This is a genomic window from Martelella sp. FLE1502 (assembly GCF_053484255.1).
This window is the reverse complement of sequence record NZ_JBAKFQ010000020.1, coordinates 1-57671: the sequence shown is the minus strand read 5'-3', so window position 1 is coordinate 57671 and position 57671 is coordinate 1. Positions and strand designations below refer to the sequence as shown.

Sequence of the window (57671 nt, the reverse complement as noted above, 5' to 3'; positions counted from 1 at the left end):
GATGTTTCGCGGCGCGGGCCGGACGGATGACGAGGTTTCAATGACATCAGGGCAAAAGGACGACACGGCGAAAGAGACCACCGTCAGGCACGGCTTCGGCGCCGGCATCATCTCCCGGCTGGCCCTGGTGCTTCTCATCCTGGCGACGATCGTCGTGCTTGCCTATCAGTATCGCGGCTATCTGCCGGAAGATCTCCTGCTGGCGATCCTCGGCCTGTTTGCCGTGCTCGGCGTGTTTTTCGTGCTGGCCGCGCTCACTGGCCTCGCGGAGTTGTTCCCGACGGGACGCCAGAATCACTTCGCCCGGCCGTTTCTCGACCAGTATCCCGAAGCCGTCGTGATCACCGATCACCGCAACCGGCTGGTCTATGCCAATGCGGCCTATGGCCGGCTGACGGGCGCGGCCGAGCCGGCGACGCTTGACACCCTGCTTTCGGAGGAGCCGGAGAGTTCGGAAGTGCTTTATCGCCTCAGCCAGGCGGTGCGCGCCGGGCGCGACGGGCAGGAGGAGTTCCGCCTCGTCAAGCCGCTTGCGAACGGGGAGGGCCCGCGCTGGTATCGCCTGCGCGCCCGCTTCTTCCCCGTCACCGACAGCCGTGCCACGACGCGCAATTTCCACATCTGGCAGATTTCCGACATCACCGAGGAGCGTCAGGAGCAGGAACGCTATTTCCGCGAATTGCAGAAGGCGATCGACTATCTCGACCACGCCCCGGTCGGCTTCGTGGCGGCCGATAGCGACGGCAAGGTCAGCTATATGAACGCCACGCTCGCCGGCTGGCTCGGCGTCGATCTTGCCGCCTTCGTGCCGGGCAGGCTGAAATTCTCCGATCTGGCGACCGGCGAGGGCATGGCGCTTCTGACCGCACTCGATCCCGAACCCGGCGCACGCGTCAGCGAAAGGATCGAGGCGAACCTGAAGCTTGCGTCAGGACAGACCATGCCTGTCGTGATGCTCCACGAGGCCGTTGGCGGGCGCGAGGGCAGGGCGGGCGACAGCCGCACCGTGATCGTCAGGCGCGAGGCCGACGAGCGCGCGGGCGATGCCGCACCCGGCCGGTTCTTCGACGATACGCCGATGGCGATCGCCACCGTTGACCGCGACGGCAGGCTGCTCACCACCAATACCCGCTTTCTGACCATGTTCGCCGATCTCGTGCGGCGCGAGGATATCGGCACGGGTACGCGCGCGGGCGGGCTGATCGATGCCAATGACCGGCCGCGGCTGGACGAGGCGCTGGCGGCGGCAGCGGCGGGCCAGAGCGATATCGCCCCCTTCGAGGCGCGTCACTTCAGCGACGACAGCCGCCATTTCCGGTTCTTCGTCCACGGCGCCAGCGGCTCCGCGCCGGATGCGCAGGCGCTTCTCTATGTGATCGAAATCAGCGAGCAGAAATCGCTGGAGGCGCAGATGGCGCGCACCCAGAAGCTCAACGCGGTCGGCACGCTTGCCGGCGGCATTGCCCATGATTTCAACAATGTGCTGACCGCGATCCTGCTTTCGGCCGATCATCTCCTGCTGCAATCGCGCGCCTCCGATCCGGAGTTCGCCGATCTTGTCGAGATCAAACGCAATGCCAACCGCGCCTCGGGGCTCGTGCGGCAATTGCTGGCCTTCTCGCGCCAGCAGACCATGCGGCCGGAAGTGGTCGATCTCAACGATGTCATCGGCGACAACCGGATGATGATCGAGCGCCTGACCGGTGGCTCGGATGTGCGCCTCACCACCGATTTCGCCCGCAATCTGTGGCCGGTGAAGACCGATCCCGGCCAGTTCGGCCAGGTGATCACCAATCTCTCTGTCAACGCCCGCGATGCCATGCCCGATGGCGGCACGCTGACGGTGACGACCCGCAACGTGCCGGCGGCAGACGTCGCGAGCCTCGGCCTGCGCGAGGTGCCGGAGAAGGACTTCGTGATGGTCGAGGTCGCCGATACCGGCACGGGCATTCCGCCGGAAGTGCTGGACAAGATCTTCGAGCCGTTCTTCACCACCAAGGATGTCGGCAAGGGCACCGGCCTTGGCCTTGCCATGGTCTATGGCATCGTCACCCAGTCGGGCGGCTTCCTGCATGCGGTCTCCGAGGTCGGCAAGGGCACGCGCTTCATCATCCTGCTGCCGCGCCACGTGCGCGCCGCCGGCGAGAAGGACATGGCGGAGGCGCCCAAGGACCACAAGGGCAAGCCGATCGCCGCCGCCTTCGGCGAGGGCAATGAGAGCGACAACGAGGCCCCGCGCGAGGAGGATATGGACCTCACCGGCCAGTCCGCCGTGGTGCTGCTGGTGGAAGACGAGGACGCGGTGCGCCGCTCCGGCAAGCGCATGCTGGAAATGCGCGGCTTCACCGTCTACGAGGCCGATACCGGCGTCCACGCCCTGAAGGTGCTGGAAAAGCTCGAAGGCGCTGTCGATATCGTCGTGTCCGACGTGGTGATGCCGGAAATGGACGGCCCGACGCTTCTGCGCGAGGCCCGCCGCATCTACCCCGACCTCAAATTCATCTTCGTCTCCGGCTACGCCGACGACGCCTTCGCCAAAAACCTCCCCGAAGACGCCAAATTCGGGTTCCTGCCGAAGCCGTATAATCTGAAGCAGCTGGTGGCGGCCGTGTGGGAGATGATCCGGGAGGGGTGAGGTTTTTTGCGCCCCCAATTCAGACGTTCTGAAATCATCGGTGCTCGCGCTGAAGGCAACCGCAGCATCGCCGCCTTTCTTTTCAAAAATGGCACCCAGCAAGCGTACCCATGTTGGTGCCAATGCTACATCCTATTTGTTAGGCAGGCCAAGTAGTTGTACTGATGCAGGTATGGCTAAAGGGTTTCTAAAGTTGCGCAGAAAAATCTCAAGGATGTTCCGCCGTTCATATCGGAGAGGAATTTTTGCAGCGCTGTTAGCAGAAGAGCGGCTGACCAGGTTAACTACTTATAGGCAGCGGCGGCGCGAGTACTGGCCTATCTATGTCTGGGTCGCAGCGGCTACGGTTTTTTTTATAGTCATGACGGCCCCAAGTCTTAAAGAAGTTCTAACTTCGCTTGCCACTCCAGACGGAAAGATCGCCTACGAATTTTGGTTGGGTTCCAAGAGCGTGTACGATCTCATCATTGGCTTGATGACAACGGTAATCGCGATTATCGCAGCATTTCTTGCCTTGAGGAGTTACCGCGTAAATCAGCGTGCGGCTGTCGCAAATCGCTATCAAAAGGGTATCGAGTTGCTGGGCGCTGCGGCAGACAGTTCCAAGCTGGGCGGTATCGAATTGTTGTCAGTAGTCGCGCGGGAAGATTATCGAGAATATCAAGAGCCTGTGCTTAGGACGCTCCGCCAGTTCTTGTTAGAGCGCTGCGCGGCCCCAACAGAAATGGTTTATAAAAAAGGACGTACTTTCGACCCTGCGACGCTTCCAGCCACTGACTTCGTTGTCATGGCGGCTCTCTCGGCGGTCGCTCGCACCAATTGGAGACGGCGATGGTTGGAATTGGAGCATGATAACGAGGGCCTAGCATTGCGTGGTATCCACCTGCACCAAGTGCGCTTGGTCAACTATGACCTTTCTAGAATTCGGTTTGAGGAGGCCGTCTTAGGGGACGTCATTTTTGATGCTTGCACTTTTGCAGAGACATTCATTGAGGCGCGGTGTTTCGGAGTTTTGAAATTTCACAATTGCTTGATCGACAACTCTGGAATTGCTGCGACCGATATCAATGAGACACGACTAGACGACGATGCGCTGATTAGGATGTCGCGAAACCGACGAGTTTCTAAATTCCGCGTGAACGGGAGACTGATTCAGCCCTCTCGATAACTGAGCTTGTTCTAAGTTTTCAGGCATTCGATTTGATTGACGATACGCTCACACCATTTGGTGCAACGTGCAATTTTATGTTGTCGAATCGGATGGTGCTCGACCAAATTTGATCGCCTAAACCTGTCAGTTCGCTCACAGCCCCTTAGTGCGTGTTCCCACTGTGCTGGATTTGCACTCACTGGGTCAAAGCCGAGGATTGCGCGAAGTGGGGCAGAGGGACAAACAATGGCCGATTCCATGTCTGACCCTCGACTGCTGAAAAACGTCTCCCTACATTCTGCGTCATCCTCGGGCTTGACCCGAGGATCTAATCACCCCTCTATGCGAGCGGAGTTTGCGGTCAGTAAAACACTGTTCTTTCTGTCTTTTTTCACCCGAAACGCCTGTCGCGCGGTTACGTGCTTAGACCCTCGGGACAAGCCCGAGGGTGACGAAAGAGGGTGGGGCGGGTTTGTCAGCAGCCCGAAGGCCGGCCCCTGTCGTCTCGCTCTCCAAAAAAATCAACCAATCACAAAACCACCCGATAAAGCGCGAACCCGTTCTCTCCATCTCCGACCGTTTCGATCTTCGCGCCCTTCACGTCGGCGATGTATTCCGCCGCGCGGGGGCCGGTTTCGAAGGTGGCGGTGGTGCCGGGCATGGGGGCGAAGGTCCAGTTGAAATCGGCGGACGGGTTGATCGTACCCTGGTCGACGATGTAGCGCACGATCACGTCGCGGTTGGTGTCTGGGCCGACGAACACGATCACGTCCGAATTGATATCCGGGAAATTGCCGCCGCCGCCGGCGCGGTAATTATTGGTCGCCACCACGAATTGCTGCTCGGGGTCGATCGGCTTGCCGTCATAGGAAAGGTCGATGATGCGGTGGCTGTCCGGATTGGCGAGGCTGCCGTCCTTGGCGTAGCGCGCCGGTTTCGACAGGTCGATCTTGTAGGTCACGCCATCGATGACATCGAAATTGTAGGACGGGAAATCCGGGTTCAGGAGCGGGGCGTCGGTCGCGCCGGGCGCCACCTGGTTGAACATGCCCGCCGACATTTCCAGCCACTCGCGCACCTGCGCGCCATTGATCAGCACGGCGCGGGCGGTGTTGGGATAGAGGTAGAGGTCGGCGACGTTCTTGATGGCGATGTCGCCGGCCGGAACCTCGGTATAATAATCCGGCCCGCCGCGACCGCCGGCCTTGAAGGGGGCTGCTGCGGAAAGCACGGGGAAGTCCCGGTATTCCGTGTCCTTCAGCATGTCCTTCGTGTACCAGGTCTGCGCCTTGGACACGATCTGCACGGACGGGTCATCGGCCACCAGCGCGAAATAGGATTGCAGCGGCGCGGATGTCTTGCCGACCGGGGTGCGGACATATTCCAGCGTCGCCTCGTGATCGGCCTCGGCGGCGGCGATCACCGCCGCGTCGCTTTCGACATCGGCGACCACCTTGCGGTCCTCGGTGCGGTGGTAGATCGGCCTGGCCTCGGTGGTGAAGTCGACGATTTTCCAGCTATCGCCGTCCTTTTCCAGAAGCAGGTCGATCAGGCCCATATGCGAGCCCCAGAAGCCGGCCATCACCGCGGGCTTGCCCTTGAGCGTGCCCTTGTCGATATCGACGCCCTCAATGCCGGCGAAATCATCCGTGCCGGGGAAGACTAGATGCTGGTGGCCGGTGAACACCGCGTCTATGCCCTCGACGCCGGCGAGATAGAGCGAGGCGTTTTCCATCAGGGGCGCGGGGCCCGTGCCATCGATGCCGGAATGCGACAGCGCCACGATGATATCGGCGCCTTCTTCCTTCATGACCGGCACCCAGGCTTCGGCCGCCTCCACGATATCGCGGGTATTGGCCTTGCCGGAAAGGTTTTTCTCGTCCCAGACCATGATCTGCGGCGGCACGAAGCCGATGAAGCCGATCTTCACCGGGCTCTTGTTGCCGTCGCCATCGGTGATCATCTGCTCCTGGATCAGGTAGGGCCTGATCATCAGGTCGTCCTTGGTCGGATCGTCGGCCAACGCGCCGGTGGTCAGGTTGGCGCAGACATAGGGGAAGTTCGCGCCGGCGAGCACCTTGTGCATGAAATCGAGGCCGTAATTGAACTCGTGGTTGCCGAGCGTGCCGACATCATAGCCGAGCACATTCATGGCCTTGATCACCGGATGGACGTCGCCGTCCTGCATGCCGCGCTCATAGGCGATGTAATCACCCATCGGATTGCCCTGCAGGAAATCGCCATTGTCGATCAGCATGGAATTGGTCGATTCGGCGCGGATCGCGTCGATGATCGAGGCGGTGCGGGCAAGGCCCATCGTGTCGTTGGGCTTGTCGGCGTAATAGTCATAGGGAAACACGTTGACATGGATGTCGGTGGTTTCCATCAGCCGCAGATGCGCCTGATTGCCGGCGGCCCGGGCGGAAAACGGATGCAGGGCGACCATGGCGGTGGCCGTTGCCATGCCGCGCAGCAGCGTGCGACGGGAGATCGGTTGCAGTTCGAAAAGCGCGGACATCGGCGGCTCCGTTTGTGTTGTGGCGCGGGCTTCGCGCCGTCGGCGGTTGACAATGATCATGGAATGAATTGCAAGTCTGTGAAAGCTTAATGACAGGCTAGGCGCGCGGCCGGCTTCGGGTCAATACGGGGAGGGGTGGATTGGTTTCGAGTTTTACGATCAGGGCAGCGACGGCCGAGGATGCGCCGGACATGGTGCGGCTCATCAATATCGCCGATCACGGCCTGCCGCTGTGGCGCTGGGGGCGGCTGGAGGGCGGCGAGGGCGATCCGTGGGAAGCCGGGCGCGAAAGGGTTCGACGCGAAGACCAGGTCGTCAACTGGAAGAACGGCACGGTCGCGACGCTGGGCTCCGACATCGTGGCCCTGCTGCTGGCCTATCCGCTGGAGCGCGAAACGCCGACCGGCGAGGCCGACCATCCGGTGTTCGAGCCGCTGAAGGCGCTGAAGGCGAAGGCGGTGGGCAGCTATTATATTCACGTGCTCGCGGCCTATGCGGAGTACCGCCGGCGCGGGCTCGGTAAATTGCTGATGGAGCGGGCTGCGCGGATGGCAGGCGGGCGCGATCTCGCCCTGATCGTTTCCGACGGCAATGCGCCGGCGCGCCGCTTCTACGATCAGCTCGGCTTTCGCGAAATCGCGCGTGAAGCGATCGTCACCGCCGAGGACTGGAAGGCCGAGGGCGAGAACTGGTTGCTGCTGGCAAAGCCCTCGAAAGCCTAGTCGATCCCGACATTGATCCGCTCGATGATTGGTCGGAGCGCAAAGGACGAGTTGATCTGCACCACATGCGGCAGCGCAGACAGCCAGTCGCGGTGGATGCGCTCGTAATCCTTCAGGTCCTTGGCCGCCACCCGCAGCGTATAGTCATAAACGCCGGAGACCATGTAGCAGACGATGATGTTCGGGCAGCGCTTCACCGCCTCCTCGAACTCGGCCAGCGTGCGGGCGAACTGGCCGGAGAGCGAGATCTGCACGATCGCCACCATTTTGTAACCGAGCGCCTCGGGCGAGATTCTTGCGGTATAGCCCTCGATCACGCCGGATTTTTCCAATATATCGAGCCGTCTGGAACAGGCGGATGGCGACAGGCCGACGGTTTCGGCAAGGTCCGCATTGGTGATGCGGCCGTTCTTCTGCAGCGCCTTCAAGATCGCACGATCAATCTCGTCGATATCCATCGTTCGAATACCCTTCGATTTTTATTGTTCTTTTTCGAAAATTAAACGAAAAAAGTGAAAAATCAAGGATAACTTTGCAAGGACATTGCTGCGATTTCGCGTTTCAATCCCGGTTAGGTTGTACCGATTGGAGCGAGGAGATCGAAAATGCTTGTCGGCTGTCCGAAAGAAATCAAAAACCATGAGTACCGCGTCGGCCTGACGCCGGCATCGGTGCGCGAATATGTGGCGCATGGCCATCAGGTCATCGTCGAGACCGGGGCGGGCGCAGGCATCGGTGCCGGCGACGACGCCTACCGCGCGGCGGGCGCGACGGTTGTGCCGGATGCGGCCACCGTGTTCGCCAGGGCGGATATGATCGTCAAGGTCAAGGAGCCGCAGCCCTCCGAATGGGCGCAGCTCCGGGAAGGGCAGTTGCTCTATACCTATCTGCATCTCGCGCCCGATCCGGCGCAGACCGAGGGGCTGCTCGCCTCCGGCGTCACCGCGATCGCCTATGAGACGGTGACCGACGAGCGCGGCGGGCTGCCGCTTCTGGCGCCGATGTCGGAGGTGGCCGGCCGGCTTTCGATCCAGGCGGGCGCGACCGCGCTGCAGAAGGCCAATGGCGGGCTCGGCGTCCTTCTCGGCGGCGTTCCCGGCGTCCAGCCCGGCAAGGTGGTGGTGATCGGCGGCGGCGTTGTGGGCCTCCATGCCGCGCTGATGGCGGCGGGGCTTGGCGCCGAGGTCACGATCCTCGACCGCTCGCTGCCGCGCCTGCGCACGCTCGACGAACTATTCCGCGGCCGGGTCAAGACGCTCTATTCGACCACGGAAGCGCTCGAAAACGAGATATTCGCCGCCGATCTGGTGATCGGTGCTGTGCTGATCCCGGGTGCAGCCGCGCCCAAGCTCGTCACCCGCGAAATGCTGCCGGGCATGAAGACCGGCGCGGTCATGGTCGATGTCGCGATCGATCAGGGCGGCTGTTTCGAAACCTCCCACGCCACCACCCATTCCGATCCGACCTTCGTGGTCGACAGCGTGGTGCATTACTGCGTCGCCAACATGCCGGGCGCCGTGCCGATCACCTCTGCCGCCGCGCTGAACAATGCAACGCTGCATTACGGGCTGATGCTGGCCGACAAGGGGCTCGCCGCGATTTCCGAGGACCGCCATCTGCGCAACGGCCTTAACGTCCATCGCGGCCGCGTCACCAACGCCGCCGTAGCAGCCGCGCTCGGCTATGAGCTGGCCGCGCCAGAGGCGGTCCTGAAGGTCGCCTGAGGCCACTTGCTCCCGACAACAAAAAAGCCGCCCCGAGAGGCGGCTTTTCGTATGCGATCTCGCGAGAATTAACGCGAGTAGAACTCGACCACGAGGTTCGGTTCCATGATGACCGGGTAGGGGATGTCGGCGAGCGCCGGGACCCGTACGAAGGTTGCGGTCATCTTGTTGTGGTCGGCGTCGATGTAGTCCGGCACGTCGCGCTCGGCGAGCTGGGTCGCCTCAAGAACGCTTGCGAGCTGCTTGGAGCGCTCGCGCACTTCGATCACGTCGCCGGCCTTGCAGCGGTACGAGCCGACATTGACCTTGACGCCGTTGACGGTGACATGGCCATGGTTGACGAACTGACGGGCTGCGAACACGGTCGGTACGAATTTGGCGCGGTAGACGATCGCGTCGAGACGGCTTTCCAGCAGGCCCACCAGGTTTTCACCGGTATCGCCCTTGCGGCGGTTGGCTTCTTCGAAGATTGCGAGGAACTGCTTTTCGCGCAGTTCGCCGTAATAGCCCTTCAGCTTCTGCTTGGCGCGCAGCTGCACGCCGAAGTCGGAGAGCTTGCCCTTGCGGCGCTGGCCGTGCTGGCCGGGGCCGTATTCGCGACGGTTGACCGGGGACTTCGGACGGCCCCAGATGTTTTCGCCCATACGGCGGTCAATTTTATGCTTGGACGATTCGCGCTTGCTCATCGTATTTCCTTAATCTCAACATAGCGGGACCGGTATCACCGGGAGCCCAAGGAAACACGCCCTCCTTTGGCGCCCTCTTTCGAAGGGCCTGACAGGTTTTCGCGGAATAAAGCGCCCGGAAAACCACGGGACATGTCGGTTAGAACACCGATCAATTCAGTGTTGGCGCGCTGATAGTCGGCTTTTGCCCGAAAGTCAACGCCTGTGGCATGGACTCATGGGCGGAGGTCATGGTTTAACCGGGTGCAACAATCCTTCCAGCCAGGAATTACCATATGCCGATCACTTCCGAAACGCTCGACGCCATCGCCGGGCTGATGCGCCATGCCGCCAAACAGGAAATCCTGCCCCGTTTCCGCGCACTTGACGATGGCGACGTCGCCGCGAAGACCGAGGCGAGCGATCTGGTGACGATCGCCGATACCGGGGCGGAACGCGTGATCAAGGCCGGCATCGCCGAAATCCTGCCCGAGGCCCTGTTCATCGGTGAGGAAGGCGTTGCCGCCGATCCCGACCTGCTGTCGAAGCTGAAGGACGCCGATGTGGCGGTGGTGGTCGACCCGATCGACGGCACGTTCAATTTCGCCCATGGCATCTCCGCCTTCGGCGTCATGGCCGCGGTCGTCGTCAACGGCGAGACCGTCGCCGGCCTGATCTATGATCCGATGGGCGACGATTTCATGATCGCGGAGAAGGGCGGCGGGGCCTGGCTGAAGCGCGCCGACGGCTCGTCGCGCAAAATGAAGGTCGCCACACCCGTTCCGCTTGAACAGATGCTGGGTACGGCATCGGTGGCCTTCATGCCGAAGGAGAAGCGCGCCACGCTCCTCGCCAACACAGCCAGGGTCCGCTATGCGGCGAGCTATCGCGCCTCAGCCGTCGAGTACCGCGCCTTCGCCTCAGGCGCTTCGCATTTCTTCACCTATTTCAAGCTGATGCCGTGGGACCATCTGGCCGGCGTTCTGATCGGCCAGGAAGCCGGCGGCCATATCGCCCGCTATGACGGCTCGTCCTACCTGCCGAAACACCTCGACGGCGGCCTGCTCGGCGCGCCCGACAAGGATAGCTGGATGGAACTGAAGGAAAAGGTCTTCACGCTTTAGGCGCTGTCGTTTTATTGCGGAAGGCACAAGGCCCCGGTAGAGGGCTCGGGAGAGAACCGACCGAAAAAGGGCGCCGCGAGGGCGCCCTTTTTCGTTTGGTGTCGTCTGCGTCAGATTTCCGGGTTGTGGGGCTGGAACAGCTTGCCCTTTTCCGCGATCAGCGTGAAGCCGAGCGCGACTGCGGCGAAGACGAAGAAGCCCGCGATCATCGGCGTGGTCGTGCCGTTATAGGCATAGCCTATCGCCGCGCCGAGCAGCGCGGAAAACGCGGTGCTGGCGAAACCGAGGATCGATGAGGCGGCGCCGGCCACGTGGCCGAGCGGCTCCATGGCGAGCGCGTTGAAGTTGGGACCGATCCAGCCGAACTGGAACCATGCCAGCATGAACAGGGCATAGAACAGCCAGAACGGCATCGCACCTGCATACATCAGATCGATCACCAGCCAGACGCCATTGGTCAGCGTGAAGCCGATCATCGCGCCATGCGACAGCCTGCGCATGCCGATCTTGCCCACGATGCGGGAGTTGATCAGCGAGGATGCCGCCATCACGATGCCGATGCCGGCGAAGGCCACCGGAAACAGCGTGCCCAGACCGTAGATCTCGACATAGACCTGCTGCGCCGAATTCACGAAGCCGAAAATGCAGGCCATGATGAAGGTCGTGCCGAGCGTGTAGAACAGCGCGACGCGGTTGGTCAGCACGGTCTTCGCGCTGTGGATCACCGCCTTTGGCGTCAGTTCAACGACATCTTCCGGATGCTGCGTCTCCGGCAGGCGGAAGGTGACCCACAGAAAGTTGCCGAACGCGGCCAGTGCCAGGAACACGAACACCAGATGCCAGTCGCCGAACAGCATGATCGTCTGGCCGATCGAGGGCGCGAGGATCGGGATGAGCATGAACACCATCATGATCAGCGACATGATCTCGGCCATGGCGCGGCCGCCATGAAGGTCGCGCACCACCGCCACGGAAATGACGCGGGTGGCCGCGGCCCCAAGGCCCTGACAGAACCGGACCAGCAGCATCAGGGTAAAGCTCGGTACGAAGGCGCACAGCACCGCCCCGATGAAATAGATCACCAGGCCGACGAGCAGCGGCTTCTTGCGGCCGAATCGATCCGCGATCGGCCCATAGGCAAGCTGGGCGATGCCGAAGCCGAGCACATAGGCGGTGATGATGAACTGATGCTCATTGTCGGAGGTGACGCCGAGGCTGCTTCCGATCTGCTTCAGTCCAGGCAGCATGATGTCGATGGCCAGCGCGTTGAGCGCCATCAGCCCCGCCATCATGGCGACGAGTTCCCACTTGCCGGGCGCCTTGCGGGCGATCTCCGCCCGCGTCTGTAATGTTTCTGTCACAACAACTATTCCTGAAAGCAAAAGAAGGCGCCGCGATAGCGGCGCCCGGTCAATTCTGTGAGGTCACAGAGCGGGCGCGCCGAAAAAAAACGCGCCCGAATACGGCTATGTGTGCCGGGATCGCCTCAAGCGGCGCCGCGAACGGCCACGCCCTTGGAGGAAAGATGTTCCTGAAGCTCGCCGGCCTGGAACATTTCCCTGACGATGTCGCAACCGCCAAGGAACTCGCCCTTGACGTAAAGCTGCGGGATGGTCGGCCAGTTGGAGAAATCCTTGATGCCCTGGCGCAGATCGCCGTCGGCCAGCACGTTGACGCCCTTGTAATCGACGCCGAGATAGTCGAGAATCTGGACGACCTGTCCGGAGAAGCCACACTGCGGGAACTGCGGCGTTCCCTTCATGAACAGCACGACATCATTGCTGTCGACTTCGCTCTTGATGGCAGTCTGAATGTCACTCATGTGCAATCCTTTCACATACGGGTTCAAGGTCCGTAGCGTTTATTTGCTTTCAGCATATAATCGATCGATTGACTTTCGCCAACCCCGCCAGGCGAGGAATTGAGCGAAAGCCGGATGGCTGCCGCGCTTCTATTGCGGCGCGGAGGTCTGCAGCGCCAGCGCGTGCAGAACGCCGCCCATATTGCCCTTCAGGGCGTCATAGACCATCTGGTGCTGCTGCACCCTTGTCTTGCCCCGAAAGCTTTCCGATACGACTTCGGCCGCGAAATGGTCGCCGTCGCCGGCCAGGTCCCTGATCGTGACGCTGGCGTCGGGAAGGGCGGCCTTGATCATGTCTTCGATTTCGCCCGCGCTCATCGCCATGTTGAATGCTCCTCGATGGATGCCGGTCTTATGCCGACTGGTTGTCGCCGCCCGGAGCGGCCATGAAGCGAGGGAACCACATTTCGTGGGCGGTGCGCAACTCCTCGACGGGGAGTGAAACAAGTTCGTCGATCACGAGCGCATCGCCCTTGACGGTCCCGAGCCTGCGGAAGGCGATCGCGCTGCCTTCCGCCGAGGCGCAGACGAAATTGCCGTATTCCGCCGGCACGGTGATGACATAGCGCGCCTGATCTTCGCCGAAGAGCAGGGCGTGGGCCTGACCGCGCGCCTGGGCGATGCTGATCTCCATGCCCTTGCCGGCGGCCATGCACATTTCCGCAAGCGCGACGGCAAGACCGCCCGCCGAAATATCGTGGCAGGCGGTGACCTGGCCGTTATTGATTGCCGAGCGCACGAAATCCCCGGTTCGGCGTTCAAGATTGAGATCGACCGAGGGCGCGGGGCCATCGACGAGGCCGAGCACGTCGCGCATATAGGCCGACGCGCCGAGATGCTCGCCGTCATTGCCGATGAGAATCACCTGGTCGCCCTCGGAAAACGAGCCGATCCGCGCCATCTTGCGCCAGTCGGACAGAAGGCCGACGCCGCCGATGGTCGGGGTCGGCAGGATCGCCTCGCCATTGGTCTCGTTGTAGAGCGAGACATTGCCCGAGACGATCGGGAAATCGAGCGCGCGGCAGGCCTCGCCGATGCCCTCGATCGCCTTGACGAGCTGTCCCATGATCTCCGGCTTTTCCGGATTGCCGAAATTGAGGTTGTCGGTCGAAGCGAGCGGCTCCGCGCCGGTCGCGGTGATGTTGCGCCAGCACTCGGCCACCGCCTGCTTGCCGCCCTCGAACGGGTTGGCCTCGACATAATGCGGGGTCACGTCGCAGGAAAAGGCCAGCGCCTTGGTTGGATGGCCATCGACGCGGATCACGCCGGCATCGCCGCCGGGAAGCTGCAGCGAATTGCCCTGGATCAGCGTGTCGTACTGCTCGTAGACCCAGCGCCGGCTCGACTGGTTCGGGCCGCCAATAATCTTCAGAAGCGCCTCGTTGTAATCGGCGGGCGCTTCGACCAGATGGGCGGGCAGGGTGCCACGGGTATCGGGCTCACGCCACGGGCGATCGTATTCGGGGGCCTGGTCGCCGAGATCCTTGATCGGCAGGTCGGCGACTTCTTCGTTGTTGTGGAAGACGCGGAAGCGCAAATCGTCCGTGGTCTTGCCGACGATCGCGAAATCGAGACCCCACTTGCGGAAGATCGCCTCGGCGACCTCTTCCTTCTCGGGGTCGAGCACCATCAGCATGCGCTCCTGGCTTTCCGAGAGCATCATCTCGTAGGCCGTCATGTTCTCCTCGCGCACCGGCACGCGGTTGAGGTCGAGCTCGATGCCGAGATTGCCCTTGGCGCCCATTTCCACGGCCGAGCAGGTGAGGCCGGCAGCGCCCATGTCCTGGATCGCGATCACCGCGCCGGTCTGCATCAGTTCCATGCAGGCCTCAAGCAGGCATTTTTCGGTAAAGGGGTCGCCGACCTGCACGGTTGGGCGCTTTTCCTCGATATCCTCATCGAATTCGGCCGATGCCATGGTTGCGCCGCCGACGCCGTCGCGCCCGGTCTTGGCCCCGAGATAGACCACCGGCAGGCCGACCCCCTTGGCCTCGGAATAGAAGATCGAATCGGATTTCGCGATGCCGGCGGCAAATGCGTTGACGAGATTGTTGCCATTGTAGCGCGCGTCGAACTCAACCTCGCCGCCGACCGTCGGAACGCCGAAGGAATTGCCATAGCCGCCGACCCCGGCAACGACGCCGGAGACGAGGTGACGGGTCTTCGGATGGTCCGGCGCGCCGAAGCGCAGCGCGTTCATGGCGGCAACGGGACGCGCGCCCATGGTGAAGATGTCGCGCAGAATGCCGCCAACGCCGGTCGCGGCCCCCTGATAGGGCTCGATATAGGAGGGGTGGTTGTGGCTCTCCATCTTGAACACAACGCAGTCGCCGTCGTCGATATCGACGACGCCGGCATTCTCGCCGGGGCCCTGGATGACGCGGCGGCCGGTGGTCGGCAGGGTGCGCAGCCAGCGCTTGGAGGATTTGTAGGAGCAGTGCTCGTTCCACATCGCGGAGAAGATGCCGAGTTCGGTGAAGCTCGGCTCGCGGCCGATCAGCGACAATATCCGCTCGTATTCATCCGGCTTCAGCCCGTGGGCCGCGATCAGTTCCGGGGTGATGACCTGGCTGTTCGAAAGGGTCATGAGAGGTGAGCATCCCGCTTTGGTTTTTCAGATGGCATTCGCGTTCCATAACCGATGTTGCCGCGCGAGGCGACATGGTTTTTCGGTTTTTCCGGTCCGTCCGCCGGCGTCAACTGCGCCAGTACATCGGCATCAGCACCACCATGACGGTCAGGATTTCGAGTCGGCCGAGCAGCATCAGGATCGCCAGCAGGCAGAGCTCCGGATCGGCGAAGGTCGAGAAATTGCCCGCCGGCCCGATGATATCGCCAAGGCCGGGGCCGACATTGGAAAGCGCGGTCAGCACGGCGGTGGTCGAGGTGATCAGGTCGTAGCCGAGCAGCGACATCGCCATACTGCCGAACGCCCACAGAAGGATGTAGGCGGTGAAGAACATCGAGACCGCGCGCTGGGTTTCCGAATCGACGCTGAGCCGGCCGTAGCGGATCGAATAGACCGCGTTCGGATAGATCAGTTTCTTCATGCCGGTCCTCAGCATGTTGAAGAGGATCAGGAACCGGTAGGATTTTATGCCGCCCGCCGTCGAGCCCGAGCAGCCGCCCATGAAAGTAAGAAAGAACACCAGCACCACCGCGAAGGCGCCCCATTGCGAATAGTCGGTGCTGGCGTAGCCCGTGGTCGACAGGATCGACGAGACGTTGAACGCCGACTGCGTCAGCGCGGCGAGGAAGTCCATCTGGTCGTTGAGGCTGATATAGAGCGAGAGCAGGAACACCGCCACGAAAAGATAGGTCAAAAACAGCATGATCTGCGGATCGCGCAGCGAATCGAGCCGGCCGCGCACCACGAACAGGATCAGGATCGAGAAAGGCAGGCTGCACAGCGTCATGAAGAAGGTCGAGACCCACAAGAGCGCCGGGCTGTCGAAATAGCCGAACGAGGCGTCATGGGTGGAAAAGCCGCCCGTCGCCACAGTCGTCAGCGCGTGGTTGAAGGCATCGAACTGCGACATGCCGGCAAAGCCGTAGCAGATCGCGCATAGCAGCGTAATGCCGACATAGATCGCCAGAAACGCCCGGGTGAAACTCGCCATGCGCGCGAACGGCTTGTCGCCGGTATCCGAGGATTCCATCTTGAAGAACGCCATGCCGCCGATCCGCAGAAACGGCAGGATGAACAGGCCGAGCGCGACAATGCCGATGCCGCCCATCCACTGCAGCAGCGAGCGCCACAGGAGAAGGCCGGGGGCTGCCTGATCGAGCCCCGTCAGAACCGTGGAGCCGGTGGTCGTGATCGCGGAAATTGATTCGAACAGCGACTGGGCAAAGGTCAGTTCGCCGCTTGCGAGATAGATCGGGATTGCGCCGATCAGGCCGAAGGTCATCCACAAGAGATTGACCAGAAAGAAGCCGAGGCGGCGGCTGAAGGGCGGCGGATTGCCGCGCATGGCCACCGCGGTGACCGCACTGGTGCCCCCGACCATGAAGCCGCACAGGGCGAAAACCTGCCAGTCGGCATTCGCGTAATAGAGGTCAACCATGGCCGGAACGAACATCGCGGCTGCGAGATAAATGCCGCAAATCGCCGCGATATAGAAGGCAGACCGCAGAAGCGTGGCGTTCAAGGGTCAGTTCCCTGTCATACTCTCTTGTCAGATACGGGCTTTTTCGTGACCCGGTTTGTATGCCATAGCGGTGTCACAGGACAAACTCAATGGGAAGCAGGAAATGCGCGATAACGTGATAGCGGCCAAAACGGCGTTGAGAGACCTGTGCGAGGCGACGCCGCTGCAGCGCAACGCCCATCTCAGCGCGAAGTACGACGCGGACGTCTATCTGAAGCGCGAGGATCTGTCTCCGGTGCGTTCCTACAAGCTGCGCGGCGCCTTCAATTTCATGCGCAAGCGGATGGGCGGCGACGGAGCGTCGAAAGTGTTCGTCTGCGCCTCTGCCGGCAATCACGCCCAGGGCTTTGCCTTCAGCTGCCGGCATTTCGGCGTCAAGGGCGTGGTCTTCATGCCGGTCACCACGCCGCAGCAGAAGATCGACAAGACCCGCACCTTCGGGGAGGGTTTCATCCGCATCGAACTGGTCGGCGATATATTCGACGTCTGCTATTCGGCCGCCCGCACATTTGCCGCCGAGCATGATGGCATCATGGTGCCGCCCTTCGACCATCCCGACATCATCGAGGGACAGGCGACGGTGGCGAGCGAGATCGAGGACGCCTGGCCGGAAAGTGAGGGGCTGCCCGATCTGATCGTGATGCCGGTCGGCGGCGGCGGGCTGTCGGCGGGGATAACGAGCTATTTCTCCGATCGCCTACCGGATGACGCCTATCTGTTCGCCGAGCCGGAGGGCGCGCCGAGCCTGAAGCGCTCGCTTGAGGCCGGCGAGATCGTGACGCTCGAGGACGTCGATAATTTTGTGGATGGCGCGGCCGTCGCCCGCATCGGCGATGCCAATTTCGAGGCGCTGAGGCGGTTTTCGCCGGATCAGGTGATGGCGGTGCCGGAAAATGCGCTGTGCGTGACCATGACCGAGATGCTGAATGTCGAGGGCGTGGTGCTGGAGCCGGCGGGCGCGCTGGCTCTGACCGCGCTTTCCAGGCTACCGGCGGAAAGGGTCCGCGGCCGGAAGATCGTGGTGCTCGTCTCCGGCGGCAATTTCGACTTCGATCGCCTGCCGGACGTCAAGGAAAGGGCGATGCGCTATTCGGGACTGAAGAAGTACTTTGTCCTGCGTCTGCCGCAGCGCCCCGGCGCGCTGAAAGATTTTCTTGGCCTGCTGGGGCCGGACGACGATATCGCGCGGTTCGAATATCTCAAGAAATCGGCGCGCAATTTCGGCTCGATCCTGATCGGGATCGAAACCTCGCGTCCGGAAAATTTTCATGTTCTGTTTGAAAACCTTGCAAATAACGGTTTGAAATATCAGGACATTACCGAAAACGAGATTCTCGCCAACCTGATCATCTGACAGTCGACGCTGGCGCGGCAATCGCCGATCGGCTAAAAAGATAAAAAAGGAGTTTTGAAGATGGCATCGTTTTTTTCTCGGATCGGCTCACTGTTTTCGGGCGGCGGAGGCGGCGAGGGGCGCGAGAACGAGCAGGCGGTGAAATCGATCGTCCATGAGGACTGCATCATCTTCGCCGAGCCGGTCAAGGAAGGGGCGCAGTACCGCCTTCAGGGCCGAATCGAAAAAGAGGTGAACGACGAGACGCTGACGCGGACCTTCATCCGCGCCGACCTGTTCTCCTCCCAGGATGAAGCGATCGAGTGGACCTTCCGCAAGGGCAAGCAGATCATCGACCAGAATGGTCGCTCGCTGTTTTCCGACGGCGCCAAGAGCCGCACGGCCTGAGGCCATCATACCCCGCCGCGCTGACGCCCTGAGGGTGCCTGAGGACGCGACCCGGCTTCGAAGCTCTTTTGATTGAGCGCGTGGCCGTGGCGACCTATGTGCTGCCGAAGCGCCGGCCGATCACGTTTGCCTCAGACTTGGCACCATCAGACGCAGCAGCCATGGCCTTCAGCCGCGTATTGCCTTTTCTGGCGGGTCGGATCGTCTACCCCTGAAGCACAGCTTGACCGAAAAGCCGGACTCCACTTTTTCGTCGACGCCCCGACTCGGGCCCGAAGTCTGCTGACCAAACGACCAAAGCGCTGCCACTCCGCCCCGGATTTTCCTGCGGCGGAGGTGGCATGCGGCGCGCGCCGAGCGTCACACGTGGAAAAGCAGCAGATAGGACGTCAAAACCGCAATTCCGAAAAATGACAGCCAAACCGGCATGTTGGACGATGCTGCAGCGGGCACCTGGGTGTTGCGCTCGCGTTCCGTGACAGCGCCACCATGGGTTTCAAGCGCAGAAAGACTATAGCTCCCGCAACGCCGGCAAACGCGACCGGTGTTCTGCACCATCATGCAATCAGTGCATTTATAGTTTGCCATAATAGTGATCCTCCGCAGCGGAGTTTATTATGGTTTTCTGTTACAGGCAATATAAAACGCGGAAGTATGATATGGTAAACGCAGGATTCTTCTGGATTTTTTGACCGGAAGGTCAAATATCGAGGCGGCTTGATTGTTTAAAACGTTTATAATGTATTGGGGCGGTTACGCGGGTCGCGGATTTTTGCTTTTCGGACCCAATTCTCCGAAGGAGTTCCGCAGGGCAGGCTTGCAGAATGTCAAAATCGTAAAAGAATCAAACGCTCCACAGCGATTGAATCACTGCCGAGTCGTCGACCGACACAAGGCAAGCCCGACGATGCCAATCAGAAAACGATATTTGAAGGAAGAAGAATGGTGGGCGATGATAGACCGCCTGCTGCAAGAGAAATCAATACGAACCATGAGGTCAAAAAAAGATCCGCGTAAAGCGACGGTTCCGCTCTGTGAAGGGAACATTCATTTTGGGTCGAAATAATTGCAATGTTCGCGGAACTTGAAATAGGGTATCTTTGACAGAAAGACCACATATTCGTCGCTATCGGAGACAGTAAATGTCGGGCAAAAATTCGATAAGAAACCCTTTAACAATTATAGCTATTTTTGCAGGGATAGCGGAAATAAGCGGAACGGGGGTTTTGCCATTTATTTCTCAAGATAATCAGAGATTGTATATTTGGTTTCTTATATTTTTTCCATCTATGTTGGTTTTTTTGTTTTTTGCTACACTTAATTTTAATAGGAGTGTGCTGTATGCTCCGTCCGATTGGCAGGACGAAACCAATTTCTTCAGAAGGTTCTCCAAGGCAACGGACGAAGAGCTTGCGTCGAAAGCTGAGGAGGAGAAGATCGAAACTGAGAAAAATGGAGAAAGTGATCTCGTTGCAGCCGATGGGATTGAGGGAACAGTCGAGGAGCCTGCACAAAGCGACGCGAAGGTGACCATCACCGCGCCCGTCGGCTCTCAATCGAGGAGATATGGTGCGACTACCGGCTTATCGTACCTATCCTCGATAGAACGGAATGCCTTGACCCGTCTTGGAAGTGAACTAGAGATTAGCTTTGATCGAAACGTAAAGTTCTCGTCGAAATTATCACCAAGTATCGTATTTGATGGGGTGGCGTATGACGGTAATTTAGTTCATGTTGTAGAGGTTAAATACGTTAGAATTTATAGAAATATTGTGTCATTTCTTAACAAAATACTTCCTAGATATCAGATAGTTTCGGATGAATTTCGTAATTCAGGCAGGAGAATGTTTCTGCATTTTGTAATTGTAACTGGAAATGAGATTTCCATTGAGGAAGTGAATAATATAAAAATGAAAAGTCGAAAAATAGCCGACGAATATCGTATTAAAGTTCAATTTCACTTATATAAGATATCGGATCTCGACCTCTAAAATCGCATCGGAAGGTATTATCTGTCCCCAGATGTCCCTAATTGTCGCCTCCGCGATGCGGGGGTGAGGGCGCATAAATGGTCTATGAAGAATGGCCATTTTCCAAAACCGAACAGAAATCCCTTTGGGTGGCGCCATCGCAGCACTGCTCAGATCTACATTCGTAAAGCCGAAAAGCGCCGTCTTTCCCGAACTGCCTTCGAACGTGTCGAACGCTTCAGGAACAGAAATGTCTCACTCTTGAAAGCAAAAAAGCGCCGATCAGACAGATTGAGGAAACTATGATGGGAAAACAGTGCCCTAAAAAGGGAATGGTGGGCGATGAGAGACTCGAACTCCCGACATCCTCGGTGTAAACGAGGCGCTCTACCAACTGAGCTAATCGCCCGACCGCGTTGGTGAGGCGTGAAATATGCGGAACGCGGCAAAACCGCAAGAGGGGAATGTACGGTTTTACATATTTTTTTCGCGTCCGCGCCCGCAAAGCTTGCGACAGTCTGCATGAATTTGCGCCGCAGGCTTGACCGCGCCTTCGCCGCCCGCCCCTGGAGCCGGCCAAGGTGAGGTGCCTTTCCAGAACTTCGCGCATCTGCGATAACAGCGTGGTTGCAGAGGGCATTGCGTTATGAATCAGTCTCCCCACATTGGCGACCGCCTCACCGACAGATCGGCCCCGCCCGATGACATCGCCATTCGCGACTGGATCGGGCCGGAGGCATATACGCAATGGTCCGCGCTGCGCGACTGGATTGCCGCGGCCTATCCCGGGGTATTCGCGCCGGACTGGATATTTGGCGGCCAGAAGCACGGCTGGGCGCTGCGGTACAAGAAGAACAGGGCGTTCTGTACCTTTCTGCCGGAGTACCGCGCTTTTTACGTGGTCATCGTGTTGGGAGCGGCGGAACGCGAAAAGGTGGAAGCTCGGCGTGAGGCTCTTAGCCCCAGACTTATGAAACTCTACGACTCAACGGAAACCTATCGCGACGGCAAATGGCTCAAGATTGGAGTGTCCTCGGCCACGAGTTGAGAGATGTAACGGATCTGCTGATCCTCAAGCGCAGGCCGAGATCAGTCTCCTGATTCCGCCGGCTCGCGCACGCCAATCCGAAACTGCCACAGTAACCGATCCCAGATGCATTACTGGAAACGACGTCGCTTCGCTCCTGCGGCCGTGACGTCTCTTGTTGCTCCGGTGCATCCGGCGGCCCCGCCGAGAGGCTTCATTTTGCCGGTTTCGCACAGGCCCAGGACGGCGATCGTAAAAAAATCAGAAATGCGTGACAAGCTGCTTGACACTTTCAGGCGACCCCCTTAAACAGCCGCTCACGCCGACAGACGAAGCGCTTCGAAAACAAGCGGTTCGAACTTGAAACGGCAAAAGCGCGGGTGTAGCTCAGCTGGTTAGAGTGCCGGCCTGTCACGCCGGAGGTCGCGGGTTCGAGCCCCGTCACTCGCGCCATTATTCTTCTCCTAGGATGGTCCGAAATTTGCGCTTACAGCGTGGCTTGTTCTCATAGCCTTGCGTTGGCGCGATTCTTCGTTTCGGACGTCGTTGCGCGTTTCGCGCTTCTTTCCATAATGGATGACAACCGCAACAATTTGCCGCAGCCTTTGCCTGCCGGGCCCGCCGCTTATCAGGGCGGGCGGTTGAAACTTTGTTGCAGCGCGACGAAAAGGGTTTGAATGTCTTGCGCGAGCGCGCCGGCTGCGCTAGTCACGACCCCGACATCTATCAATTTTCGGTCTCGCGGTTTATCCTGCGGGTGCGCTGACCCGGGCGCCTCAAAACGGCAAGGGTGTTTTATATGGCTGAAGTCCTCAGTTCCTATATTCCGATCGTCATCTTTATCGCTATCTGTCTCATCATCGGGCTGGCCCTGATGGTCGCGCCCTTCGCGCTGGCCTTCAAAGCGCCCGATGCGGAAAAGCTGTCCGCCTACGAGTGCGGCTTCAATGCTTTCGACGATGCGCGCATGAAGTTCGACATCCGCTTCTATCTCGTGGCAATCCTGTTCATCATCTTCGACCTCGAGGTCGCCTTCCTGTTTCCCTGGGCGGCATCCTTCGGCGATATCGGCTGGTTCGGTTTCTGGTCGATGATGGTGTTCCTGGCCGTGCTGACCATCGGCTTCATCTATGAATGGAAGAAAGGAGCGCTGGAATGGGAGTGAGCAACGAGACACTCGTCGCCCCCGTACCGCGGGGCGTCGTCGATCCGATGACCAACAAGCCGGTCGGCGCTGATGACCGTTTCTTCGGCGAGATCAACAACGAGCTCGCCGACAAGGGCTTTCTGGTCACCTCCTCGGCCCAGCTCATCACCTGGGCGCGCACCGGGTCGCTGATGTGGATGCAGTTTGGTCTTGCCTGCTGCGCCGTCGAGATGATGCAGATGTCGATGCCGCGCTATGACTGCGAACGCTTCGGCTTTGCCCCGCGCGCCTCGCCGCGCCAGTCCGACGTCATGATCGTCGCCGGCACGCTGACCAACAAGATGGCGCCTGCGCTGCGCAAGGTCTATGACCAGATGCCCGAGCCGCGCTACGTCATTTCCATGGGTTCCTGCGCCAATGGCGGCGGTTACTATCATTATTCCTACTCCGTCGTGCGCGGCTGCGACCGCGTCGTCCCGGTCGATATCTACGTGCCGGGCTGTCCGCCCACCGCCGAAGCTCTGCTTTACGGCGTGCTTCTTCTGCAAAAGAAGATCCGGCGCACCGGAACGATCGAGCGATAGCGGCGGGAGACTATTATGAGCGAAGCTTTGAACGATCTCGGCGCCCATATCCGCGAAGCCTGCGAGGGCGTTTCGGATATCGTGTTCGCGCATGAAGAACTGACGGTGATGACGACGCCCGAGAGCATTGTCGATGTCGCCAAGTTCCTGCGCGATGACGGCCAGTGCGCCTTTGTCTGCATCATCGATGTCTGCGGCGTGGACTGGCCGACGCGCGAGAAGCGATTCGATGTTGTCTATCACCTGCTGTCGCCGACTCAGAACGCCCGTATCCGCATCAAGCTGGAAGTCGGCGAAGACGAGGTCGTGCCGTCGATCACGCCGATCTTTCCCGGCGCCGACTGGTTCGAGCGCGAAACCTGGGACATGTACGGCATCCCGTTCAGCGGCCATCCGGACCTGCGCCGGATCCTCACCGATTACGGTTTCGAGGGCCATCCGCTGCGCAAGGATTTCCCGACCACCGGTTTCGTCGAGCTGCGCTATGACGAGGAAGCCAAGCGCGTGATCTACGAACCCGTCGAACTCCGCCAGGAATACCGCAGCTTCGATTTCCTGTCGCCATGGGAAGGGCCCGATTACGTTCTGCCCGGCGACGAAAAGGCGAACTGAGGAGCGGGTGATGGCTGATCGTATGAAAGGCGGCTGTATCTGTGGCGCGGTTCGGTTTTCGGCCGTTCCGAAGGGTCACGAAATGGGTGCATGCCATTGCGGGCTTTGCCGTCGCTGGACCGGCGGGGCCGGTTTCCTCGGCGTTGAGTGCGGCCGGAGCGTCGAGGTGGAAGGCGAGCCCGCCCTCGGGGTCTACAAGTCCTCGGAGTATGGCGAGCGGGTTTTCTGCAGCACCTGCGGCTCCACCCTGTTCTGGCGCATGCAGGATGGCTCGGATACCGTCGTTTCGTCCCAGGCTTTCGATGAGCCGGGCAGCTTCCGTTTCGCAAGCGAGATATTCATCGACGAGAAGCCGGATAACTACGCCTTCGCCAACGATACCAAGAAGATGACGTCCGCGGCGTTTTTCGCGGCGATAGCGTCGCAACAGGATTGATCGGCATGACTGAACATAATGTCCGCAACTTCACGATCAACTTCGGGCCCGAGCACCCCTCGGCGCACGGTGTATTGCGACTGGTGCTGGAGCTTGACGGCGAAATCGTGGAGCGCGTCGATCCGCATATCGGCCTGCTTCACCGCGGTACCGAAAAGCTGATCGAGACCAAGACCTATCTTCAGGCGGTGCCCTATTTCGACCGGCTCGACTATGTCGCGCCGATGAACCAGGAGCACGCTTTCGCGCTTGCCGTGGAAAAGCTGCTGGAAGTCGAAATCCCGATCCGCGGCCAGCTTATCCGCGTGCTGTTCTCCGAAATCGGCCGCGTGCTGAACCATCTTCTGAACACCACCACGGCGGCCATGGACGTCGGCGCGCTGACGCCGCCGCTCTGGGGCTTCGAGGAGCGCGAGAAGCTGATGGTGTTTTATGAGCGGGCCTGTGGCGCGCGCATGCATGCGGCCTATTTCCGGCCCGGCGGCGTGCATCAGGACCTGCCGCCCGAACTGGTCGAGGATATCGGCAAGTGGTGCGAGCAGTTCCCGGCGAAGCTCAACGACATCGAGGCGCTGCTCGCCGGCAACCGCATTTTCAAGCAGCGCAATGTCGATATCGGCAATGTGACGCTTGAGGACGCCTTTGCCTGGGGCTTTTCCGGCCCGATGGTGCGCGGCTCCGGCGCTGCCTGGGATCTCAGGCGCGCGCAGCCCTATGAATGCTACAACGACATGGATTTCGATGTCGTGATCGGCAAGAACGGCGATTGCTATGACCGTTGGGTGGTCCGCATCAACGAGATGCGCGAATCGGTCAAGATCATGAAGCAGTGCGTCGAGCGGCTTCTGGGCGACGCCAAGACCGGGCCGTTCAACTCGATGGACGGCAAGGTCGTGCCGCCGAAGCGCGCGCAGATGAAGCGTTCGATGGAAGCGCTGATCCATCACTTCAAGCTTTATACCGAAGGCTATCACGTGCCCGAGGGCGAGGTTTATGCCGCCGTGGAAGCCCCCAAGGGTGAATTCGGCGTCTATCTCGTCTCCGACGGCACCAACAAGCCTTACCGCTGCAAGATCCGCGCGCCGGGCTTTGCCCACCTGTCGGCCATGGATTTCATGTCCAAGGGCCACCAGCTTGCCGACGTCACCGCCATTATCGGTACGCTCGACATCGTGTTCGGCGAGGTGGACCGGTGACGCTTGCGGTCGTAAAGAGTGCAGTATTCGTTTCCGACTGTCCCGCGCCGGTTGCAGACCGGCGGCAGAACGTGGGATATGCGGAAGCCGTGATGACAACCTCCGAAGAGGTGTAAGAAAGCATGTCCGTTCGTCGATTAGCCGATGAGAATGTCCAGCCCGCCGCCTTCGCGTTTTCCGACGAGAACGCGGCCTGGGCCGAAGCCACGATCCGGAAATATCCGGAAGGCCGCCAGCAGTCCGCCGTGATCCCGCTTCTGATGCGGGCGCAGGACCAAGAAGGCTGGGTGACCCGCGCCGCGATCGAAAAGGTCGCCGACATGCTGGCCATGCCGCTGATCCGCGTACTGGAAGTGGCGACGTTCTATACCCAGTTCCAGCTGAAGCCGGTCGGAACAAACGCGCATATCCAGGTTTGCGGCACCACGCCCTGCATGCTGCGCGGCGCCGGCGACCTGATCAATGTCTGCAAGAAGAAGATTAACGCCAAGGCGCATGAGACCAATGCCGACGGCACGATGTCGTGGGAAGAGGTGGAATGCCTCGGCGCCTGCGCCAACGCGCCGTTGGTGATGATCTTCAAGGACGTCTATGAAGACCTGACGCCCGAGCGGATGGAAGAGATCATCGACGCATTCGAGGCCGGCCGCGGCTCCGAGATCAAGCCCGGTCCGCAGATCGACCGCTGGCTTTCCGCGCCCGAAGGCGGCTTCACCTCGCTGACCGAGGAAGGCGAGGGCGCGCTTGAATCCGAAGATACCGACGCCACCGACGAGGGCGCGGGCTCGAAGGAGGCGATCGACGGCGCCAAGGGCGATCGTCCGCCGGCCGTCGACCAGAAGCCCGATGACGCCGACGACCTGACGATGATGTCCGGCGTAGGCCCGAAGATTGCCGGTCTTCTCAACGATATCGGCATTTACAAATTCGAGCAGATTGCGGCCTGGACGCCCGGCGAATGCGCCTGGGTAAACGACTCGCTGAAGCTCGGCGGTCGCATCGAGCGCGACGAATGGGTGCGCCAGGCCGGCGTTCTGGCCAAGGGCGGCATCGAGGAATACGAAAAAGTATTCGGCAGGACAGCGCGGTAGGAGTGAAGCATGTTAAAGGATAAAGATCGCATCTTCACCAATCTCTACGGCCACAGGGACAAGTCCCTGAAAGGCGCGATGTCGCGCGGTCTGTGGGATGACACGAAATCGATCATCGACAAGGGCCGCGACTGGATCGTTCAGGAGATGAAGGATTCGGGTCTGCGCGGCCGCGGCGGCGCTGGCTTCCCGACCGGCCTCAAATGGTCGTTCATGCCGAAGGATGACCGTCCGCATTATCTCGTTGTGAATGCTGACGAATCCGAGCCCGGCACCTGCAAGGACCGCGAGATCCTGCGCAACGACCCGCATCACCTGATCGAGGGCTGCCTGATCGCCGGCTGCGCGATGGGCGCGCATACCGCCTATATCTATGTGCGCGGCGAGTTCATTCGCGAGCGCGAGGCGCTGCAGGCGGCAATCGACGAGTGCTATGACGCCGGCCTTCTCGGCAAGGACAACAAGTGCGGCTGGGACATGGACATCATCGTCCATCACGGCGCCGGCGCTTACATCTGCGGCGAGGAAACCGCGCTTCTGGAAAGCCTGGAAGGCAAGAAGGGCCAGCCGCGCCTGAAGCCACCATTCCCGGCAAACATGGGTCTCTACGGCCTGCCGACGACGGTGAACAACGTCGAATCGATCGCGGTTGCGCCGACCATTCTGCGGCGCGGCGCGAGCTGGTTCTCCTCCTTTGGTCGTCCCAACAATGTCGGCACCAAGCTGTTCATGGTCTCCGGCCATGTGAACCGGCCCTGCGTTGTCGAGGAATCGATGGGCATCACCTTCCGTGAGCTGATCGAAAAGCATTGCGGCGGCATTCGCGGCGGCTGGGACAATCTGCTGGCGGTCATCCCCGGCGGCGCGTCCTGCCCGGTGGTGAAGGCCGAGGACATGATCGACGTCCAGCTCGATTTTGATGGCCTGCGCGAGGTCAAGTCGTCCTTCGGGACCGGCGGCGCGATCGTGATGGACAAGTCGACCGATATCATCGCGGCGATCGCAAGGCTTTCAGCCTTCTTCAAGCATGAAAGCTGCGGCCAGTGCACGCCGTGCCGCGAGGGCACCGGCTGGATGTGGCGGGTGATGGAGCGCATGGTGACGGGCAACGCCCAGAAGCGCGAGATCGACATGCTGTTCGAGGTCACCAAGCAGGTGGAAGGCCACACGATCTGCGCGCTTGGCGATGCGGCGGCGTGGCCGATCCAGGGCCTGATCCGCAATTTCCGTCCGGAAATCGAAAAGCGGATCGACCAGTACACGGCCAACGCCACGTCTGAAGGCGCTGTGATGGAAGCTGCGGAGTAAAGTGATGAAGTTTCACGACCAGGTTGATCGCATCGACGCCAGCAAGAGCTGCCTGGCGGGCTCGGCGTTTGATGATGTGGATCTGTCTGGTTCGAAGTTTCACAACGTGAACATGTCGGGCTGGAAGGTGAGCAACGCCAACTTCTCCGGCATGGTGGTCACGGACGCGAACCTTTCCGGCATGACGGTGACGGATGCCAATCTTTCCGGCGTCTCGATCAGCGAATGCCGGTTGCACGGCATGACGATCAACGGCATCGATGTCGGCGCGTTGCTGGCGCTGTGGAAAGAACACAAGGCTTGAGGCGGGGCCCGGAAAGCCGGGCGGACGCAATCGAGAATGGAATGCCGACGGTCTTACAGGGATCATTGGCGAAGCGGGAAAAACGGATATGGTAAATCTGATTGTAGACGGCAAGGAAATCGAGGTTCCCGACCACTACACGCTGCTGCAGGCGGCGGAGGAGGCAGGCGCCGAAATCCCGCGCTTCTGCTTTCACGAGCGGCTGTCGATTGCCGGCAACTGCCGCATGTGCCTCATTCAGGTAAAGGGCGGACCGCCGAAGCCGGCCGCTTCCTGCGCCATGGGCGTGAAGGATATCCGCGGCGGGCCGGATGGCTCCCTGCCGGAAATCTTCACCAAGACGCCGATGGTGAAGAAGGCGCGCGAAGGGGTGATGGAGTTCCTGCTCATCAACCATCCGCTGGATTGCCCGATCTGCGACCAGGGCGGCGAATGCGACCTGCAGGACCAGGCGATGGCCTTCGGCATCGACAGTTCGCGTTACCGCGAGGACAAGCGCGCCGTCGAGGACAAGTATATCGGCCCGCTGGTGAAGACCGTGATGAACCGCTGCATCCACTGCACGCGCTGCGTCCGCTTCACCACTGAAGTTGCAGGCATTTCCGAGCTTGGCCTTATCGGTCGTGGCGAGGATGCCGAGATCACCACCTATCTCGAGCGCGCGATGACGTCCGAGCTTCAGGGCAATGTCGTGGACCTCTGCCCGGTCGGCGCGCTGACCTCCAAGCCGTTTGCCTTTACCGCGCGTCCGTGGGAGCTGAACAAGACCGAATCGATCGACGTGATGGACGCCGTTGGCTCGGCGATCCGCGTCGATACCCGTGGCCGAGAAGTGATGCGCATTATGCCGCGCATCAATGAGCAGGTGAACGAGGAGTGGATTTCCGACAAGACCCGGTTCATCTGGGACGGTCTGCGCACCCAGCGCATCGACAAGCCCTATATCCGCCAGGGCGGAAGGCTTCAGCCCGCAAGCTGGGCCGATGCCTTTGCCGCGATCAAGGCCAAGGTCGATGGCGTGAAGGGCGAGAAGATCGGTGCGATCGCCGGCGATCTGGCTGCCGTCGAGGAAATGTACGCGCTGAAGGGCCTGATGGCCTCGCTCGGTTCGGCCAATATCGATTGTCGTCAGGATGGCGCAGCACTCGATCCGGCCGCCGGTCGCGCGGGCTATGTCTTCAACCCGACCATCGAAGGCATCGAGAATGCCGATGCGCTGCTGATCATCGGCTCCCATCCGCGCTTCGAGGCCTCGGTTCTGAACGCCCGTATCCGCAAGCGGTCGCGCAAGGGCAATTTCCCGATCGGCGTGATCGGCGAGAATGCCGATCTGCGTTATCCCGTGAGCTATCTCGGCGCGGGCCCGTCCTCGCTTGCCGATCTGGCTTCCAGTGATTTCATGGACGTGCTGAAGAAGGCCGAGCGTCCGATCGTGCTGGTCGGCCCCGGCGCGCTTGCCCGCGCGGATGGCGCGGCGGTCCTCTCCAAGGCTGCGGCGATCGCAAAGGACATCGGCGCCGTCACAGCCGATTGGAACGGCTTTGCGGTGCTGCACACGGCGGCCTCGCGCGTCGGCGGTCTCGATATTGGCTTCGTGCCGGGCGAGGGCGCTGCCGATACCGCTTCGATGCTTTCCGACATGGACGTGCTGTTCCTGCTGGGCGCTGATGAGCTTGACTTCTCGGCGAAGAAGGCCGGCTTCACCGTTTACATCGGCAGCCATGGCGATGCCGGCGCGATGAACGCCGATGTCGTTCTGCCCGCTGCGACCTACACCGAAAAATCCGGCACTTACGTCAATCTCGAGGGCCGGGTGCAGATGACCAACCGTGCCGGCTTTGCCCCTGGCGATGCCCGCGAGGACTGGGCGATCATCCGCGCGCTGTCGGGCGTTTTCGGCAAGGCACTGCCTTACGACTCGCTCGGCGCGCTGCGCGCTGCGCTTTATGGCGAATTTCCGCACCTCGCCGCGCTTGACGAGATCGCTGACGCTGATATCAACGCCATCGAAACGCTGGCCGGCAGAGGTGGGGACCTTGGTGATTCCGGTTTCGTATCGCCGGTCACCGATTTCTACCTGACCAACCCGATTGCCCGGGCGTCTGCCGTCATGGCCGAATGCTCGGCGCTGGCGCGCAATAATTTCCAGGCGGCAGCGGAGTAAGGACGGAGCAATGGATTCTTTTTTCTGGACGTATCTCTGGCCCGCGCTGATCATGATCGGCCAGTCGCTGCTGCTTCTGGTTCTGCTGCTCGTCGGCATCGCCTTCATCCTGCTCGCCGACCGCAAGATCTGGGCGGCGGTGCAGATGCGTCGCGGCCCGAACGTGGTCGGTCCCTTCGGTCTGATGCAGTCCTTTGCCGACCTTCTGAAGTTCGTGTTCAAGGAACCGGTCATTCCGGCGAGCTCGGACAAGGTCGTGTTCCTGCTGGCGCCGCTGATCTCGGTGACGCTCGCGCTTGCGACCTGGGCCGTGATGCCGGTTGCCGAGGGCTGGGTGATCGCCAATATCAATATCGGGATTCTCTATATCTTCGCCATTTCCTCGCTTGAGGTCTACGGCGTGATCATGGGCGGCTGGGCTTCGAACTCGAAATACGCCTTCCTTGGCTCGCTGCGTTCGGCAGCGCAGATGGTGTCCTACGAAGTCTCGATCGGCCTCGTGATCGTCACCGTGCTGCTGACGGTCGGCTCGCTGAACCTTTCGGATATCGTGTTCGCGCAGGAAACCGGCCTCGGCACCATGCTTGGCCTGCCGCCGTCCTTCCTCGACTGGAACTGGCTGGCGCTGTTCCCGATGTTCATCGTGTTCTTCATTTCGGCGCTGGCCGAGACCAACCGTCCGCCCTTCGACCTTCCGGAAGCGGAATCGGAGCTGGTTGCCGGCTTCATGGTCGAATATGGCTCGACCCCGTACATGATGTTCATGCTCGGCGAATATGCCGCGATCGTGCTGATGTGCGCGCTGACGACCACGCTGTTCCTCGGCGGCTGGCTGCCGATCCTGGACGTCGCGGTGCTCAACTGGATCCCTGGCGTCATCTGGTTCCTGATCAAGGTGTGCCTGTGCTTCTTCATGTTCGCCATGGTCAAGGCCTTCGTGCCGCGCTACCGCTATGACCAGCTGATGCGTCTTGGCTGGAAAGTCTTCCTTCCGCTATCGCTCGCCATGGTCGTGATCGTCGCTTTCGTCGTCAAACTGACCGGCTGGGTCGGCTGATGCAGGTGTTTTTCGCAACACCGCAATGGAGATTGTGAAATGGGTTCTGTCGCTCAGGCATTCAACGCGCTCTTCCTGAAGGAGTTCTTCGGCGCGTTCTTTCTGACGATGCGCTACTTCTTCAGCCCGAAGTCGACGGTGAACTACCCCTTCGAAAAGGGGCCGGTGAGCCCGCGCTTTCGCGGCGAGCATGCGCTGCGCCGTTATCCGAACGGCGAAGAACGCTGCATCGCCTGCAAATTGTGCGAGGCGATCTGTCCCGCGCAGGCGATCACCATCGAGGCCGGCCCGCGCCGCAATGACGGCACGCGCCGCACGGTGCGCTACGATATCGATATGGTGAAGTGCATCTATTGCGGCTTCTGCCAGGAGGCATGTCCGGTGGAAGCAATCGTCGAGGGGCCGAATTTCGAGTTCGCCACCGAGACGCGCGAGGAGCTGTACTACGACAAGGAACGACTGCTCGCCAATGGCGACCGGTGGGAACGCGAGATCGCGAAGAACATCGCGATGGATGCGCCTTACCGGTAAGGAGAGGCCGGGCGGGTGGATTTCGCCCGGCGGTTCGATAGATCTGAAATGAAGGGCCTGCCGCATCCGGCGGCGGGGCTTTTACAAATGTGATAGCGGCGGGAGCCGCTGCGACCACGAAGAGAAGGCACCATCATGGGTCTCCATGCTCTTTTTTTCTATATTTTCGCGTTCGTCGCCGTGGCGTCGGCGTTCATGGTGATTTGGGCGAAGAACCCCGTTCATTCGGTGCTGTTCCTGATCGTCGTGTTCGTGAATGCGGCGGCGCTATTCATCCTGGCGGGCGCGGAATATCTCGGCCTTCTTCTGCTGGTGGTCTATGTCGGCGCGGTGGCGGTGTTGTTCCTGTTCGTGGTGATGATGCTCGACATCGACTTCGCCGAGCTCAGGTCCGGCATTCTGCATTATGCGCCGGTGGGCGCGCTGATCGGGATCGTGCTTCTGGCGGAGCTGATCGTGGTCGTCGGCGGCAGCTTCATTCCGACCGATATCGCCGCCAACACGGCGATGCCGATGCCGGCCGACCGCTCGAGCGTGAGCGCGCTGGGCGACGTGATCTACACGCATTACGCCTATTTCTTCCAGGTGGCCGGCCTCATCCTGCTCGTTGCCATGATCGGCGCGATCGTGCTGACGCTGAAGCATCGCCCGGACGTCAAGCGCCAGAACATTGCCAAGCAGGTTGCGCGCACGCCTGAAAGCGCGCACGAGACCGTCAAGGTCAAGCCTGGCCAGGGCATATAAGAACGAGAATTTGCAGGGATACGGGATCTAAGGACAACGCAATGGAAATCGGACTTTCCCACTACCTGACGGTCAGTGCCATACTCTTCACGATTGGTGTCTTCGGCATCTTCCTGAACCGGAAGAACGTCATCATCATTCTCATGTCCATCGAGCTGATCCTGCTTTCGGTCAACCTCAACATGGTCGCGTTCTCCTCGTTCCTGAACGATATGGTCGGCCAGGTCTTCGCGCTGTTCATTCTGACCGTCGCGGCGGCCGAAGCCGCCATCGGTCTGGCGATCCTGGTGGTGTTCTATCGCAACCGCGGCTCGATCGCGGTCGAAGACGTCAACGTGATGAAGGGCTGATTTCCAGATGATCTACAAACTCATCGTCTTCCTGCCGCTCCTAGGCTTCCTCATCGCCGGCCTCTTCGGAAACCGTATCGGCGCCAAGGCCACGGAATGGGTGACGATCGCCCTGATGGCGGTCGCAGCCGTGTTGTCCTGGTATGTGTTCATCTCGGTCGGCTTCCTCACGCATGCGGAAGACTTCGTCATCCAGGTTCCGGTCATGCGCTGGATCACCTCCGGCGACATCGACGTCCTGTGGCAGCTTCGCGTCGACACGCTGACGGCGGTGATGCTGGTCGTGGTCAACACGGTCTCCTGTCTCGTCCACCTCTATTCGGTGGGCTACATGCATGACGATCCGCATCGCCCGCGCTTCTTCGCCTATCTGTCGCTGTTCACCTTCGCCATGCTGGCGCTGGTCACCTCCGACAATTTGCTACAGATGTTCTTCGGCTGGGAAGGCGTCGGCCTTGCCTCCTACCTGCTGATCGGCTTCTGGTATAAGAAGCCTTCGGCGAGTGCGGCCGCGATGAAGGCCTTCATCGTCAACCGCGTCGGCGACTTCGGTTTTCTGCTTGGCATTGCCGGCCTGTTCTTCCTCGCCCACACCATCAATTTCGACCCGATCTTCTCGGCTGCCGAACGTCTCGCCAATGGCGAGGTCACGCTGGCGACGGCCGAGGGCAAGGTTTCCGTTCTGCATTTCCTCGGCATGAGCATGGATGTGTCGACCGCGATCACCACGGTCTGCCTGCTTCTGTTCATGGGCGCGATGGGTAAATCCGCGCAATTCCTGCTGCACACCTGGCTGCCGGACGCGATGGAAGGCCCGACGCCGGTTTCCGCCCTTATCCACGCGGCAACCATGGTGACCGCCGGCGTCTTCCTCGTCGCCCGCATGTCGCCGCTGTTCGAACTGTCGCCGACGGCGCTCACCTTCGTCACGCTGATCGGCTCGATCACCGCCTTCTTCGCGGCGACCATCGGTCTGGTGCAGAACGACATCAAGCGCGTGATCGCCTATTCCACCTGCTCGCAGCTCGGCTACATGTTCGCGGCGCTCGGGGCAGGAGCGTTCGGGGCCGGCGTGTTCCACCTGTTCACCCACGCCTTCTTCAAGGCGCTTCTGTTCCTGTGCGCCGGCTCGGTGATCCATTCCGTCTCCGGCGAGCAGGACATGCGTCACATGGGCGGGCTCAGGAAGCACATCCCGGTTACCTTCTGGGCGATGATCATCGGCACGCTTGCCATCACCGGCGCCGGCATTCCCGGCACGCCGATCGGGGCGGCCGGCTACTTCTCCAAGGACGCGATCATCGAATCGGCCTATGTCTCGGCAAGCCCGCTCGGCAACTTCTCGTTCTGGATGCTTGTCATTGCTGCCGCCTTCACCGCCTTCTACTCTTGGCGCCTGATCTTCATGACCTTCTTCGGCAAGCCGCGCGCGTCTTCCGATGTCATGCACCACGTGCATGAAAGCCCCTGGGTCATGCTGCTACCGCTGGTCGTGTTGTCGATCGGCGCGCTGTTCGCGGGCGTTGTCTTCCTGCCCTATTTCTTCGGGCATGATTACAGCGAGTTCTGGAAGGGCGCGCTGTTCACCGGACCGCACAACGAGGTGCTCGATGAGCATCACCATGTGCCGCTGTGGGTGGTGCTGTCGCCGTTCATCGCGATGTTGCTCGGCACGGTGGTCGCGATCTACATGTACCTGATCAAGCCGTCCTCCGCGCCGGCTCTGGCGAAGACATTTCCGCGCCTCTACGCCTTCCTGCTCAACAAGTGGTATTTCGATGAGCTTTACGACTTCCTGTTCGTAAGGCCGGCCAAGGCGCTCGGATACTTCCTGTGGCAGAAGGGTGATATCGGCGTGATCGACCGCTTCGGCCCGAACGGGATTGCAGCAAGGGTCAACGACGTGACCAACCGCGTCGTCAAGCTGCAGTCCGGATATGTTTACCACTATGCGTTTGCAATGCTGATCGGCGTGGCCGCGCTTGTAACCTGGATGATGCTCGGAGGGGCTCGGTAATGAGCGACTGGCCAATTCTCTCAACAGTCACCTTCCTGCCGCTTATCGGCGTGGTGCTGATCCTGTTCACCCGCGACGATAACGAGACCGGGCTCAGGAACATCCGCAACGTCGCGCTGCTGACGACGCTGTTCACCTTCATCGTGTCGCTATTCGTGTGGATGAAGTTCGATCCGTCGAACCCGAACTTCCAGATGGTCGAAAACCATCCCTGGCTTGGCACGGGCATCTCCTATCATCTCGGGATCGACGGCATCTCGCTGCTGTTCATCCTGCTGACGACGGTGCTGATGCCGCTTTGCATCCTCGCCTCGTGGGAAGCCATCACCTATCGGGTGAAGGCCTATATGATCGCCTTCCTGATCCTCGAAACGCTGATCATCGGCGTGTTCGTGTCGCTCGATATCGTGATGTTCTACATCTTCTTCGAGGCGGGCCTGATCCCGATGTATCTGATCATCGGCATCTGGGGGCATGAGCGACGCGTCTATGCATCGCTGAAGTTCTTCCTCTATACCTTCGCCGGCTCGGTGTTCATGCTCTTGGCCATCATGGCGATGTACTGGGTGACGGGCACGACCAGCGTGCCGGTGCTGCTGGAGTATGATTTCCCGGTCAACATGCAATACTGGCTGTTCCTCGGCTTCTTCGCGTCGTTTGCGGTGAAGATGCCGATGTGGCCGGTGCATACCTGGCTGCCGGATGCGCACGTGGAAGCGCCGACTGCCGCCTCGGGCGTGCTGGCGGGCGTTCTGTTGAAGCTCGGCGGCTTCGGCGTGCTGCGCTATTCGATGCCGATGTTCCCCGACGCCTCCTATTACTTCGCGCCGTTCATCTTCGCGCTGTCGATCATTGCAATCATCTATGCCTCGCTGGTGGCGTTGATGCAGACCGACATGAAGAAGCTGATCGCCTATTCGTCGGTTGCCCATATGGGCTTCGTCACCATGGGCATGTTCTCGGCCACCACCGAGGGCGTTGAGGGCTCGATCTTCCTGATGCTCTCCCACGGCATCGTCTCGGGCGCGCTGTTCTTCTGCGTCGGCATCGTCTACGACCGCATGCATACGCGTGAGATAGCGGCGTTTGGCGGGCTCGTGAACAACATGCCGAAATTCGCGGTCGCCTTCATGATCTTCACCATGGCCAATGTCGGCCTGCCCGGCACCTCCGGCTTCATCGGCGAGTTCCTGACGGTCATCGGCGTGTTCCAGGTCAACACCTGGGTTGCCCTGTTCGCCGCCACCGGCGTTATCCTGTCGGCGGCCTATGCGCTGTGGCTTTACCGTAGGGTGATCTTCGGCGCACTGGAGAAGGACAGCCTGAAGGCGCTGCTGGACCTCAGCACGCGTGAGAAGATCGTGCTGTATCCGCTGATCTTCCTGACGATCTTCTTCGGCGTCTATCCGGAGCCGATCTTCGCGGCGATCCACGGCCCGGTGGCGCAGATCGTTCAACACTATGACGCCGTTCTTGAGCAGACCAAGAACATCGCGCTGCCGGTATACTGAGACAGGATCTTTTGGACATGACATCGGAACTCATACTTTCAAGTCTGAAGCTGATCATGCCGGAGCTGATCCTCGCGCTCGGTGCGATGGTTCTGCTGATGATCGGCGCGTTCGCCGGCCGCAAGAGCGGCCAGACGATCGTGGGCCTTGCCGTGTTCCTGCTGATCGCGGCCTTCGGCGCGCTGTTCTGGGCGGGCGAGGGCACGGCCTTCGGCGGTTCGCTGGTGTTCAACGACTTCACGCTGTTCATGCAGGCGCTCGCGCTGATCGGCGCGGCGCTGTCGATGATCCTGTCGGTCGGTCACGAGGAGCCGGAATATCTCGACCGTTTCGAGTTTCCGGTGCTGATGCTGCTGTCGACCACCGGCATGCTGCTGATGACTTCGGCCAACGACATGCTCGCCTTCTATATGGGCCTCGAGCTGATGTCGCTGCCGCTTTACGTGATCGCTGCCATCAACCGCGACAGCCTGCGGTCCACCGAGGCGGGGCTGAAATATTTCGTGCTCGGCTCGCTGTCCTCCGGCATGCTGCTTTACGGCATCTCGCTGGTCTACGGCTTCACCGGCAATATCGGTTTCGGCCCGGTCGCCGCCGCGATCTCGGCCGGCGAAACCGGTCTCGGCTTCATCTTCGGCATGGTGTTCGTGCTGGCCGGCATCACCTTCAAGATCTCCGCCGTTCCGTTCCACATGTGGACGCCCGACGTCTATGAAGGCGCGCCGACGCCGGTCACCGCCTTTTTCGCCTCCGCGCCAAAGGTTGCGGCCATGGCGATCATCGTGCGGCTTCTGACCGAAGCCTTCGGCCCGGCCGCCGACGAGTGGCGCCAGGTCGTGGTGTTCATCGCGATCGCCTCCATGGTGCTCGGCGCGTTCGCCGCGATCGGCCAGCGCAACATCAAGCGGCTGATGGCCTATTCCTCGATCACCCATATGGGCTATGCGCTGGTCGGCCTCGCCGCTGATAGCGAGGCGGGCGTCAAGGGCGTCGCGCTCTACATGGCGATCTACCTGTTCACCACGCTCGGCGTGTTCGCGATCATCATGGCGATGCGTTTGAAGGAAGGCGGCAATGTCGAGAATATCGACGATCTCGCCGGCCTTTCGACCACCAAGCCGGTGATGGCCGTCGTGCTGACCGCGCTGATGTTCTCGCTTGCGGGCGTGCCGCCGCTTGCCGGCTTCTTCGGCAAGTATTTCGTGTTCCTGGCCGCCATCGATGCCAAGCTCTATACGCTTGCCATCATCGGCATCGTGTCCTCCGTGGTTGCCTGCTTCTACTATCTGAGGGTGATCAAGGTGATGTGGTTTGACGAGCCGTCCGTCGAGTTTTCGCGGGTTGCCGGCGAGCTGCGCTTCGTCTTCGGGATCAGCGGCATTTTCGCGATCGGCTATCTCCTGTTCGGCGGCGCGCTGAACGATGCCGCGGCCAAGGCCGCTGCGGCTCTCTTCTAGGATGGCGGCAGCATATTCCGCCGCAGACGCCTACCGCCATGAAGCGCTCGATACCGTCGGCTCAACCAATAGCGAGGCGATGGATCGGGCGCGCGCCGGTGATCCCGGCCTGTTGTGGCTGACGGCTGAGCGGCAGGAGACAGGACGCGGACGGCGCGGGCGCAACTGGGCGTCGGAGCGGGGCAATCTCTATGCCTCGCTTCTGCTTGTGGACCCCGCGCCCCAGGCGATGACGGCCTCGCTGCCGCTGGTGGCGGCACTCGGCGTTCACGGCGCAATTTCGCGGGTCATGGCCGGTCACGACAACGAAATCGCGATCAAATGGCCGAACGATATCCTGATCGACCGCCGCAAGGTCTGTGGTATTCTACTTGAAGCCGAGCGCCTTGCCGATGGCAGGCTGGCCGTCGTGATCGGCATGGGCGTCAATGTGATGATCGGCCCCGACGACGCGCCGTACCCGGTCGCGCGGATTGCCGATTATGTCGCAGGCGCCGATCCCGCCACGCTGTTTGCGCATCTGTTCGATACCATGGCGCAGGAACTTGCGATCTGGGATCGGGGTAGGGGCCTTGCCGAGACGGTGGCGCGCTGGCGCAAGCAAGCCTGCGGCATCAATGAACGTATTACCGTGAACCTTGCCCGCGAGCAGGTCTCGGGGATTTTCGTCGGCATCGATGATGCCGGCATGCTGAAACTGGAAACGAAGGACGGCCTGCGCACCTTTGCTGCGGGCGACGTGTTCTTCGACAATGGAAATGGATAACGCTTGATGGCGGACAATAACGCGGAACTGGTCTTCCTTCCTCTGGGAGGTCTGGGCGAAATCGGCATGAACCTGGCGCTTTACGGCTATGGCCCTGCGAAAAAGCGCGAGTGGATCATGGTGGATTGCGGCGTCACTTTTCCCGGCCCGGATCTCCCCGGCGTCGATCTGGTTCTTCCCGATATCGAATTCGTGCGCGAGCAGCGCGACAATCTCAAGGGAATGATCATCACCCACGCGCACGAGGACCATTTCGGCGCGATCGCGACGCTTTGGCCGGGCCTCAACGTGCCGGTCTATGCCTCGCCGTTTACCGCCGGCCTGCTGGAAGCCAAGCGCGAATATGACAGCTGGATGCGCGAAATCCCGGTGACGATCTTCAAGGGCGGCGACACCATCAATGTCGGGCCGTTCACGATCGAGGGCGTGCCCGTCAACCACTCGATCCCGGAACCGATGGCGCTTGCGATCCGCACGCCGCTCGGCAATATCGTCCATACCGGCGACTGGAAGATCGACCACGCGCCGACGCTTGGCCCGAAGACCGACGAGGCCCGTTTCCGCGCGATCGGCGACGAGGGCGTGCTGGCGCTGATGTGCGATTCCACCAACGCCATGCGCGACGGCGTTTCGCCGTCGGAGGAAGAGGTTTCGGCAAGCCTGCGCAAGGTGATCGAGAATGCGGAGGGCCGGGTCGCGCTGACCACCTTCTCCTCCAATATCGGCCGTATCCGCTCGATCGCGAAGGCCGCAGACGAGGCCGGTCGTCAGGTGCTGCTGCTCGGCTCCTCGCTGAAGCGCGCGGTTGCGGTCGCCCGCGATCTCGGCCTGATGGAAGGCGTGAAGCCGTTCGTGGACGAGGACGAATTCGGCTATATCCCGCGCGACAAGGTGGTTGCGATCCTCACCGGGTCGCAGGGCGAGCCGCGCGCGGCCCTTGCCAAGCTTTCCCGCGACGAGATGCGCAATGTGGCGCTCGCCGCCGGCGATCTCGTGGTGTTTTCCTCGCGCGCCATTCCCGGCAACGAGAAGGCGATCCAGGAGATCAAGAACGGTCTGGTGGAGCAGGGCGTGCATATCCTCACCGACAATGAGGCGCTGGTGCATGTTTCCGGCCATCCCCGCCGCAACGAGTTGAAGCAGATGTATGAATGGATCCGACCCGAGATCCTCGTGCCCGTCCATGGCGAGGCCCAGCATCTGACCGCGCAGAAGGAACTGGCCGAGCAGAGCGGCATCGCCCAGGTTCCACGTGTGCGAAACGGTGACATGGTGCGCCTTGCCCCGGGGCCGGCTGATGTGATTGGCCATGTCGAAGCGGGCCGCGTCTTCAAGGATGGCAAGCTGATCGGTAACTTCGACGAAATGGGCATCGGCGATCGCCGCAAGCTCTCCTTCGTCGGCCACGTCTCCGTCAATGTCGTGCTGAATTCCAAGTTCGAGTTTTCCGGTGATCCCGATGTCGTGCCGATCGGCCTTCCGGGCTTCGACGATGACGACGAGAAGATGGAAGACGTGCTGTTCGACGCCGTCCTCGGCGCCGTCGAGAGCATTCCGCGCTCACGCCGAAAAGACCTCGGCATGGTCAAGGAAGCCATCCGCCGCTCCGTCCGCGCCGCCGCAAACGAGTGCTGGGGCAAGAAGCCGGTGGTGACGGTGTTTGTGAACAGGCTTGGGTGAAGACTTATCAGGCAGGTTGAAGGTTTTCGGTTAAGCCTTTGAAGTGTTTTAAGAACATTTTCAGTTGTTTGCGTCTTCGAGGGTAGGTGAGAGCTCTTCCGCCCACAATCTCCCCCCTTGATGGGGAGATGCCCCGACAGGGGCAGAGAGGGGTGAACCCTTACCGAGAGCACGGAGTATGCAGCTTTTAGGGCTTACGCCCTGTACCCCTCTCTGTCGCTTTCGCGACATCTCCCCCTCAAGTGGGGAGATTGGGGCTGAGGCGCAGACGAATCTCCGATAGGCTGAAATAGACTGCGCCGTGCCTGGGCGATGCGGTGTGCTTGATCCGATTGCGCATCCGCACATCCCTCTCACCCCGGCTTGCGAAACAGCCGGCTCTGCTCGAACAGCCCCTCCAGCACGCTGATGCGCTCGCGGGTCTTGTCCCAGCTCTTCGATTGCACCGCCTCGATCAGCGCTTCCACCACGAACAGCGTCACGATCGAGGAGTCCCAGGCGGACGGGACCTCGATGTTGACGCGGAAGGTGTGGCGGGCGAATTTGGCGACGGGGGAGGCCCACTGGTCGGTGAACAGGATGATTTCGAGTCCGTTCTCCTTCGCCACCCGCGCCAGCACCGCCATGTCCTGCTCGTAGCGGCGGATATCGAAGATCACCAGCACATCGCCCTTGGCCATGTTAAGCATATGCTGCGGCCATGAGGAGGAGTTGGACGACATCAGCGTCGTCTTCGGCCGGATCACCTGCATATGGGTGAAAAAATAGCTCGCCAGCGCACCGGTGATGCGACCGCCGACGAAATAAATCGCGCGATCGAGATCGGAGAGAAGCTCGGCGGCGCCGGCAAAGGTCGCCTGGTCGAGCTGTGACAGCGTGCGACGCATATTGTCGATCGCGGCCTCGCCGAAGCGGTTCAGGATATGGGTTTCGGGAACATTGCGGGCGAGGCGGTCGTGCTTGGCGATCGGGTTGGAAAGCGTTGCCTCGAGCTCCTGATGGAGCCGCGCCTGAAATTCGCCATAGCCCTTGAAGCCGAGCTTCTGCACCATGCGGGCAACCGTTGGCGTCGACACGTCGGCGTTTTCGGCAAGCGTGGTGATGCTGCCGAGACCGGAGACCGGATAGTTTTCCCGGATGGTGTCGGCCAGCCGCTTCTCGGACCGCGTCAGCCCCTCATAGCTGGCGGCGATAATGTCGGCGACTGTGCGGACCGGTTCGTTCACGCTCTGCTCCATGTTTTGCTGTCATTAAGAGACGCGGCGCCATATCCGTCAATGGCAAAAATGAAGAGAAGTTTTCAAGCGGTGATTGACATCGTTTGCGTTCTGAAGAACTATTTACAAAAAAAGAAACACATAAATCAGGGGATCGGATGCTGGAAATGTCGGGGCTCTTGAGCGCCCGCGACGGTGCGCCTGTTGCCATCGAACGCGCGGAAGCGAAAAGCGATATCGTGCTGATCTGCGAACATGCCAGCCGGCGTGTGCCGGAGAGCCTTGGCGATATGGGACTGAGCGAAGAGCTGCTCAAAAGCCACATTGCCTGGGACCCCGGCGCGCTTGCGGTTGCCATGATGCTCAGCGAGACGCTCGACGCCACCCTCATTCACCAGCGCTTTTCGCGGCTTGCCTATGACTGCAACAGGCCGCCCGAGGCGAAGGATGCCATTCCCGAAATCAGCGAAGTCTTCGAGGTTCCCGGCAATCGTGGTCTGGGGCCGGTGGAGCGCGCGGCCCGGGCTGATGCGCTTTACCACCCCTTCCACAAGACGATCGATGATCTGCTTGTCGCGCGCCAGAATGCCGGGCGTGCTCCCGTGATCGTCACCATTCACTCCTTTACACCGGTCTACAAGGGCGTGTCGCGCGATGTCGAGATCGGCATTCTGCATGACAGTGACAGCCGGCTTGCCGATTGCATGCTGGCGAAGGTCGCGGGCGGCTACGATGTGCGCCGCAACGAGCCCTATGCGCCGGTCGATGGCGTGACCCACACGCTGCGCCGCCATGGGCTGCCGCGCCGGCTCCTCAATGTCATGATCGAAATCCGCAACGATCTGATCGCGGATGCGGCCGGACAGGCTCAGGCGGCCGGTTTCATCGCGGCGTTTCTCGGCGAGTGCATTGGCGGGGAGACCGGATGATGCCGCAGGCGATCAGGACCTATGTGCGCTATGTCGACGGCTTCAACCGCGTGGTCGGCCGCATCGCCATGTGGTTGGTCTTCGTGATGATGGGCATCCTGCTGTGGTCGTCGGTGTCGAAGACGATGTTCAACCCGTCGCTCTGGACGCTGGAAATGGCGCAGTTCGTGATGACCGCCTATTACATTCTCGGCGGCGCCTATTCGCTTCAGCTCGACAGCCATGTGCGCATGGACCTGATCTATGGCCGCTGGACGCCGCGCCAGAAGGCTGCGGTCGATGCCGTCACCGTCATCATGTTGTTCGTCTACCTGATCTTCCTTTTGATCGGCGGCGTGTCCTCCACTGAGTACGCGCTGAAATACGGCGAAACCTCCTATTCGAGCTGGTCGCCCTATATGGCGCCGATCAAGATCGTCATGGTCGCGGGCATCTTCCTGATGTTCCTGCAGACGACATCGATATTCTTCAAGGACCTAGCGAAGGCGCTGGGGAGGGAAATGGCATGAACCTCTCCTATGAAATGATCGCGCTTCTGCTGTTCTTCTCGATGATGATGACGATGCTGACCGGCCAGCGCGTGTTCGCGGCAATCGGTTTTGTCGGCGTGGTGGCGGCTGCAGCACTTTGGGGCACCGGCGGTTACGAGCTCGGCTTCTCGGCCAGCATGAAGCTGATGAAGTGGTATCCGATGCTGACGCTGCCGCTCTTCATCTTCATGGGTTACATGCTCTCGGAATCGGGCATCGCCGAAGATCTCTACAAGGCCTTTCACGTCTGGATGGGCGGGCTGCCGGGAGGGCTTGCGGTCGGGACCATCGGGTTGATGGTGGTGATCTCGGCCATGAACGGGTTGTCGGTCGCCGGCATGGCGATCGGCGCGACGATCGCGCTGCCGGAACTTCTTAGGCGCGGCTATGACAAGATCATGGTGTCGGGCGTCATCCAGGCTGGCTCCTCGCTCGGCATTCTGGTGCCGCCGAGCGTCGTATTGGTGCTTTACGGCATGATCGCGCGTCAGCCGGTCGGCAAGCTCTGGGTGGCGGGCGCGCTGCCCGGCCTGATGCTTGCAGCTCTGTTCGTGATCTACATCGTCATTCGCTGCCGCATGAACCCGGCGCTCGGCCCCGCGCTGCCGAAGGAAGAGCGCGACATGCCGCTCGGCGAAAAGCTGAAGCTGCTGCGTGCCGGCATCATCCCGTTCCTGATCTTCTTCCTGATGATGGGCCTGTTCCTGATGGGTGTCACCAGTCTGACGGAAAGTGCCGCCATTGGCGCGCTCTCGGCGCTGGTCGCCGCCCTCGTCAAGCGCCGCCTGACATGGAAACTGCTGAACAAGACCATGGAGCAGACCCTCGGCATTTCCTGCATGTTTATGTGGATCATCGTTGCCGCACTCTGCTTCGGCGCGGTGTTCGACGGGCTTGGCGCGGTCCGGGCGCTGGAGCATCTGCTGCTGGAGAAGTGGGAGCTCGGCCCCTGGGAAATCCTGATCCTGATGCAGATTTCCTACATCATCATGGGCACGTTCCTGGACGACACGGCGATGCTGGTGATCGTCGCGCCGCTTTACGTGCCGCTGGTCGGTCACCTCGGCTTCGATCTCGTCTGGTATGGCGTGCTCTACACCATCACCTGCCAGATCGCCTATATGACGCCGCCCTTCGGCTACAATCTCTTTCTCATGCGGGCCATGGCCCCGCCCGAAATATCGCTCGTCGATATCTACCGCTCCGTCTGGCCGTTCGTGATCATCATGATCATCGGTCTGGCGATCGTCACGGCATTCCCGCAGATCGCGCTGTGGCTGCCGAACCTTGTCTATGCGCGCTAAGGGAGCGGACGGCGCGCTGGAACCGGTTTTGCCGGGAAAATGCGGAATGCGGCATGAGGCCGGGTTTCGACAAAACAGAGGGAAACAGAACGATGAACAGCAGACGTAGTTTTCTGAAGAATGCCGGTCTGGCGACAGCCGCCGGCGCATCCGCGCTTGCCGCACCTGCCGTCGTGCGCGCACAGTCGAAGATCACCTGGCGCCTTCAGACCTATGCCGGTCCGGCGCTGGCTGAACATGTGGTGAAGGATTGCATCGACAACTTCAACAAGGCGGCAAACGGCGAGATGGAAATCCAGCTCTTCACCGCCGACCAGCTGGTGCCGACCGGCGAATTGTTCCGCGCCATGCAGAGCGGCACGATCGACGCCGTGCAGTCGGACGACGACTCCATGAACTCGCCGCTCGATATCAAGGTGTTCGGCGGCTACTTCCCCTTCGCCTCGAAGTTCAGCCTCGACGTGCCGACGCTGTTTTACGAGTATGGCCTCGCCGATATCTGGGAAAAGGCCTATTCGGAGGTCGGCGTGCAATGGATTTCCGCTGGCGCCTGGGACCCGTGCAACTTTGCCACCGTCAATCCGGTCAAGAGCCTGTCCGATCTCGAGGGCCTGCGCATCTTCACCTTCCCGACGGCTGGCAAGTTCCTGTCGCAGTTCGGGGTCGTGCCGGTCACGCTGCCCTGGGAAGACGTGCAGGTGGCGATGCAGACCGGCGAGCTTGACGGCCTTGCATGGTCGGGCATCACCGAGGATTACACCGTCGGCTGGGCGGATGTGACCAACTACTTCCTGACCAACAACATTTCCGGCGGCTGGTGCGGATCGTTCTTCGTCAATTCCGACAAGTGGGCGGAAGTGCCGGAGCATCTCAAGGTGCTGTTCCGCATGTGCACGGATAGCTCCCACCTGCACCGTCTGCACTGGTACTGGGGCGGAGAGGCCCGGCTGCGCGCCCATGGCGAGAAGCTGGAGCTGACGACCATTCCGGATGCGGAATGGAAAACGGTCGAGGATGCCGCCGACAGTTTCTGGGACGAAATCGCCGCCGAGACGGAGCGCACGGCGGAAGTCGTCAAGATCCTGAAGCAGTATCAGGCCGACATGAACGCCGCCGGCCCGCCCTACCGCGCCGGCTGACAAGCGTCGCTGCCGCCGGCAGCGGCGCCATTGACACTTATCGTCCGGAGTGTTCCTGCTCCGGACGATCGCATGAACCACAGGATAAGCCCGATGAGCGCGGAATACACATTCAACCAACTGAAAAAGGATGTCGTGGACGGCAGCATCGACACCGTTCTCGTCTGCCAGATCGACATGCAGGGCCGCCTGATGGGCAAGCGTTTCACCGGAACGCACTTCGTCGAAAGCGCCCATAAGGAGACGCATAGCTGCAACTACGTCCAGGCGACCGACATGGAGATGCACACCGTCGAGGGCTATGCCGCGACAAGCTGGGCGTCCGGCTATGGCGACTACACGATGACGCCCGATCTTTCGACGCTGCGCCGCGTGCCGTGGCTGGAAGGCACGGCGCTGGTGCTGTGTGATGTCTCCGACCACGCCACCCATGCCGACGTCGCCCATTCGCCGCGCGCGATCCTGAAGAAGCAGGTCGCCCGGCTGGAAGATCGCGGCTGGCGCGCCTTCATGGCGACGGAGCTGGAATTCTTCCTGTTCAACCAGTCCTTCGAAAGCGCCCAGCAATCCGGCTATCGCGGGCTGACCCGTTCCAGCGCCTATAATGAGGACTACCACATTCTCCAGACCACCAAGGAGGAGGATGTGATGCGGGCGATCCGCAACGGTCTGCAGGGTGCTGGCATCCCGGTCGAAAACACCAAGGGCGAGGCCGATGCCGGGCAGGCGGAACTGAACGTGCGCTATGCCGATGCGCTGACCATGGCCGACCGCCATGTGATCGCCAAGAACGCCTGCAAGGAGATTGCCTGGCAGAAGGGCAAGGCCGTGACCTTCATGGCCAAGTGGAATTACGAGGCCGCCGGCAACTCCTCTCATGTTCACCAGTCGCTCTGGAGCAAGGATGGCAAGACTCCGCTGTTCTACGATCCCGACGGTCGGTTCGGCATGTCGAAGCTGATGGAGCATTACGTGGCCGGCCTGCTCGCCCATTCCGCCGAGATCACCTATTTCCTGGCGCCCTATATCAACTCCTACAAGCGCTTCATGGCCGGCACCTTCGCGCCCACCAAGGCGATCTGGTCCAAGGACAATCGTACCGCCGGTTTCCGGCTTTGCGGCGATCATTCGAAAGGCATCCGCATCGAATGCCGCGTTGGCGGGGCGGACCTCAACCCCTATCTCGCCTTCGCCGCGCAGCTTGCGGCAGGGCTCGATGGCATCGAGAAGGAAATGACGCTGGAGGAGCCTTATGTCGGCGACGCCTATGGCAGTTCGTCCGAGGTCCGCGAGATTCCCAAGACGCTGCGTGCCGCCCGTGAAGCCATGAACAACTCTGATCTTCTGCGCGGCGCTTTCGGCGACGAGGTCATCGACCATTACTGCCGCGCGGCGGAGTGGGAGCAGGAGGAATATGATCGACGGGTAACGGATTGGGAGGTGGCCCGCGGGTTCGAAAGGGCCTGATCCCGAAATCCGCGGTCACGATAAGAAAGCTCAAAATTACAGGATGACGATCATGACGATGATCCAATGTATCTCCCCGATCGACGGATCGGTCTATGCCGAACGCGAGGCGCTTTCGGCGGAGGCGGCGAAGAGCGCCGTTGAACGGGCGCGCGCGACGCAGAAGGCATGGGCTGCAAGGCCGCTTGCCGAGCGGGTCGCGCTGGTGCAGGCCGGAATCAAGGCGCTCAACGCCATGAGCGAGGAGGTGGTGACGGAGCTTGCCTGGATGATGGGCCGGCCGGTGCGCTATGGCGGCGAGTTCGGCGGCGTCAACGAACGCGCGGACTATATGGCGAAGATCGCGGAACAGGCGCTGGCGCCGATCGAGGTGGAGGACAGCGGCGATTTTCGCCGTTACATCGCCCGAGAGCCGCACGGCGTCGTCCTCGTTATCGCGCCGTGGAACTACCCCTATCTGACGTCGATCAACACCATCGTGCCCGGGCTGATCGCCGGCAATGCGGTGATCATCAAGCATGCCAGCCAGACGCTGCTGGTTGGCGAGCGGATCGTGAAGGCGTTCGTCTCGGCCGGCATTCCGGAAGACCTGTTCCAGAATGTGTTCCTCGATCATGCGACCACCAGTGAGCTGATTGCCGCAAAAACCTTTGATTTCATAAACTTCACGGGGTCCGTTGAAGGCGGACGCGAGATGGAGCGGGCTGCCGCCGGCACCTTCACACCGCTCGGGCTGGAGCTCGGCGGCAAGGATCCGGGCTATGTGATGGACGACGCCGATCTCGATGCCGCCGTCGCGACGCTGATGGATGCGGCGATGTTCAATGCCGGTCAATGCTGCTGCGGCATCGAGCGGATTTATGTGATCGACAGCCTCTATGATGCCTTTGTCGAAAAGGCCGTGGCCTTCGCGTCGGCCTACAAGCTCGGCAATCCGCTCGACAGGGAAACCACGCTCGGCCCGATGGCGCACAAGCGCTTTGCCGCGGTCGTCCGCCAGCAGATCGCCGACGCGGTTGCCGCCGGCGCGAAGGCGCTGGTCGATCCGGCGCTGTTTCCGCAAGATGACGGCGGCGCCTATCTCGCGCCGCAGGTGCTTGTCGATGTCGATCACGCGATGAGCGTGATGCGCGAGGAAAGCTTCGGCCCGGTCGTCGGCATCATGAAGGTGTCCTCCGATGAGGAGGCGCTGGAGTTGATGAACGACAGCCAGTACGGGCTCACCGCGTCGCTGTGGACTGAGGATGCCGATCGCGCGGCGGCGCTCGGCGCACGGATCGACACCGGCACGATCTTCATGAACCGGGCCGATTACCTCGATCCCGGCCTGTGCTGGACCGGCTGCAAGAATACCGGGCGGGGCGGGTCGCTCTCCGTCATCGGCTTCCACAATCTCACCCGGCCGAAATCCTATCACCTGAAGAAAGTCACGAAATGAGCCCGAGAGCAAACTGGAGCTATCCGACCGCCATAAAATTCGGCGCTGGACGGATCGTCGAACTCGCCGATGCCTGCAACAGCCTTGGCATCAAGCGCCCGCTGCTGGTCACCGACAAGGGGCTGGCCGGCCTGCCGATCACGAAGCACGCGCTCGCGATTCTCGCCGATGGCGGGCTTGAGGCCGGACTGTTTGCCGATGTCAACCCCAATCCGAACGAGAAGAACCTCACCGCCGGCGTGAAGGCCTATGTCGATGGCGGTCATGACGGCGTGATCGCATTTGGCGGCGGGTCGGGGCTCGATCTCGGCAAGCTGGTGGCGATGATGCCGGGCCAGACCCGCCCGGTCTGGGATTTCGAGGATATCGGCGACTGGTGGACTCGTGCGGATGCCAGCAAGATCGCACCGATCATCGCGGTGCCGACCACGGCGGGCACGGGTTCGGAAGTCGGCCGGGCAGGGGTGCTCACCAACTCTGAAACCCATGTGAAGAAGATCATCTTCCACCCTAAGCTGCTGCCGGGCATCGTCATCTGCGATCCCGAACTGACGGTCGGCATGCCGAAGGTGATTACGGCTGGCACCGGGCTCGATGCGCTGGCGCATTGCCTGGAAGCCTACTGCTCGCCGCATTACCATCCGATGTCGCAGGGGACCGCGCTTGAGGGGATGCGTCTGGTCAAGGATAACCTTCCGCGCGTCTATGCCGATGGCTCCGATATCGACGCCCGCGCTGAGATGATGAGCGCCGCCGCAATGGGCGCCGTCGCCTTCCAGAAGGGCCTCGGCGCGATCCACGCGATCTCCCATCCCATCGGCGCGGTCTACAACACCCATCACGGCATGACCAACGCCGTGGTCATGCCGCCGGTGCTGCGCTTCAACCGAGAGAAGATTGAAGACAGGTTGAAGCTGGCTGCCGATTATCTTCAAATTTCAGGTGGTTATGAGGGTTTTTATAACTTCATTCTGGAGTTCAGGTCGGCCCTTGATGTGCCCGACACGCTGACGGCCATGGGCATCAAGCCGGACCGGATCGACGAACTGGCCGCAATGGCCATGGAAGACCCGAGCACCGGCGGCAATCCTGTCGAGATGACTCTAGCGAACACCAAAGCGTTGCTCGCCGATTGCTTCTGATCGGCGAGCGAGGCGGCCGTGTCAGGCCGCCGCCTTCAGTATGTCGTCCTTCGCGTCGTCAAGCGCGGCGCGAACAAGCCCGGTCAGCAGGCGGGGGAAGTTCTCCCGCTTGCCCGCCAAATCTGCCAGCGCCTCGCTATCCAGCCCCAGATCGGCGGCAGCGTCCGCCGCCTTGCGGTCGACGAAGGGGAAATGTTCGTCCCAGGCGAGCTGGACCTCGCGGAAAAATATGTCCGCGCCAACCTTGCCGATGCCCTTGAACTGCTGAAGCAACTCTCTTTCCCGCTCCGGATCGTTCTCCGCCTCCTTGCGGAGATTGCGCAGATCGCCCGCGTATCGATCATTGATGATCTCCGTCGTGTCGGCGATGTAGCGGGCCGTGCTCTCGTCATAGCGGGCGTAGCCGTTCTCGTTCAGAACCTTGACGCGTTGCTCCCAGGTCGTCGCCGCCATCTTGTCCGGCGTCGTCCAGCCGGCGTCGAAAAGCGCCGAGGCTGCCTGCTGCGCCTGTTTGGCGTTGATGCGAGCGCTCATCAGCAATGAGCACAGCAGCCATTGATAGAGAGGGGCCGGCGTGTTCTTGCCGACATTGATGTGGAGCGCTTCCGCGTAGCTCTCCGGATAGCGCTCGAGGATCGCCTTGGCGATCGCCTTCTGCTGTGCCTTGCCGGTCATGTCTGCCTCCGATCGTGAGCCGTTGAGCTTCTATTGCGGTAATGCGACGATCCGCCCAAGGTTCCCGCCGTTGCCTCGAACGGGGTAAAAGGTTTAAGGAGGGGCGAGCAGGATGGCGCCGGCGGCGGACCGGTTTTCTCGGTTCGGCAAGAAGAGCAATAAACTTCAGCGCCCATCCGGTCGGAGGTTGATAGGTGTCGCTGTTTTCCGCATTTGCCGTTTATTTCGTGATCTGGTGGATCACGCTTTTCGCCGTCCTGCCGTTTGGCCTTAGGACGCAGGACGAAGCAGGCGACGTCGTGCCCGGCACCACCGAGAGCGCCCCGCACAAATTTCGGCCGTGGCGGGTGGTGCTGTGGACGTCCGCGGTTTCGGCCGTTGTTTTCGCGCTGTGGTGGCTGGTGGTGATGGAAATCGGCTTTACGCTCGGCGATTTCGCCCGTCTGATCGGGCCGGCGTAAAATACCTAGAATTTATAACGCAGGAAGGCGCTGCCGAGGCCGTAATCGAAATCATCGGCCGCAGCGTCATTGGTGGATGCGCCGTATTCAATGCGGGCGCCGAGTTCCAGGCCGGTCGGGATGAATTTGACGCTGGTTTCCAGCCCGCCGAACAGGGCGCCGGTATCGATATCCTCGCTCTGGTAGCCGAAGCGCGATGAGCTGGTCTCGACCGTGCCGTAAAGCTGCCGATAGCCCGCGAACGGGGAGATGGTGAGAATGCCGAGATTGGCCTTGCCTTGGATATAGCCGCCGATCGAGGAGAACCGGGTTTCGCTGGTGCCGGCGCCGTAAGACAGGCTCGCCGACGTGCTGCCGAGGCTGGAGAACCCGGTGATGCCGGCGCAGATATTGAACGGACCCTCACTGCAGATGCCCAGCCGTCCGTCGACACCCCAATAGGTGTTGGCGATCAGGTCGTCCATCGCGTCGTCATTCATGTGCAGCATCAGCGCCGCAGGGCCGCCCGAAATGTCGAGATAGAAGAGATCGGACAAATCCGCCGCGCGGACTTGCGTGGCCGCAGCGAAAGGGAGGGCGACAGAAAGAAGAGTGAGAAGTGGAAAACGGCTCAAAACGGGGCCTCGACAGGATGCTCGGAACCATTCTTGTCGTGCAGTCGCCGCGAAGGGTCAAGGAAGCGCCGCAACTTCCCGTTGCGGTGGTCAATAAAGGTTTAAGCTGAGGTGGGCTTCGTAAAGTCAAAAAAAAACAAGGCCGAAGGCCCTGTTTTTCAAGTATCGCGTGATCCGTTCCGTTGCCGGGGCTGCGCAGGGCGCGCCAAGATCGATCCTCCCAAGACTTTACCGCGAATAAAAGGCAAAGATTTAAGCTCCCTGCCTGTTTTATGGGCTCAACCTAGCCCAATGATTGGGCCTTGTCATCCCTTATTTTGCATTTTTGCGACAGTGAGAGAAGTTTTTACGTTTGACAAACAGGTTTATGCGTTCTGCAACGTTTCAAGCGGTTGACATCTTTCGAGCGTTCCCCAAGGCGGCCATCAAATCATCCTTTTATGGTCGCGCATCCCCGCTTTGATTCTCGTCCTCAACCCGTTAAAAGGGGCCGGAACAAACCTGAATTGCCCCATGATTCCCGCGTGAACGGGATGAGCCAGAAAGCAGATTCTTATGCGTCTTTCCCGTTATTTTCTGCCGATCCTGAAGGAGAATCCCAAGGAGGCGGAGATCGTCTCGCACCGGCTGATGCTGCGCGCCGGCATGGTGCGCCAGCATTCGCAGGGCATCTATTCCTGGCTGCCGCTCGGCAAGCGCGTGCTCGACAAGGTCAACCGCATCATCCGCGAGGAGCAGGACCGCTCCGGCGCCGTCGAGCTTTTGATGCCGACCATGCAGTCCGCCGATCTGTGGATCGAAAGCGGCCGCTACGAGGCCTATGGCAAGGAAATGCTGCGGATCACCGACCGGCAGGACCGGGCGATGCTGTTCGGCCCCACGAATGAGGAAATGATCACGGAGATCTTCCGCTCCTACATCAAGTCCTACAAGCATCTGCCGCTCAATCTCTATCACATCCAGTGGAAGTTCCGTGACGAGATCCGGCCGCGCTTCGGCACCATGCGTTCGCGCGAATTCATGATGAAGGACGCCTATTCCTTCGATCTGACGCTGGAAGGCGCCGAGCATTCCTACCGCAAGATGTTCGCCGCCTATCTCAGAACCTTCGACCGGCTTGGCCTGCGCGCGATTCCGATGCGCGCCGATACCGGCCCGATCGGCGGCAATCTGAGCCACGAATTCATCATTCTGGCAGAGACCGGCGAATCGGAAGTGTTCTGCCACCGCGATTTCGTCAATTTCGACATCCCGCCCGCCGATCTCGACTTCGACAACGTCGAGAGGCTGAAGGGCATTTTTGACCAGTGGACTTCGGTCTATGCGGCGACCGACGAGATGCATGACGAGGCGGCCTTCGGCGCGCTTGCGGAGGGCGAGCGCCTTTCCGCGCGCGGCATCGAGGTCGGCCACATCTTCTATTTCGGCACCAAATATTCCGAGCCCATGGGCGCGAAGGTGCAGGGGCCGGACGGCAAGGAACATCCCGTTCACATGGGCTCCTACGGCATCGGCCCGACCCGCCTTGTTCCCGCCATCATCGAAGCCTCCCATGACGAGAACGGCATCATCTGGCCGGATTCGGTGGCGCCGTTCAACGCGGTGATCATCAACATGAAGGCGGGTGACGCGGCCTGCGACGGGGTCTGTGAGAAGCTCTACGAAGCCCTGCAGAATGCCGGCCTGGACGTGCTTTACGACGATACCGACGAGCGCGCCGGGGGCAAGTTCGCGACCGCCGATCTGATCGGCGTTCCGAGCCAGGTCGTTGTCGGTCCGCGCGGCGTTGCCAATGGCGAGGTCGAGCTCAAGGACCGCAAGACCGGCGCCCGCGAAGCCATGACGGTGGAAGCGGCGATCGCAAAGCTCACCAACGGGCGCTGAGGAGTACGGATTGATGGCTGCGGCCTCAGAGACGGACGAAAGTTTGAAGGTAGCCAAGCCGTTTTCCGTGTTCGAACGCATGGTCGCCTGGCGCTATCTGCGCTCGCGCCGCAAGGAAGCGTTCATCTCGGTGATCGCAGGCTTCTCCTTCGTCGGCATCATGCTGGGCGTCGCCACGCTGATCATCGTGATGGCGGTGATGAACGGGTTCCGCAGCGAGCTTGTCAGCCGCATTCTCGGCATTAACGGCCATGTCGTGGTGCTGCCGGCGGGCGAGCCGTTCAAGGATTACGCCGCGCTGACCGAGAAGCTGGAAGGCGTGGAGGGCGTCCGTCTCGCCTTTCCGCTGGTCGAGGGCCAGGCGCTGGTTTCCGGCGCGCAAGGGGCCGGCAGCGGCGCGCTGGTGCGCGGTGTCAGGCCGGACGACATGCTGAAGCTGAAGGCCGTTTCCGACAACATCAAAGAGGGCGACATGGTCGGCTATGCCGCCGGCGAAAGCGTGCTGATCGGCTCGCGCATGGCGACCTCGCTCGGGCTTTTCGTCGGCGACAGGATCACGATGATCTCGCCGGAGGGTGATGTCACCCCCTTCGGCGTCAATCCGCGGGTGAAGGCCTATCCGATCTCCGGCATCTTCGAGATCGGCATGTCGGAATATGATGCCTCGATCATCTTCATGCCGCTTTCCGAGGCGCAGGCCTATTTCAACGCCGGCGACAAGGTGCAGAGCATCGAGGTGTTTCTCGATCATCCCGACGATGTCGACGCGGTGGTCCCGAGGATCCGGGAGGCGGCCGGCGAGGATATCGTGATTTCCGACTGGCGCCAGAACAACCGCACCTTCTTTTCCGCGCTGGAGGTGGAGCGCAACGTGATGTTCATGATCCTGACGCTGATCGTGATCGTCGCCGCCCTCAACATCATATCCGGCCTCATTATGCTGGTGAAGGACAAGGGTCAGGACATCGCGATCCTGAGGACCATGGGCGCGACGTCGGGGTCGATCATGCGGATTTTCTTCATGACCGGGGCCGCGATCGGCGTTGTCGGTACATTTGCCGGCGTCTTTCTGGGCGTTATCGTCTGCCTCAATATCGAGTCGATCCGGCAGTTCTTCTCCTGGATCACCGGCACGGTGCTTTTCGATCCGCAGCTCTATTTCCTGAGCACGCTGCCCGCCGAAATGAGCCTCGGCGAGACGCTGACGGTCGTTATCATGGCGCTGACGCTCTCCTTCATCGCCACCATCTTTCCCGCCTGGCGGGCCTCGAAGCTCGATCCGGTGCAGGCGCTGCGTTATGAATAGGAGCCTTTCTTGACCACTCCCGCACTTGAGTTGCGCGATATCGCGCGGGAATACGGGCAGGGCGATTCCGTCCTGCAGGTGCTCAAGGGCGCTCAGCTCTCGCTGATGCCCGGCGAGATGGTGGCGCTAGTCGCGCCTTCGGGCACCGGCAAGTCGACGCTGCTGCAGATCGCGGGCCTGCTTGAAAAGCCGACATCAGGGCAGGTCATGCTTGGCGGCCGCGAGGCGACCGCGCTTTCCGACGATGAGCGCACCACGCTGCGCCGCAACGATATCGGCTTCGTCTACCAGTTCCACCATCTGCTGCCCGAGTTTTCGGCGCGCGAGAATATCATGCTGCCGCAGCTGATCGCCGGCCTGCCTCCACAAGAGGCCGGAGTCCGCGCCGACGAGATGCTGGAATATCTCAGAATCGCCCACCGCGCCGAGCACCGCCCGGCCGAGCTTTCGGGCGGAGAGCAGCAGCGCGTGGCGATTGCCCGCGCGGTGGCCAATGCGCCCCGGCTTCTGCTGGCCGATGAGCCCACCGGCAATCTCGATCCGCAGACGGCATCCTATGTTTTCGAGGCGCTCGAGGCGCTTGTGCGGCAATCCGGTCTCTCGGCCCTGATCGCCACCCACAATCTCGATCTTGCGGCCCGCATGGATCGGCAGGTAACGCTCGACGACGGACAGGTCGTACCTCGGCTTGGTTGATCAGCTCCGGGTGAATATCCCTCCATGCTTGAAGCGCTTGCGCCCGTTGGTTCGCGGCACAATTCCTTTTGCAAACTTCATAAAATACTTGCAATATAGGAATATTATCCTATAAATAGGATTGCAACCTAAGATGGTTGTCGGTAGCGTGTGGCTTTCACAAGCTTTAGCGCAAATAAAACCTGTCGAATTCTGAATATAAAGAAAATTTACGCTTCATGACATGTGAATTGTACATTTTGGCGATGCTGGCGTATATCTTAATATTTATGGGTTTCTTTTTTACGAGTAGTCTATGCATTTAAAATAGATTTACATGTTATACATGTAAATTTTTGTTGAAACAGAAATGTTTACTGATCGTAATCTATAGCTATAATTGTAAATTGTCTGGGTGCTCGGAGAGGTTGGAAGCGTTAGCAGACAGGAGAGGTTGGCTATGGGCCGCAATGAAGTCGAAAACCAAGATCACAAGATCAACAGATCCGAAGAAGAGAGGGCGGCCTGGAATCGCTATATGCGAAATTTCCGCCGCAGCTTTCGGGAGCGCGGATTGACAAGTCTGTCGACCGTCATCACCACGGAACATTCTGAATTTATTGATCGTTTTGGCCGTGAAAACGAATGCCAGTCCAAGCGGGAAGCGCTGATGATGATCATCGAGGACGTAAAGGCCCGCTATGACCACGAAAGGGGCGTATGACATCGAAGGCCGGTTCCGGCCTTCATTTTCCTCTTGAGAACCAGGGAAAGTCGCAGATACGACCTCAGGTAGTGTTTTTGCCGATTTCCTCCGGCTTCGTCTGCCGTGATCTGACGCCGCGTCTGTCCGCTGCGTCTGGGCCTGGCGCGATACCGGCTTGCATCATTCGCCTCCATCGCATAAGAGGCTTCGCAAAGCCATTCCGCCCCTCACCGGGCGCGATCGCGGGGTCCGCGGCCGGGAAATGGCGTTGCGCGTGTGGCGGAATTGGTAGACGCAGCAGGTTTAGGTCCTGCCGCCGCAAGGTGTGGGGGTTCGAGTCCCTCCACGCGCACCAGAAACTAGCCTTTGCGGCTTTTCTAAATATTTGAAAACTAATGTAGCGTGACTGTAGCGTGACGCGCGGTTTTGCAATTTTGACAACTGGTTTTGCAGCAACCGATTTTGCGTGCAGAAACTTTTTCGCATTCCGGGCGCAGTTTTTTGCAGACTGAACTTGATTGTTTTTTCTGCCAAGAACTTAACTTAACGAGGGCGGGACATCCCTTTTGGAAGAACCTATCGATCGTTATCTTTCCAAAGGATATGGAAAGATTTTTGGTTCTTGATGCGTAAAGTGTCACCTATCTCAATTTTATGAGATTTTCGGCGAACATTGCCTGTTGGTGTGAGTACTTCCAAATCAGGATTGATGAACATTGCCCTTTTGATATCCTCAGAGTGAGCGGGCGTGAGATTGTAGGCACTCTGATAAAATTGTCCCATCTCCATTGCATCTCCATAGACCTCCACTAGTCGTGGTATGTCATCAGCGAGCTCGTTGGTGGCACGTTTCCGATCGGGTCCTTCGAAGAAGTATAAGCTATTCTCCCGATCAGGATCGAAGGCGAACATATTCAAGACAAGTCCCGAACGGCCAAAGTGGGCTTGATGGCTGGCATTCGCGTGTAGGATGTCATTATAGACCTGTCGTGCTCTTGGAACATTTGAAAAATGGATGAGCCAATAGCGCCAGCCGTCAGGATTGTTTAGAGAGAACGTGCTGACAAACGGCGCGCAGCCTTGAAATGCATCAAATACGATCTTTTCAGCCGTACCCAGCCATTCATTTTTGCTCAAAAGGCCGTCTAACGGGGCGAGGTCCGCAGCCTTAATATTCAGATGCTGCAAACGTGCTTCGAGGGCAATCGGGTTACTTCTATGAAGAAATGCAAGCAGCGATTTAATCATGAATGTTAGAAAAATCTCACCGGTGGGGTGAAACGTTTTCATGATATCGTGGAGGGTTGGCATGCCAACCATTGCGTCGCCGCACTGATCAAGATTGAAAAGTACGTTTTTTATCCGCTCGTTTGTCAGTTCCGCCTTAATTTCTGGGTAGGCTTCTTCGAAACGCTTATTCAGATATCGAACTCGGATAACAAGGTGTGGTGCGCCCTCTTTTGCAGCGGCCAGTACCGGAGACATGTTTTCTTGCAGTAGGCTCACCGTGCCTGTGTCTGCATCATTCAGAATCAGAAGACAGGCAAATTCAAGAGGCGCCATGCCCTGTTCAGAACGCTGTATATTTATCTCATTGGAGAGCTGAACTAGTGTCTCAACGAAAACGATCGGTGAACCTGGTTCGCCATTCTTATACCTGCCGCCACCGGCAAACCCATCAACGATTGCCAGTTTGAAGCGGTATTGTTGAGGTATTCGACATCTGACTTTTAGATATTGTTCAAAATACTCCTTGAGGACTTTGAGCTTTCGCGATGTGTGCTCTTTGAGTTCGGCTCCATTTTCCCAATCATACTCAACCTTTGACAAACTGCCTCCCGATAGATCATTGGTTCAGTCGCTCTAAAATGGGGGCTGGGACGATGTGAACCGCACCGGGTTTGCCGGAGGCTCCTACTCTTGAGTAAGATGGAGCATCAT

General features: G+C 60.3%; 52 protein-coding genes and 3 tRNA genes. 41 read left to right on the top strand and 14 right to left on the bottom strand.

From position 1 onward, the window contains the following. Window positions 1-40: 40 nt before the first annotated feature. Together cckA and V6767_RS16330 are read left to right on the top strand one after the other, a co-directional pair. Window positions 41-2635, top strand: coding sequence for a cell cycle histidine kinase CckA (gene cckA / locus V6767_RS16335; RefSeq protein ID WP_448474442.1), 2595 nt, complete (start codon window positions 41-43; stop codon window positions 2633-2635). 40 nt (window positions 2636-2675) lie between these two features. Further along, a complete protein-coding gene (locus V6767_RS16330; RefSeq protein WP_448474441.1) occupies window positions 2676-3803 on the top strand; it encodes a hypothetical protein in 1128 nt (375 codons plus the stop codon). A 511-nt stretch (window positions 3804-4314) separates the two neighbouring features. On the opposite strand, the gene V6767_RS16325 is transcribed toward V6767_RS16330, so the two are convergent. Then, on the bottom strand, window positions 4315-6303 hold the full coding sequence (locus V6767_RS16325) for a bifunctional 2',3'-cyclic-nucleotide 2'-phosphodiesterase/3'-nucleotidase (protein ID WP_448474440.1): 1989 nt from the start codon (window positions 6301-6303) through the stop codon (window positions 4315-4317). 140 nt (window positions 6304-6443) lie between these two features. On the opposite strand from V6767_RS16325, the gene V6767_RS16320 reads away from it, so the two are divergent. Continuing rightward, window positions 6444-7025, top strand: a complete 582-nt coding sequence (locus V6767_RS16320) for an N-acetyltransferase family protein (RefSeq protein ID WP_448474439.1) — start codon at window positions 6444-6446, stop codon at window positions 7023-7025. Here the strand turns inward: V6767_RS16320 and V6767_RS16315 are convergent. Further along, window positions 7022-7483, bottom strand: coding sequence for an Lrp/AsnC family transcriptional regulator (locus V6767_RS16315; RefSeq protein ID WP_448429418.1), 462 nt, complete (start codon window positions 7481-7483; stop codon window positions 7022-7024). The two genes, V6767_RS16320 and V6767_RS16315, sit on opposite strands and share 4 nt — an antisense overlap. 147 nt (window positions 7484-7630) lie before the next feature. Between V6767_RS16315 and ald the strand changes: the two genes are divergently transcribed. Further along, window positions 7631-8749: an alanine dehydrogenase gene (ald, locus tag V6767_RS16310; protein ID WP_448474438.1), complete on the top strand. Its 1119-nt coding sequence runs from the start codon at window positions 7631-7633 to the stop codon at window positions 8747-8749. A gap of 68 nt (window positions 8750-8817) precedes the next feature. On the opposite strand, the gene rpsD is transcribed toward ald, so the two are convergent. Continuing rightward, window positions 8818-9435 (bottom strand): 30S ribosomal protein S4, encoded by a 618-nt coding sequence (gene rpsD / locus V6767_RS16305; protein WP_448474437.1) that lies wholly within the window; start codon window positions 9433-9435, stop codon window positions 8818-8820. 275 nt (window positions 9436-9710) lie between these two features. On the opposite strand from rpsD, the gene V6767_RS16300 reads away from it, so the two are divergent. Then, complete coding sequence (locus V6767_RS16300) at window positions 9711-10538, top strand: inositol monophosphatase family protein (protein ID WP_448474436.1); 828 nt, start codon at window positions 9711-9713, stop codon at window positions 10536-10538. A 110-nt stretch (window positions 10539-10648) separates the two neighbouring features. Here V6767_RS16300 and V6767_RS16295 read toward each other — a convergent pair whose 3' ends face one another. The 5 genes from V6767_RS16295 to V6767_RS16275 form a co-directional block, all read right to left on the bottom strand. Further along, complete coding sequence (locus V6767_RS16295) at window positions 10649-11830, bottom strand: multidrug effflux MFS transporter (protein ID WP_448474461.1); 1182 nt, start codon at window positions 11828-11830, stop codon at window positions 10649-10651. Window positions 11831-12024: 194 nt separating this feature from the next. Continuing rightward, window positions 12025-12360: a Grx4 family monothiol glutaredoxin gene (gene grxD / locus V6767_RS16290; RefSeq protein WP_292052795.1), complete on the bottom strand. Its 336-nt coding sequence runs from the start codon at window positions 12358-12360 to the stop codon at window positions 12025-12027. A gap of 129 nt (window positions 12361-12489) precedes the next feature. After that, the gene (locus V6767_RS16285) at window positions 12490-12723 is read right to left on the bottom strand and encodes a BolA/IbaG family iron-sulfur metabolism protein (protein ID WP_018064326.1); all 234 of its coding nucleotides are present in this window, start codon (window positions 12721-12723) and stop codon (window positions 12490-12492) included. 28 nt (window positions 12724-12751) lie between these two features. Then, window positions 12752-14986, bottom strand: coding sequence for a phosphoribosylformylglycinamidine synthase subunit PurL (gene purL, locus V6767_RS16280; protein WP_448474435.1), 2235 nt, complete (start codon window positions 14984-14986; stop codon window positions 12752-12754). Between the two features lie 109 nt (window positions 14987-15095). Next, the gene (locus V6767_RS16275; protein ID WP_448429404.1) at window positions 15096-16550 is read right to left on the bottom strand and encodes a TrkH family potassium uptake protein; all 1455 of its coding nucleotides are present in this window, start codon (window positions 16548-16550) and stop codon (window positions 15096-15098) included. A 103-nt stretch (window positions 16551-16653) separates the two neighbouring features. Between V6767_RS16275 and ilvA the strand changes: the two genes are divergently transcribed. Both ilvA and V6767_RS16265 read left to right on the top strand, forming a co-directional pair. Continuing rightward, on the top strand, window positions 16654-17904 hold the full coding sequence (gene ilvA / locus V6767_RS16270) for a threonine ammonia-lyase (RefSeq protein WP_448474434.1): 1251 nt from the start codon (window positions 16654-16656) through the stop codon (window positions 17902-17904). A gap of 60 nt (window positions 17905-17964) precedes the next feature. Then, window positions 17965-18291 (top strand): HlyU family transcriptional regulator, encoded by a 327-nt coding sequence (locus V6767_RS16265; protein ID WP_230720605.1) that lies wholly within the window; start codon window positions 17965-17967, stop codon window positions 18289-18291. Between the two features lie 360 nt (window positions 18292-18651). On the opposite strand, the gene V6767_RS16260 is transcribed toward V6767_RS16265, so the two are convergent. Then, window positions 18652-18879, bottom strand: a complete 228-nt coding sequence (locus V6767_RS16260; RefSeq protein ID WP_448474433.1) for a hypothetical protein — start codon at window positions 18877-18879, stop codon at window positions 18652-18654. Between the two features lie 554 nt (window positions 18880-19433). Between V6767_RS16260 and V6767_RS16255 the strand changes: the two genes are divergently transcribed. Continuing rightward, complete coding sequence (locus V6767_RS16255; RefSeq protein WP_448474432.1) at window positions 19434-20282, top strand: hypothetical protein; 849 nt, start codon at window positions 19434-19436, stop codon at window positions 20280-20282. Window positions 20283-20594: 312 nt separating this feature from the next. Here V6767_RS16255 and V6767_RS16250 read toward each other — a convergent pair. Next, window positions 20595-20670, bottom strand: a tRNA-Val gene (locus V6767_RS16250). A 237-nt stretch (window positions 20671-20907) separates the two neighbouring features. Between V6767_RS16250 and V6767_RS16245 the strand changes: the two genes are divergently transcribed. The 20 genes from V6767_RS16245 to V6767_RS16150 all read left to right on the top strand — a co-directional run bounded on the left by V6767_RS16245 (window position 20908) and on the right by V6767_RS16150 (window position 40243). Next, window positions 20908-21309, top strand: a complete 402-nt coding sequence (locus V6767_RS16245; RefSeq protein WP_448474431.1) for a DUF3788 domain-containing protein — start codon at window positions 20908-20910, stop codon at window positions 21307-21309. A 355-nt stretch (window positions 21310-21664) separates the two neighbouring features. Next, window positions 21665-21741, top strand: a tRNA-Asp gene (locus tag V6767_RS16240). A gap of 346 nt (window positions 21742-22087) precedes the next feature. Beyond that, a complete protein-coding gene (locus tag V6767_RS16235; RefSeq protein ID WP_230720603.1) occupies window positions 22088-22453 on the top strand; it encodes an NADH-quinone oxidoreductase subunit A in 366 nt (121 codons plus the stop codon). After that, window positions 22444-23019: a NuoB/complex I 20 kDa subunit family protein gene (locus V6767_RS16230; protein ID WP_230720602.1), complete on the top strand. Its 576-nt coding sequence runs from the start codon at window positions 22444-22446 to the stop codon at window positions 23017-23019. The genes V6767_RS16235 and V6767_RS16230 overlap by 10 nt, the downstream gene beginning before the upstream one ends. A gap of 15 nt (window positions 23020-23034) precedes the next feature. Beyond that, on the top strand, window positions 23035-23631 hold the full coding sequence (locus V6767_RS16225; RefSeq protein WP_448474430.1) for an NADH-quinone oxidoreductase subunit C: 597 nt from the start codon (window positions 23035-23037) through the stop codon (window positions 23629-23631). A 10-nt stretch (window positions 23632-23641) separates the two neighbouring features. After that, complete coding sequence (locus tag V6767_RS16220) at window positions 23642-24067, top strand: GFA family protein (protein WP_448467074.1); 426 nt, start codon at window positions 23642-23644, stop codon at window positions 24065-24067. 5 nt (window positions 24068-24072) lie between these two features. Further along, window positions 24073-25263 carry an NADH-quinone oxidoreductase subunit D gene (locus V6767_RS16215; protein ID WP_448474429.1) on the top strand — a complete coding sequence of 397 codons (1191 nt, stop codon included), beginning with the start codon at window positions 24073-24075 and terminating at the stop codon, window positions 25261-25263. 122 nt (window positions 25264-25385) lie between these two features. Next, window positions 25386-26354: an NADH-quinone oxidoreductase subunit NuoE gene (gene nuoE / locus V6767_RS16210; protein ID WP_448474428.1), complete on the top strand. Its 969-nt coding sequence runs from the start codon at window positions 25386-25388 to the stop codon at window positions 26352-26354. A 9-nt stretch (window positions 26355-26363) separates the two neighbouring features. Then, a complete protein-coding gene (gene nuoF / locus V6767_RS16205; RefSeq protein ID WP_448474427.1) occupies window positions 26364-27662 on the top strand; it encodes an NADH-quinone oxidoreductase subunit NuoF in 1299 nt (432 codons plus the stop codon). Window positions 27663-27666: 4 nt separating this feature from the next. After that, entirely contained in the window at window positions 27667-27966 is a 300-nt protein-coding gene (locus tag V6767_RS16200) for a pentapeptide repeat-containing protein (RefSeq protein WP_448474426.1), read from the top strand. Window positions 27967-28054: 88 nt separating this feature from the next. Then, window positions 28055-30130, top strand: a complete 2076-nt coding sequence (nuoG, locus tag V6767_RS16195) for an NADH-quinone oxidoreductase subunit NuoG (protein ID WP_448474425.1) — start codon at window positions 28055-28057, stop codon at window positions 30128-30130. Between the two features lie 10 nt (window positions 30131-30140). Next, a complete protein-coding gene (gene nuoH, locus V6767_RS16190; RefSeq protein ID WP_448474424.1) occupies window positions 30141-31187 on the top strand; it encodes an NADH-quinone oxidoreductase subunit NuoH in 1047 nt (348 codons plus the stop codon). Between the two features lie 39 nt (window positions 31188-31226). Beyond that, on the top strand, window positions 31227-31718 hold the full coding sequence (gene nuoI / locus V6767_RS16185) for an NADH-quinone oxidoreductase subunit NuoI (RefSeq protein WP_448474423.1): 492 nt from the start codon (window positions 31227-31229) through the stop codon (window positions 31716-31718). 135 nt (window positions 31719-31853) lie between these two features. Continuing rightward, a complete protein-coding gene (locus V6767_RS16180) occupies window positions 31854-32462 on the top strand; it encodes an NADH-quinone oxidoreductase subunit J (protein WP_448474422.1) in 609 nt (202 codons plus the stop codon). 41 nt (window positions 32463-32503) lie between these two features. After that, window positions 32504-32812, top strand: coding sequence for an NADH-quinone oxidoreductase subunit NuoK (gene nuoK / locus V6767_RS16175; protein ID WP_018064310.1), 309 nt, complete (start codon window positions 32504-32506; stop codon window positions 32810-32812). A 7-nt stretch (window positions 32813-32819) separates the two neighbouring features. Further along, a complete protein-coding gene (nuoL, locus tag V6767_RS16170; protein WP_448474421.1) occupies window positions 32820-34829 on the top strand; it encodes an NADH-quinone oxidoreductase subunit L in 2010 nt (669 codons plus the stop codon). Beyond that, entirely contained in the window at window positions 34829-36340 is a 1512-nt protein-coding gene (locus tag V6767_RS16165; protein ID WP_448467088.1) for an NADH-quinone oxidoreductase subunit M, read from the top strand. The genes nuoL and V6767_RS16165 overlap by 1 nt, the downstream gene beginning before the upstream one ends. A 17-nt stretch (window positions 36341-36357) precedes the next feature. Beyond that, complete coding sequence (nuoN, locus tag V6767_RS16160; RefSeq protein WP_448429369.1) at window positions 36358-37797, top strand: NADH-quinone oxidoreductase subunit NuoN; 1440 nt, start codon at window positions 36358-36360, stop codon at window positions 37795-37797. A gap of 1 nt (window position 37798) precedes the next feature. Next, window positions 37799-38563 (top strand): biotin--[acetyl-CoA-carboxylase] ligase, encoded by a 765-nt coding sequence (locus V6767_RS16155; RefSeq protein ID WP_448474420.1) that lies wholly within the window; start codon window positions 37799-37801, stop codon window positions 38561-38563. Window positions 38564-38569: 6 nt separating this feature from the next. Next, entirely contained in the window at window positions 38570-40243 is a 1674-nt protein-coding gene (locus V6767_RS16150) for a ribonuclease J (protein WP_448474419.1), read from the top strand. Window positions 40244-40596: 353 nt separating this feature from the next. On the opposite strand, the gene V6767_RS16145 is transcribed toward V6767_RS16150, so the two are convergent. Continuing rightward, on the bottom strand, window positions 40597-41481 hold the full coding sequence (locus V6767_RS16145; protein WP_448474418.1) for a MurR/RpiR family transcriptional regulator: 885 nt from the start codon (window positions 41479-41481) through the stop codon (window positions 40597-40599). Between the two features lie 146 nt (window positions 41482-41627). On the opposite strand from V6767_RS16145, the gene V6767_RS16140 reads away from it, so the two are divergent. The 7 genes from V6767_RS16140 (at window position 41628) to V6767_RS16110 (ending at window position 49409) form a co-directional block, all read left to right on the top strand. Then, window positions 41628-42389: an N-formylglutamate amidohydrolase gene (locus V6767_RS16140; RefSeq protein WP_448474460.1), complete on the top strand. Its 762-nt coding sequence runs from the start codon at window positions 41628-41630 to the stop codon at window positions 42387-42389. Further along, entirely contained in the window at window positions 42389-42898 is a 510-nt protein-coding gene (locus tag V6767_RS16135; RefSeq protein WP_448474459.1) for a TRAP transporter small permease subunit, read from the top strand. Before V6767_RS16140 ends, V6767_RS16135 begins: the two co-directional genes overlap by 1 nt. Continuing rightward, complete coding sequence (locus V6767_RS16130) at window positions 42895-44223, top strand: TRAP transporter large permease (protein WP_345899963.1); 1329 nt, start codon at window positions 42895-42897, stop codon at window positions 44221-44223. Before V6767_RS16135 ends, V6767_RS16130 begins: the two co-directional genes overlap by 4 nt. A gap of 92 nt (window positions 44224-44315) precedes the next feature. Beyond that, complete coding sequence (locus tag V6767_RS16125) at window positions 44316-45362, top strand: TRAP transporter substrate-binding protein (RefSeq protein WP_448474417.1); 1047 nt, start codon at window positions 44316-44318, stop codon at window positions 45360-45362. A 93-nt stretch (window positions 45363-45455) separates the two neighbouring features. Continuing rightward, entirely contained in the window at window positions 45456-46829 is a 1374-nt protein-coding gene (locus V6767_RS16120; RefSeq protein WP_448474458.1) for a glutamine synthetase family protein, read from the top strand. 52 nt (window positions 46830-46881) lie between these two features. Beyond that, complete coding sequence (locus V6767_RS16115) at window positions 46882-48267, top strand: aldehyde dehydrogenase family protein (protein WP_448474416.1); 1386 nt, start codon at window positions 46882-46884, stop codon at window positions 48265-48267. Next, entirely contained in the window at window positions 48264-49409 is a 1146-nt protein-coding gene (locus V6767_RS16110) for an iron-containing alcohol dehydrogenase (RefSeq protein WP_448474415.1), read from the top strand. The genes V6767_RS16115 and V6767_RS16110 overlap by 4 nt, the downstream gene beginning before the upstream one ends. A 21-nt stretch (window positions 49410-49430) precedes the next feature. Here V6767_RS16110 and V6767_RS16105 read toward each other — a convergent pair whose 3' ends face one another. Next, on the bottom strand, window positions 49431-50084 hold the full coding sequence (locus tag V6767_RS16105) for a hypothetical protein (RefSeq protein ID WP_448474414.1): 654 nt from the start codon (window positions 50082-50084) through the stop codon (window positions 49431-49433). Between the two features lie 194 nt (window positions 50085-50278). Between V6767_RS16105 and V6767_RS16100 the strand changes: the two genes are divergently transcribed. Continuing rightward, complete coding sequence (locus tag V6767_RS16100; protein WP_448474413.1) at window positions 50279-50545, top strand: DUF1467 family protein; 267 nt, start codon at window positions 50279-50281, stop codon at window positions 50543-50545. Between the two features lie 5 nt (window positions 50546-50550). Here V6767_RS16100 and V6767_RS16095 read toward each other — a convergent pair whose 3' ends face one another. Further along, the gene (locus V6767_RS16095; RefSeq protein ID WP_448474412.1) at window positions 50551-51081 is read right to left on the bottom strand and encodes a hypothetical protein; all 531 of its coding nucleotides are present in this window, start codon (window positions 51079-51081) and stop codon (window positions 50551-50553) included. A gap of 633 nt (window positions 51082-51714) precedes the next feature. Here V6767_RS16095 and proS point away from each other — a divergent pair. From proS to V6767_RS16070, 5 genes are all read left to right on the top strand, one after another. After that, window positions 51715-53043: a proline--tRNA ligase gene (proS, locus tag V6767_RS16090; RefSeq protein ID WP_448474411.1), complete on the top strand. Its 1329-nt coding sequence runs from the start codon at window positions 51715-51717 to the stop codon at window positions 53041-53043. 13 nt (window positions 53044-53056) lie between these two features. Further along, entirely contained in the window at window positions 53057-54349 is a 1293-nt protein-coding gene (locus V6767_RS16085; RefSeq protein WP_448474410.1) for a lipoprotein-releasing ABC transporter permease subunit, read from the top strand. Window positions 54350-54358: 9 nt separating this feature from the next. Next, window positions 54359-55045, top strand: a complete 687-nt coding sequence (locus V6767_RS16080; protein WP_448474409.1) for an ABC transporter ATP-binding protein — start codon at window positions 54359-54361, stop codon at window positions 55043-55045. 439 nt (window positions 55046-55484) lie between these two features. Next, complete coding sequence (locus V6767_RS16075) at window positions 55485-55748, top strand: hypothetical protein (RefSeq protein WP_448474408.1); 264 nt, start codon at window positions 55485-55487, stop codon at window positions 55746-55748. Between the two features lie 252 nt (window positions 55749-56000). Further along, a tRNA-Leu gene (locus tag V6767_RS16070) sits at window positions 56001-56085 on the top strand. 221 nt (window positions 56086-56306) lie between these two features. On the opposite strand, the gene V6767_RS16065 is transcribed toward V6767_RS16070, so the two are convergent. Then, a complete protein-coding gene (locus V6767_RS16065; protein ID WP_448474407.1) occupies window positions 56307-57560 on the bottom strand; it encodes a three-Cys-motif partner protein TcmP in 1254 nt (417 codons plus the stop codon). Window positions 57561-57671: the final 111 nt, after the last annotated feature.

Excerpts from the sequence above, each read along its gene's own strand:
- V6767_RS16140 (WP_448474460.1), top strand. The coding sequence starts at position 41,628 with ATGTCGGGGCTCTTGAGCGCCCGCGACGGTGCGCCTGTTGCCATCGAA.
- nuoL (WP_448474421.1), top strand. The coding sequence starts at position 32,820 with ATGATCTACAAACTCATCGTCTTCCTGCCGCTCCTAGGCTTCCTCATC.
- V6767_RS16265 (WP_230720605.1), top strand. The coding sequence starts at position 17,965 with ATGGCATCGTTTTTTTCTCGGATCGGCTCACTGTTTTCGGGCGGCGGA.
- ald (WP_448474438.1), top strand. The coding sequence starts at position 7,631 with ATGCTTGTCGGCTGTCCGAAAGAAATCAAAAACCATGAGTACCGCGTC.
- V6767_RS16220 (WP_448467074.1), top strand. The coding sequence starts at position 23,642 with ATGGCTGATCGTATGAAAGGCGGCTGTATCTGTGGCGCGGTTCGGTTT.
- nuoG (WP_448474425.1), top strand. The coding sequence starts at position 28,055 with ATGGTAAATCTGATTGTAGACGGCAAGGAAATCGAGGTTCCCGACCAC.
- V6767_RS16235 (WP_230720603.1), top strand. The coding sequence starts at position 22,088 with ATGGCTGAAGTCCTCAGTTCCTATATTCCGATCGTCATCTTTATCGCT.
- V6767_RS16105 (WP_448474414.1), bottom strand. The coding sequence starts at position 50,084 with ATGACCGGCAAGGCACAGCAGAAGGCGATCGCCAAGGCGATCCTCGAG.
- V6767_RS16180 (WP_448474422.1), top strand. The coding sequence starts at position 31,854 with ATGGGTCTCCATGCTCTTTTTTTCTATATTTTCGCGTTCGTCGCCGTG.
- nuoE (WP_448474428.1), top strand. The coding sequence starts at position 25,386 with ATGTCCGTTCGTCGATTAGCCGATGAGAATGTCCAGCCCGCCGCCTTC.
- V6767_RS16315 (WP_448429418.1), bottom strand. The coding sequence starts at position 7,483 with ATGGATATCGACGAGATTGATCGTGCGATCTTGAAGGCGCTGCAGAAG.
- V6767_RS16120 (WP_448474458.1), top strand. The coding sequence starts at position 45,456 with ATGAGCGCGGAATACACATTCAACCAACTGAAAAAGGATGTCGTGGAC.
- V6767_RS16230 (WP_230720602.1), top strand. The coding sequence starts at position 22,444 with ATGGGAGTGAGCAACGAGACACTCGTCGCCCCCGTACCGCGGGGCGTC.
- V6767_RS16225 (WP_448474430.1), top strand. The coding sequence starts at position 23,035 with ATGAGCGAAGCTTTGAACGATCTCGGCGCCCATATCCGCGAAGCCTGC.
- V6767_RS16255 (WP_448474432.1), top strand. The coding sequence starts at position 19,434 with ATGTCGGGCAAAAATTCGATAAGAAACCCTTTAACAATTATAGCTATT.
- nuoI (WP_448474423.1), top strand. The coding sequence starts at position 31,227 with ATGGGTTCTGTCGCTCAGGCATTCAACGCGCTCTTCCTGAAGGAGTTC.
- V6767_RS16295 (WP_448474461.1), bottom strand. The coding sequence starts at position 11,830 with ATGATGGCGGGGCTGATGGCGCTCAACGCGCTGGCCATCGACATCATG.
- ilvA (WP_448474434.1), top strand. The coding sequence starts at position 16,654 with ATGCGCGATAACGTGATAGCGGCCAAAACGGCGTTGAGAGACCTGTGC.
- V6767_RS16260 (WP_448474433.1), bottom strand. The coding sequence starts at position 18,879 with ATGGCAAACTATAAATGCACTGATTGCATGATGGTGCAGAACACCGGT.
- V6767_RS16150 (WP_448474419.1), top strand. The coding sequence starts at position 38,570 with ATGGCGGACAATAACGCGGAACTGGTCTTCCTTCCTCTGGGAGGTCTG.
- V6767_RS16200 (WP_448474426.1), top strand. The coding sequence starts at position 27,667 with ATGAAGTTTCACGACCAGGTTGATCGCATCGACGCCAGCAAGAGCTGC.
- V6767_RS16165 (WP_448467088.1), top strand. The coding sequence starts at position 34,829 with ATGAGCGACTGGCCAATTCTCTCAACAGTCACCTTCCTGCCGCTTATC.
- nuoK (WP_018064310.1), top strand. The coding sequence starts at position 32,504 with ATGGAAATCGGACTTTCCCACTACCTGACGGTCAGTGCCATACTCTTC.
- V6767_RS16115 (WP_448474416.1), top strand. The coding sequence starts at position 46,882 with ATGACGATGATCCAATGTATCTCCCCGATCGACGGATCGGTCTATGCC.
- nuoH (WP_448474424.1), top strand. The coding sequence starts at position 30,141 with ATGGATTCTTTTTTCTGGACGTATCTCTGGCCCGCGCTGATCATGATC.
- V6767_RS16110 (WP_448474415.1), top strand. The coding sequence starts at position 48,264 with ATGAGCCCGAGAGCAAACTGGAGCTATCCGACCGCCATAAAATTCGGC.
- V6767_RS16125 (WP_448474417.1), top strand. The coding sequence starts at position 44,316 with ATGAACAGCAGACGTAGTTTTCTGAAGAATGCCGGTCTGGCGACAGCC.
- V6767_RS16325 (WP_448474440.1), bottom strand. The coding sequence starts at position 6,303 with ATGTCCGCGCTTTTCGAACTGCAACCGATCTCCCGTCGCACGCTGCTG.
- V6767_RS16300 (WP_448474436.1), top strand. The coding sequence starts at position 9,711 with ATGCCGATCACTTCCGAAACGCTCGACGCCATCGCCGGGCTGATGCGC.
- rpsD (WP_448474437.1), bottom strand. The coding sequence starts at position 9,435 with ATGAGCAAGCGCGAATCGTCCAAGCATAAAATTGACCGCCGTATGGGC.
- nuoN (WP_448429369.1), top strand. The coding sequence starts at position 36,358 with ATGACATCGGAACTCATACTTTCAAGTCTGAAGCTGATCATGCCGGAG.
- V6767_RS16135 (WP_448474459.1), top strand. The coding sequence starts at position 42,389 with ATGCCGCAGGCGATCAGGACCTATGTGCGCTATGTCGACGGCTTCAAC.
- V6767_RS16145 (WP_448474418.1), bottom strand. The coding sequence starts at position 41,481 with ATGGAGCAGAGCGTGAACGAACCGGTCCGCACAGTCGCCGACATTATC.
- V6767_RS16285 (WP_018064326.1), bottom strand. The coding sequence starts at position 12,723 with ATGGCGATGAGCGCGGGCGAAATCGAAGACATGATCAAGGCCGCCCTT.
- V6767_RS16245 (WP_448474431.1), top strand. The coding sequence starts at position 20,908 with ATGAATCAGTCTCCCCACATTGGCGACCGCCTCACCGACAGATCGGCC.
- proS (WP_448474411.1), top strand. The coding sequence starts at position 51,715 with ATGCGTCTTTCCCGTTATTTTCTGCCGATCCTGAAGGAGAATCCCAAG.
- V6767_RS16085 (WP_448474410.1), top strand. The coding sequence starts at position 53,057 with ATGGCTGCGGCCTCAGAGACGGACGAAAGTTTGAAGGTAGCCAAGCCG.
- cckA (WP_448474442.1), top strand. The coding sequence starts at position 41 with ATGACATCAGGGCAAAAGGACGACACGGCGAAAGAGACCACCGTCAGG.
- purL (WP_448474435.1), bottom strand. The coding sequence starts at position 14,986 with ATGACCCTTTCGAACAGCCAGGTCATCACCCCGGAACTGATCGCGGCC.
- grxD (WP_292052795.1), bottom strand. The coding sequence starts at position 12,360 with ATGAGTGACATTCAGACTGCCATCAAGAGCGAAGTCGACAGCAATGAT.
- nuoF (WP_448474427.1), top strand. The coding sequence starts at position 26,364 with ATGTTAAAGGATAAAGATCGCATCTTCACCAATCTCTACGGCCACAGG.
- V6767_RS16215 (WP_448474429.1), top strand. The coding sequence starts at position 24,073 with ATGACTGAACATAATGTCCGCAACTTCACGATCAACTTCGGGCCCGAG.
- V6767_RS16075 (WP_448474408.1), top strand. The coding sequence starts at position 55,485 with ATGGGCCGCAATGAAGTCGAAAACCAAGATCACAAGATCAACAGATCC.
- V6767_RS16130 (WP_345899963.1), top strand. The coding sequence starts at position 42,895 with ATGAACCTCTCCTATGAAATGATCGCGCTTCTGCTGTTCTTCTCGATG.
- V6767_RS16155 (WP_448474420.1), top strand. The coding sequence starts at position 37,799 with ATGGCGGCAGCATATTCCGCCGCAGACGCCTACCGCCATGAAGCGCTC.